The organism is Symbioplanes lichenis, from assembly GCF_030709675.1.
In the GTDB taxonomy this organism is placed as follows: domain Bacteria; phylum Actinomycetota; class Actinomycetes; order Mycobacteriales; family Micromonosporaceae; genus Actinoplanes; species Actinoplanes lichenis.
This window is the reverse complement of record NZ_JAUZQD010000018.1, coordinates 1-56,356: the sequence shown is the minus strand read 5'-3', so window position 1 is coordinate 56,356 and position 56,356 is coordinate 1. Positions and strand designations below refer to the sequence as shown.

Annotated in this window: 54 protein-coding genes and 3 tRNA genes; 35 read left to right on the top strand and 22 right to left on the bottom strand. The window is 71.9% G+C overall.

What is annotated here, in order from left to right; genetic code table 11:
- Positions 1-115: 115 nt before the first annotated feature.
- Together RAN62_RS35000 and RAN62_RS34995 are read right to left on the bottom strand one after the other, a co-directional pair.
- Positions 116-188 (bottom strand) — tRNA-Arg (locus RAN62_RS35000).
- 48 nt (positions 189-236) lie between these two features.
- Entirely contained in the window at positions 237-1,325 is a 1,089-nt protein-coding gene (locus RAN62_RS34995) for an alpha/beta hydrolase (protein ID WP_305789135.1), read from the bottom strand.
- A gap of 182 nt (positions 1,326-1,507) precedes the next feature.
- On the opposite strand from RAN62_RS34995, the gene RAN62_RS34990 reads away from it, so the two are divergent.
- From RAN62_RS34990 to RAN62_RS34950, 9 genes are all read left to right on the top strand, one after another.
- Positions 1,508-2,314, top strand: coding sequence for a single-stranded DNA-binding protein (locus RAN62_RS34990; protein ID WP_305789134.1), 807 nt, complete (start codon positions 1,508-1,510; stop codon positions 2,312-2,314).
- Between the two features lie 588 nt (positions 2,315-2,902).
- The gene (locus RAN62_RS34985; RefSeq protein WP_305789133.1) at positions 2,903-3,889 is read left to right on the top strand and encodes a cobalamin biosynthesis protein; all 987 of its coding nucleotides are present in this window, start codon (positions 2,903-2,905) and stop codon (positions 3,887-3,889) included.
- On the top strand, positions 3,886-5,433 hold the full coding sequence (locus tag RAN62_RS34980; RefSeq protein WP_305789132.1) for a cobyric acid synthase: 1,548 nt from the start codon (positions 3,886-3,888) through the stop codon (positions 5,431-5,433). The genes RAN62_RS34985 and RAN62_RS34980 overlap by 4 nt, the downstream gene beginning before the upstream one ends.
- On the top strand, positions 5,417-6,037 hold the full coding sequence (locus tag RAN62_RS34975) for a uridine kinase family protein (protein ID WP_305789131.1): 621 nt from the start codon (positions 5,417-5,419) through the stop codon (positions 6,035-6,037). Before RAN62_RS34980 ends, RAN62_RS34975 begins: the two co-directional genes overlap by 17 nt.
- Before the next feature lie 23 nt (positions 6,038-6,060).
- Positions 6,061-7,113 carry a M48 family metallopeptidase gene (locus RAN62_RS34970; protein ID WP_305789130.1) on the top strand — a complete coding sequence of 351 codons (1,053 nt, stop codon included), beginning with the start codon at positions 6,061-6,063 and terminating at the stop codon, positions 7,111-7,113.
- Positions 7,114-7,173: 60 nt separating this feature from the next.
- Positions 7,174-8,523 carry a dipeptidase gene (locus RAN62_RS34965; RefSeq protein ID WP_305789129.1) on the top strand — a complete coding sequence of 450 codons (1,350 nt, stop codon included), beginning with the start codon at positions 7,174-7,176 and terminating at the stop codon, positions 8,521-8,523.
- 1 nt (position 8,524) lies between these two features.
- A complete protein-coding gene (locus RAN62_RS34960; RefSeq protein WP_305789128.1) occupies positions 8,525-10,102 on the top strand; it encodes an FAD-dependent monooxygenase in 1,578 nt (525 codons plus the stop codon).
- Between the two features lie 53 nt (positions 10,103-10,155).
- Positions 10,156-10,362, top strand: a complete 207-nt coding sequence (locus RAN62_RS34955) for a hypothetical protein (protein ID WP_305789127.1) — start codon at positions 10,156-10,158, stop codon at positions 10,360-10,362.
- 264 nt (positions 10,363-10,626) lie between these two features.
- Positions 10,627-12,192: an ATP-dependent DNA ligase gene (locus RAN62_RS34950; protein ID WP_305789126.1), complete on the top strand. Its 1,566-nt coding sequence runs from the start codon at positions 10,627-10,629 to the stop codon at positions 12,190-12,192.
- 4 nt (positions 12,193-12,196) lie between these two features.
- Here the strand turns inward: RAN62_RS34950 and RAN62_RS34945 are convergent, their stop codons facing one another.
- Positions 12,197-12,640: a hypothetical protein gene (locus RAN62_RS34945; RefSeq protein WP_305789125.1), complete on the bottom strand. Its 444-nt coding sequence runs from the start codon at positions 12,638-12,640 to the stop codon at positions 12,197-12,199.
- Positions 12,641-12,679: 39 nt separating this feature from the next.
- Positions 12,680-13,615 (bottom strand): SURF1 family cytochrome oxidase biogenesis protein, encoded by a 936-nt coding sequence (locus RAN62_RS34940; RefSeq protein ID WP_305789124.1) that lies wholly within the window; start codon positions 13,613-13,615, stop codon positions 12,680-12,682.
- Positions 13,616-13,699: 84 nt separating this feature from the next.
- Between RAN62_RS34940 and RAN62_RS34935 the strand changes: the two genes are divergently transcribed.
- Positions 13,700-15,667, top strand: coding sequence for a cobyrinic acid a,c-diamide synthase CobB (locus RAN62_RS34935; RefSeq protein ID WP_305789123.1), 1,968 nt, complete (start codon positions 13,700-13,702; stop codon positions 15,665-15,667).
- A gap of 74 nt (positions 15,668-15,741) precedes the next feature.
- Positions 15,742-16,344, top strand: coding sequence for a TIGR03086 family metal-binding protein (locus RAN62_RS34930; protein WP_305789122.1), 603 nt, complete (start codon positions 15,742-15,744; stop codon positions 16,342-16,344).
- Positions 16,345-16,427: 83 nt separating this feature from the next.
- On the opposite strand, the gene RAN62_RS34925 is transcribed toward RAN62_RS34930, so the two are convergent.
- Complete coding sequence (locus RAN62_RS34925) at positions 16,428-18,554, bottom strand: transglycosylase domain-containing protein (RefSeq protein WP_305789121.1); 2,127 nt, start codon at positions 18,552-18,554, stop codon at positions 16,428-16,430.
- An 80-nt stretch (positions 18,555-18,634) separates the two neighbouring features.
- Here RAN62_RS34925 and cobC point away from each other — a divergent pair, with 80 nt between their 5' ends.
- The 4 genes from cobC to RAN62_RS34905 are packed head-to-tail and all read left to right on the top strand — an operon-like array spanning position 18,635 to position 22,321.
- Positions 18,635-19,675, top strand: coding sequence for an Rv2231c family histidinol phosphate aminotransferase CobC (gene cobC, locus RAN62_RS34920; RefSeq protein ID WP_305789275.1), 1,041 nt, complete (start codon positions 18,635-18,637; stop codon positions 19,673-19,675).
- Positions 19,672-20,727 (top strand): nicotinate-nucleotide--dimethylbenzimidazole phosphoribosyltransferase, encoded by a 1,056-nt coding sequence (gene cobT, locus RAN62_RS34915; protein WP_305789120.1) that lies wholly within the window; start codon positions 19,672-19,674, stop codon positions 20,725-20,727. Before cobC ends, cobT begins: the two co-directional genes overlap by 4 nt.
- A 47-nt stretch (positions 20,728-20,774) precedes the next feature.
- Complete coding sequence (cobA, locus tag RAN62_RS34910) at positions 20,775-21,917, top strand: uroporphyrinogen-III C-methyltransferase (RefSeq protein WP_305789274.1); 1,143 nt, start codon at positions 20,775-20,777, stop codon at positions 21,915-21,917.
- Between the two features lie 29 nt (positions 21,918-21,946).
- Positions 21,947-22,321 (top strand): VOC family protein, encoded by a 375-nt coding sequence (locus tag RAN62_RS34905; protein WP_305789119.1) that lies wholly within the window; start codon positions 21,947-21,949, stop codon positions 22,319-22,321.
- Here the strand turns inward: RAN62_RS34905 and RAN62_RS34900 are convergent.
- A complete protein-coding gene (locus RAN62_RS34900; protein ID WP_305789118.1) occupies positions 22,310-23,740 on the bottom strand; it encodes an alpha,alpha-trehalose-phosphate synthase (UDP-forming) in 1,431 nt (476 codons plus the stop codon). The genes RAN62_RS34905 and RAN62_RS34900 overlap by 12 nt on opposite strands.
- Positions 23,741-23,833: 93 nt before the next feature.
- Here RAN62_RS34900 and RAN62_RS34895 point away from each other — a divergent pair, with 93 nt between their 5' ends.
- From RAN62_RS34895 to RAN62_RS34875, 5 genes are all read left to right on the top strand, one after another.
- Positions 23,834-24,379: a hypothetical protein gene (locus tag RAN62_RS34895; protein WP_305789117.1), complete on the top strand. Its 546-nt coding sequence runs from the start codon at positions 23,834-23,836 to the stop codon at positions 24,377-24,379.
- Between the two features lie 118 nt (positions 24,380-24,497).
- Complete coding sequence (gene ettA / locus RAN62_RS34890) at positions 24,498-26,174, top strand: energy-dependent translational throttle protein EttA (RefSeq protein ID WP_305789116.1); 1,677 nt, start codon at positions 24,498-24,500, stop codon at positions 26,172-26,174.
- Between the two features lie 33 nt (positions 26,175-26,207).
- The gene (locus RAN62_RS34885) at positions 26,208-26,615 is read left to right on the top strand and encodes an acyl-CoA thioesterase (protein ID WP_305789115.1); all 408 of its coding nucleotides are present in this window, start codon (positions 26,208-26,210) and stop codon (positions 26,613-26,615) included.
- A 3-nt stretch (positions 26,616-26,618) separates the two neighbouring features.
- Entirely contained in the window at positions 26,619-27,278 is a 660-nt protein-coding gene (locus RAN62_RS34880; RefSeq protein WP_305789114.1) for a DUF8185 domain-containing protein, read from the top strand.
- A gap of 129 nt (positions 27,279-27,407) precedes the next feature.
- Entirely contained in the window at positions 27,408-27,992 is a 585-nt protein-coding gene (locus RAN62_RS34875; protein WP_305789113.1) for a type III secretion system chaperone family protein, read from the top strand.
- 151 nt (positions 27,993-28,143) lie between these two features.
- Here RAN62_RS34875 and RAN62_RS34870 read toward each other — a convergent pair whose 3' ends face one another.
- The 4 genes from RAN62_RS34870 to RAN62_RS34855 all read right to left on the bottom strand — a co-directional run bounded on the left by RAN62_RS34870 (position 28,144) and on the right by RAN62_RS34855 (position 32,694).
- Positions 28,144-29,412: a delta-60 repeat domain-containing protein gene (locus RAN62_RS34870; RefSeq protein WP_305789112.1), complete on the bottom strand. Its 1,269-nt coding sequence runs from the start codon at positions 29,410-29,412 to the stop codon at positions 28,144-28,146.
- Between the two features lie 37 nt (positions 29,413-29,449).
- Positions 29,450-29,857 carry a globin gene (locus RAN62_RS34865; RefSeq protein ID WP_305789111.1) on the bottom strand — a complete coding sequence of 136 codons (408 nt, stop codon included), beginning with the start codon at positions 29,855-29,857 and terminating at the stop codon, positions 29,450-29,452.
- The gene (locus RAN62_RS34860) at positions 29,854-31,386 is read right to left on the bottom strand and encodes an MFS transporter (RefSeq protein ID WP_305789110.1); all 1,533 of its coding nucleotides are present in this window, start codon (positions 31,384-31,386) and stop codon (positions 29,854-29,856) included. The genes RAN62_RS34865 and RAN62_RS34860 overlap by 4 nt, the downstream gene beginning before the upstream one ends.
- A gap of 222 nt (positions 31,387-31,608) precedes the next feature.
- On the bottom strand, positions 31,609-32,694 hold the full coding sequence (locus RAN62_RS34855; RefSeq protein WP_498371883.1) for a mechanosensitive ion channel family protein: 1,086 nt from the start codon (positions 32,692-32,694) through the stop codon (positions 31,609-31,611).
- A gap of 213 nt (positions 32,695-32,907) precedes the next feature.
- Here RAN62_RS34855 and RAN62_RS34850 point away from each other — a divergent pair, with 213 nt between their 5' ends.
- Positions 32,908-33,456 (top strand): HNH endonuclease, encoded by a 549-nt coding sequence (locus RAN62_RS34850; protein WP_305789109.1) that lies wholly within the window; start codon positions 32,908-32,910, stop codon positions 33,454-33,456.
- A gap of 24 nt (positions 33,457-33,480) precedes the next feature.
- Here the strand turns inward: RAN62_RS34850 and RAN62_RS34845 are convergent, their stop codons facing one another.
- On the bottom strand, positions 33,481-34,491 hold the full coding sequence (locus RAN62_RS34845) for a class F sortase (RefSeq protein WP_305789108.1): 1,011 nt from the start codon (positions 34,489-34,491) through the stop codon (positions 33,481-33,483).
- Positions 34,492-34,501: 10 nt separating this feature from the next.
- The gene (locus tag RAN62_RS34840; protein WP_305789107.1) at positions 34,502-34,990 is read right to left on the bottom strand and encodes a hypothetical protein; all 489 of its coding nucleotides are present in this window, start codon (positions 34,988-34,990) and stop codon (positions 34,502-34,504) included.
- A gap of 246 nt (positions 34,991-35,236) precedes the next feature.
- Between RAN62_RS34840 and ctaJ the strand changes: the two genes are divergently transcribed.
- Together ctaJ and RAN62_RS34830 are read left to right on the top strand one after the other, a co-directional pair.
- Positions 35,237-35,488 carry an aa3-type cytochrome oxidase subunit CtaJ gene (ctaJ, locus tag RAN62_RS34835; RefSeq protein WP_305789106.1) on the top strand — a complete coding sequence of 84 codons (252 nt, stop codon included), beginning with the start codon at positions 35,237-35,239 and terminating at the stop codon, positions 35,486-35,488.
- Between the two features lie 94 nt (positions 35,489-35,582).
- Positions 35,583-35,966 (top strand): DUF5130 family protein, encoded by a 384-nt coding sequence (locus RAN62_RS34830; protein ID WP_305789272.1) that lies wholly within the window; start codon positions 35,583-35,585, stop codon positions 35,964-35,966.
- 185 nt (positions 35,967-36,151) lie between these two features.
- Here the strand turns inward: RAN62_RS34830 and RAN62_RS34825 are convergent, their stop codons facing one another.
- Positions 36,152-36,712, bottom strand: coding sequence for a Uma2 family endonuclease (locus RAN62_RS34825; RefSeq protein ID WP_305789105.1), 561 nt, complete (start codon positions 36,710-36,712; stop codon positions 36,152-36,154).
- A gap of 296 nt (positions 36,713-37,008) precedes the next feature.
- A complete protein-coding gene (pepN, locus tag RAN62_RS34820; RefSeq protein ID WP_305789104.1) occupies positions 37,009-39,567 on the bottom strand; it encodes an aminopeptidase N in 2,559 nt (852 codons plus the stop codon).
- 206 nt (positions 39,568-39,773) lie between these two features.
- Between pepN and RAN62_RS34815 the strand changes: the two genes are divergently transcribed.
- The 4 genes from RAN62_RS34815 to RAN62_RS34800 all read left to right on the top strand — a co-directional run bounded on the left by RAN62_RS34815 (position 39,774) and on the right by RAN62_RS34800 (position 42,645).
- Positions 39,774-39,977, top strand: a complete 204-nt coding sequence (locus RAN62_RS34815) for a hypothetical protein (protein WP_305789103.1) — start codon at positions 39,774-39,776, stop codon at positions 39,975-39,977.
- Positions 39,978-40,052: 75 nt separating this feature from the next.
- A complete protein-coding gene (locus tag RAN62_RS34810) occupies positions 40,053-41,240 on the top strand; it encodes a DUF1015 family protein (RefSeq protein ID WP_305789102.1) in 1,188 nt (395 codons plus the stop codon).
- The gene (locus tag RAN62_RS34805; RefSeq protein ID WP_305789101.1) at positions 41,240-42,148 is read left to right on the top strand and encodes an alpha/beta hydrolase; all 909 of its coding nucleotides are present in this window, start codon (positions 41,240-41,242) and stop codon (positions 42,146-42,148) included. The genes RAN62_RS34810 and RAN62_RS34805 overlap by 1 nt, the downstream gene beginning before the upstream one ends.
- A gap of 23 nt (positions 42,149-42,171) precedes the next feature.
- Positions 42,172-42,645, top strand: coding sequence for a ribose-5-phosphate isomerase (locus RAN62_RS34800; RefSeq protein ID WP_305789100.1), 474 nt, complete (start codon positions 42,172-42,174; stop codon positions 42,643-42,645).
- 87 nt (positions 42,646-42,732) lie between these two features.
- Here the strand turns inward: RAN62_RS34800 and RAN62_RS41300 are convergent, their stop codons facing one another.
- Entirely contained in the window at positions 42,733-43,074 is a 342-nt protein-coding gene (locus RAN62_RS41300; protein WP_369077232.1) for a hypothetical protein, read from the bottom strand.
- A 299-nt stretch (positions 43,075-43,373) separates the two neighbouring features.
- Positions 43,374-44,618 carry a GNAT family N-acetyltransferase gene (locus RAN62_RS34790; RefSeq protein ID WP_305789098.1) on the bottom strand — a complete coding sequence of 415 codons (1,245 nt, stop codon included), beginning with the start codon at positions 44,616-44,618 and terminating at the stop codon, positions 43,374-43,376.
- Between the two features lie 99 nt (positions 44,619-44,717).
- Between RAN62_RS34790 and RAN62_RS34785 the strand changes: the two genes are divergently transcribed.
- A complete protein-coding gene (locus tag RAN62_RS34785) occupies positions 44,718-45,650 on the top strand; it encodes a DNA-directed RNA polymerase II (protein ID WP_305789097.1) in 933 nt (310 codons plus the stop codon).
- A 197-nt stretch (positions 45,651-45,847) separates the two neighbouring features.
- On the opposite strand, the gene RAN62_RS34780 is transcribed toward RAN62_RS34785, so the two are convergent.
- The 4 genes from RAN62_RS34780 to RAN62_RS34765 form a co-directional block, all read right to left on the bottom strand.
- Entirely contained in the window at positions 45,848-46,369 is a 522-nt protein-coding gene (locus tag RAN62_RS34780) for an SRPBCC domain-containing protein (RefSeq protein WP_305789096.1), read from the bottom strand.
- Positions 46,366-46,686: an ArsR/SmtB family transcription factor gene (locus RAN62_RS34775; RefSeq protein WP_305789095.1), complete on the bottom strand. Its 321-nt coding sequence runs from the start codon at positions 46,684-46,686 to the stop codon at positions 46,366-46,368. Before RAN62_RS34775 ends, RAN62_RS34780 begins: the two co-directional genes overlap by 4 nt.
- Positions 46,687-46,804: 118 nt before the next feature.
- Positions 46,805-47,194 carry a lipopolysaccharide assembly protein LapA domain-containing protein gene (locus tag RAN62_RS34770; RefSeq protein ID WP_305789094.1) on the bottom strand — a complete coding sequence of 130 codons (390 nt, stop codon included), beginning with the start codon at positions 47,192-47,194 and terminating at the stop codon, positions 46,805-46,807.
- Between the two features lie 50 nt (positions 47,195-47,244).
- A complete protein-coding gene (locus RAN62_RS34765; protein ID WP_305789093.1) occupies positions 47,245-48,147 on the bottom strand; it encodes a glycosyltransferase family 2 protein in 903 nt (300 codons plus the stop codon).
- 123 nt (positions 48,148-48,270) lie between these two features.
- On the opposite strand from RAN62_RS34765, the gene RAN62_RS34760 reads away from it, so the two are divergent.
- A complete protein-coding gene (locus RAN62_RS34760; protein WP_305789092.1) occupies positions 48,271-49,167 on the top strand; it encodes an SDR family oxidoreductase in 897 nt (298 codons plus the stop codon).
- A gap of 515 nt (positions 49,168-49,682) precedes the next feature.
- Here the strand turns inward: RAN62_RS34760 and RAN62_RS34755 are convergent.
- Positions 49,683-49,753, bottom strand: a tRNA-Gly gene (locus tag RAN62_RS34755).
- Between the two features lie 142 nt (positions 49,754-49,895).
- Here RAN62_RS34755 and RAN62_RS34750 point away from each other — a divergent pair.
- The 6 genes from RAN62_RS34750 to RAN62_RS34725 all read left to right on the top strand — a co-directional run bounded on the left by RAN62_RS34750 (position 49,896) and on the right by RAN62_RS34725 (position 55,431).
- Positions 49,896-49,969: transfer RNA gene (locus tag RAN62_RS34750), tRNA-Pro, on the top strand.
- A 40-nt stretch (positions 49,970-50,009) separates the two neighbouring features.
- Positions 50,010-51,356: a trigger factor gene (tig, locus tag RAN62_RS34745; protein ID WP_305789091.1), complete on the top strand. Its 1,347-nt coding sequence runs from the start codon at positions 50,010-50,012 to the stop codon at positions 51,354-51,356.
- A 195-nt stretch (positions 51,357-51,551) separates the two neighbouring features.
- Positions 51,552-52,181 (top strand): ATP-dependent Clp protease proteolytic subunit, encoded by a 630-nt coding sequence (locus RAN62_RS34740; RefSeq protein WP_305789090.1) that lies wholly within the window; start codon positions 51,552-51,554, stop codon positions 52,179-52,181.
- Between the two features lie 11 nt (positions 52,182-52,192).
- Positions 52,193-52,855 (top strand): ATP-dependent Clp protease proteolytic subunit, encoded by a 663-nt coding sequence (locus RAN62_RS34735; protein WP_305789089.1) that lies wholly within the window; start codon positions 52,193-52,195, stop codon positions 52,853-52,855.
- Between the two features lie 399 nt (positions 52,856-53,254).
- Positions 53,255-54,547 carry an ATP-dependent Clp protease ATP-binding subunit ClpX gene (clpX, locus tag RAN62_RS34730; protein WP_305789088.1) on the top strand — a complete coding sequence of 431 codons (1,293 nt, stop codon included), beginning with the start codon at positions 53,255-53,257 and terminating at the stop codon, positions 54,545-54,547.
- 89 nt (positions 54,548-54,636) lie between these two features.
- Positions 54,637-55,431, top strand: a complete 795-nt coding sequence (locus RAN62_RS34725; RefSeq protein WP_305789087.1) for a carbon-nitrogen hydrolase family protein — start codon at positions 54,637-54,639, stop codon at positions 55,429-55,431.
- A 122-nt stretch (positions 55,432-55,553) separates the two neighbouring features.
- On the opposite strand, the gene RAN62_RS34720 is transcribed toward RAN62_RS34725, so the two are convergent.
- Positions 55,554-55,769, bottom strand: coding sequence for a hypothetical protein (locus RAN62_RS34720; RefSeq protein ID WP_305789086.1), 216 nt, complete (start codon positions 55,767-55,769; stop codon positions 55,554-55,556).
- Positions 55,770-56,356: the final 587 nt, after the last annotated feature.

The following is a 56,356-nucleotide window of genomic DNA, read 5'->3' as shown; positions in this document are numbered from 1 at the left end:
GCGCGCCGGTGAACCGGGTGAGTGCGGACCAGATGCGGACCGAGAGCGCCGGTCCGGCTCTCGATGCGATTCGGCCCAACCGTAAGCATCGGGCTTGACCTGGGGGAATGGAAAGCGCGCCCGGTTGGATTCGAACCAACGACCGACGGATTAGAAGTCCGTTGCTCTATCCACTGAGCTACGAGCGCCTGGCCAGCACATACTAGAGTCCCGTCGGCCTCGTGGCGAGCCGGATGTCAGGCCGTCGGGGTGTCCGTTTTGTCGGTCGCGGGGGCCGGGGTCGCATTCGCGCTGGTGATGCCCGCTTCGGCTGCCGCGATGGAGGGGGCTTCCGGCGTGTCTTCCGGGGCGGGCGGGACCTTTTCGTCGGGGGTGCCCGGCGGGGGGACGAAGGCGTCGACCCAGCGGCCGAGTTCGCGGAAGAGCTCCGTGCGGACCTTCTTGCCGGAGAGCGTGAGGTCGTGCATGCCGCCGTCGAAGCGGGCGATGGTGACGCGCGGGCCGAGGCCGGGCGCCCAGCGGACGATGTGGTCGACGTCGAGGACGGCGTCGGAGGCTCGCACGTCCTCGGCCCAGGCTCGGCCGCGGAAGGTGCGGGTCGAGCAGGCGACCAGGATCGGCGCGTTGATGGACAGGCCGGCGCGGAGGCGGGCCTGGCCCCGGCGGATGGCCTCCAGCCAGCCGGTGCGTACGGGGAAACCCTCGACCGGCTTCCACGCCAGGTCGTAGGTCCATTCGCCGCGATGCTCGGTGTGCAGGCTCTGGCCGTAGAGGCCGGCCGAGTTCATCGGCAGGATCTGGTAGGGGCTCTTGCCGCTGGTGCGCCCGATGAGGTTGAGCAGCGGCCGGCGCAGCACCCACGGCACGTTGAAGTCGAAGAACGGGCTGTTGAGGAACAGGCCGTCGATGAGGTTGCGGGGCCCGCGGCTGTGCGCCCACAGCGAGGTGATCAGGCCGCCTGTGGAGTGGCCGGCCAGGAGCAGCTGGTCATGGCCGTCGTCCTCGCGGATGATGCGGGCGGCCTCGTCGAGCTCCGGGAAATACTCCGTGATGCTGCGGGTGAAGTTCGGCGTCTGGTGGGGCAGCAGGCTGCGGCCGTATTTGCGCAGGTCGAGCGCGTAGAAGTCCCAGCCGCGCTCGACGAAGAAGTCGGCCAGGTGGGTCTGGAAGAAGTAGTCGTTCCAGCCGTGCACGTGCAGCACCGCCCGCCGCGCCGGAGTGCCGGCCCGGCGCCGGACCAGTGTCGCCACCACGGGGCCTTCGTCGTCGGTGCCCAGGTCGATCGTGTGCCGCTCGTACGGCGGGCCGAGGACGTCCGTCTCCACACCGCCAGGTTACCCGCGCGTAGCGATCTCCGCCGGTAGCACATCGAGCTGAGCGCCCCCGGCGTTTCCCACATCGCTCGCCTGTCCACAGGGCCCCGGGCACCGGCTCGCCCGGCGCGGCAGTCTCCTCCCCACGACGTACGACCGGCTCTCGTCCGGCATCCGACGACTCAGGAGAAGCGATGTTCGATACCACCATCGTCGTGATCGGCAATGTGCTGACCGCCCCGGAATGGCGCCGCACGACCAATTCCCAGACCCTCGTGGCCAACTTCCGGGTGGCCTCCACCTCCCGGCGCTACGACCGCGAGAACGGCAACTGGACCGACGGCAGCCAGTTCCGCATCCGGGTCACCTGCTGGCGCCGGCTCGCGGAGGGGGTGGCGGCCTCGGTGAAGGTCGGCGATCCGATCATGGTCAGCGGGCGCCTGGCCACGCGGGACTGGACCGACGCCGACGGCCAGCGCCGCACGACGTACGAGATGGATGCCCACGCGGTCGGCCACGATCTCTCCCGGGGCCGGGCCAAGTTCTACCGCAACAAGCACCTCGGCCTGGTCACGGCCGACGTTCCCGAGACCGACGACAAGGTACGCGGTGAGTCCGCGACCGTGGTCCCGGACGACGAGGCCCCGGCGTCGTACGGCCAGGGCGTCCCGGAGTCGGAGGTGCCGACCTTCGCCGAGCCGTTCCCGCAGCTCGAGCCGGCGGAGGAGGCGCTGCCGGTCCTGGCCGGTGGCGGCCTCGAGCCGTTCGACACGCGCCTGACCCGCGATGCCGTCGCCGGCGGTCACGCCTCGGAGGAGGCCGAGAAGTCGGACGACGCCGAGAAAGAGGAGGAAGCAGAGGAAGCGGAGGAGTCGGAGAAGCCGGACGAGCAGACGCCCGCCGAACCGGTCGGCGAGTCGCTGCCGGACGACGTGGTGAGGGTGGTCAGCCCGCGCCGGACGCGCACCCGCAGCCCCCGCCGCCAGCCGGTGGCCGCCTGAGGTGAGCATCCCGCTCCCGCTTCCCGCGCACGGCGCTGATCCTCCGCGGCGTCCGTGCGGCGGTGCCCCGTTCGGGGAGCGGAGCGGGTAGCCGGCCCGTGGTGCCCGATCGGGTGTCACGGAGCCGGCCCGTCCCGCACGCCGCCAGTCGCCGGCGCGTGCGGGGCGGCATAGCCACCCGGCGTGCTCGTGAAGCGCGCGTGCCGGCCGTGCGGATCAGCCGTGGGCCGCATCGCCGGCGCCGCGCGGAACGAGCCTGCGCGGGTGGCCATGCCCGGCCGTCGTCCGCCGCGATGGACGGCGGCCGGGTCCTGGACCAGGCGGCAGCGAGAGCCCTCCCCCGTCTCCTGCCGCCGGGGGTCGCGGTGTCCCGGGTGTCGCAGCACCACCCGGGCCCATGACCCGCGGGCGGGCGTCATGGTCAGGTGGCGATGACCGCAGCCCGCCCGCGCCCCCGCCGTTTCCGTCGGCGGCGGGGGCACCCCACCCCGGACCGACGCGCCCGGTCCGGGGTGGGCCGAAAACCGCCGGCCGCCGGCTCGCACGGGCCGGCGGCCGGCCCGGGACGACCTCACTAGGGTGGGTGCAATGGGAAAGATCGGAAGGCCGGGTGCCGTGGCCGACGCCGCGGGCATCGCGGCGGGATACGCGCTCGACGCGTTGCTGGGGGATCCACGCCGCTTCCACCCGGTCGCGGGTTTCGGGCGGCTGGCGGGTGCGCTGGAGCAGCGGGTCTATCAGCCGCGGCGACGCTCCGGAGCTCTCTTCACCGCGGTGGCGGCCGGGGTCCCGGTGGCGGCCGGGGTGGCGCTTGCGGCGGGCACGCGGCGGTGGCCGGTCGCGCGCGGTGTTCTTGTGGCCGCGGCGACCTGGACCGTGCTGGGTGGCCGGACGCTGCGGCACGAGTCGCGAGTGATGGCGGGTCACCTCGGGCGGGACGACCTGGCGGCGGCGCGGGGCCGGCTCAGTCACCTGTGCGGGCGCGATCCCTCGCAGCTGGACGAGTCCGAGCTGGCCCGGGCGACCGTCGAGTCAGTGGCGGAGAACACGTCCGACGCCGTCGTGGCCCCGCTGTTCTGGGGCGGGATCGCCGGGCTTCCGGGGCTGCTCGGCTACCGGGCCGCGAATACGCTCGACGCGATGGTCGGGCATCGGTCGCAGCGGTACGCCCGGTTCGGCACGCCCGCGGCCCGGCTCGACGACGTGCTCAACCTGCTGCCCGCGCGGCTCACCGGTCTGCTCACGATCGCGGCGGCGCCGGTGGCCGGGGGCTCGCCCCGGGAGGCGCTCCGGGTGTGGCGCCGGGACCGGAACGATCACCCCAGTCCCAACGCGGGCCAGTGCGAGTCGGCGATGGCGGGGGCGCTCGGCGTGCGGCTCGGCGGGCGCAACGTCTACTTCGGGCGTACGGAGGTCAGGCCGTTGCTGGGCGACGGACCGCGACCGTCGGCGGCGCACCTGGGCCGGGCGGCGCGTGTCTCCGGTGCGGTCGGCGCGGCGGCCGCAGTGATCGGTGCGGGCCTGGCGTTCGGCCGGGCGATGCGGTGGAGCAGCAACGGAAGGAGAGCCGCATGAGCGGGGGACTGCTCGTCGCGGGCACCACGTCCGACGCCGGGAAGAGCATGCTGACCGCCGGGATCTGCCGCTGGCTGCACCGGCGCGGGGTCAAGGTCGCGCCGTTCAAAGCCCAGAACATGTCGAACAACTCGATGGTGGTCGTCGGGGCCGACGGGCGGGGCGGGGAGATCGGCCGGGCGCAGGCCATGCAGGCGGCGGCGTGCGGGATCGCGCCCGACATCCGGTTCAACCCGGTCTTGCTCAAGCCCGGCAGCGACCTCTCCAGCCAGGTCGTGCTGCTGGGTGAGGCGATCGACACCGTGACGGCGGGCAATTACCGGTCGCTGCGGCCGCGGCTCGCGGAGACCGCGTTCGCGACGCTGGCCGAGCTGCGCGCCGAGTACGACGTGGTGATCTGCGAGGGCGCCGGCAGCCCCGCCGAGATCAACCTGCGCGACGGCGACTTCGTGAACATGGGGCTGGCCCGGCAGGCCGGACTGCCCGCCGTCGTCGTCGGTGACATCGACCGGGGCGGGGTGTTCGCGGCCCTGTTCGGCACGGTCGCCCTGCTCAGCCCCGAGGACCAGGCGCTGGTGAGCGGGTTCGTCATCAACAAGTTCCGGGGCGACCTCGGGCTGTTGCGACCCGGGCTGGACATGATCAGGGCCGCTGCCGGGCGGCCGGTGCTCGGCGTGCTGCCCTTCGATCAGGACATCTGGCTCGATGCGGAGGACTCCCTCGCGTACGGGCGGATGCTGGGCCGTCCGGGCACGCCGCGCGGGAGCGCGTGGCTGCGCGTGGCCGTCGTCCGCCTGCCGCGCATCTCCAACGCCACCGACGCCGAGGCGCTGGCGACCGAGCCGGGCGTGCAGGTGCGACTCACCGTCGAGCCCGCCGAGATCGCCGACGCCGACGTGGTCGTCCTGCCGGGCTCCAAGGCGACTGTCAGCGACCTGGCCTGGCTGCGGCAGACGGGCCTGGCCGACGCGGTGAGTGCGCACGCCGCCGCCGGCAAGCCGCTCGTCGGCATCTGCGGCGGCTATCAGATGCTGACCGACGCGATCCACGACGACGTCGAGAGCCGCCGGGGCACGGTGCCCGGGCTGGGGCTGCTGCCTCTGGAGATCACCTTCGGCGCGCGCAAGACCCTGGCCCGGCCGCACGGCACGGCCGCAGAGGGGGTCCCGGTCGGCGGCTACGAGATCCATCACGGGTACGTCTCCCGGGGCGAGGCTCCGAAGCCGCTTCTGCACTATGCGGACGGCACGCCGGAGGGCGCCGTCTCCGGAGCGGTCTACGGCACGCACTGGCACGGGGCGTTCGAGTCCGACGAGTTCCGGCGGTGGTTCCTGACCCGGGCGGCCCAGCAGGCGGGCCGGAACGGTTTCGAGGTGGCGCCGGACACGCGCTTCGCGGCCGTACGGGAACGGGCGCTCGACACGCTCGGCGACCTGGTCGAGGAGCATCTGGACACCGAGGCCCTGTGGCGCCTGATCGAGGACGGGCCGCAGCCGGGGTTGCCGTTCGTCCCGCCGGGAGCACCTGGTGCCCCGGTTCGCTGACCTCGCCGAGCGTGTCCGGGCCACCGAGCCCCGGCTCGGTCCCGTCCGGCTCGTGGCGGTCGACGGGCCGAGCGGGGCGGGCAAGACGTGGTTCGCCCGGCGGCTGGCCCAGGCGGCGGACGCCCCGGTGGTACACACCGATGATCTGCTTGACGGCTGGGGAGATCAGTTCACCTTCTGGGCACGGCTCGAGGAACAGGTGCTCGTTCCGTTGCGGCAGGGGCGGCCGGCTACGTACCAGCGCTATTTGTGGCACCGCGGGACGTTCGGCGGCAAGCCAGTGACAATCGCGCCGGCGGCTGTCGTGGTGGTGGAGGGCTCGACGTCCGCGCGCCGGGTGATCCGGCCGGAATTGTCCTTCTCCGTGTTCGTCGACGCGCCCGCGGAGCTGCGCCGGACACGTGCCGTTTCCCGCGACGGCGGACACGATGTTGCGTTTCAGCAGTACCTTGAGCGCTGGCACATCGCGGAGCAGGCGCACTTCGCCGCGGAAGCCACCGCCGCGCATGTCGATCTGCTGGTCGACGGGGCGGCGGAGGGTCCCGCGGAATGCTTCTCGACGCTGCGGGCCGTGCCGCCGGAAGAGCCACGATCAGCTGTGTGAGGCAGCGGGAACGGGGACGGACGATGACGACCGACGACCAGGCGCGCCCGGCGCGCCGACGGGTCACCCTGACCGGCATCAGCTCGCGGGCCTGGGAGCACCCGGCCGACCGCGGTGCGCTGACGGCCCTGCGGGAGCTGCGTGGCTTCGACGACGTGGTGAAGGCGTTCTTCGGCATGTGGAACGAGCGGGGCTTCCGTCTGCAGTACCTGGCCGGCAGCATCCGCGTCGACCACCGGCAGTACCCGCGGGTCTATCAGCTCTTCGCCGAGGCGGCGGCGACGCTCGACGTGGCCGAGCTGCCGGACCTCTTCGTCACCCAGGCACCCGTGATCAACGGTCAGGCGATCGGGCTGGACAAGCCGTTCATCGTGATCACGACGGCGGCGGTCGAGAAGCTCGACGACGAGGAGCTGCGGGCGCTGCTCGGGCACGAGATCGGGCACGTGCGCAGCGGGCACGCGCTCTACAAGACGATCATGATGATCCTCACCCGGTGGGCCGCGAACATCAGCTGGGTGCCGATCGGGGCCCTCGCCCTGCGCGGGATCATCGCCGCGATGCTGGAGTGGTGGCGCAAGGCCGAGCTCTCCGCCGACCGCGCGGGGCTGCTCGCGGGGCAGGACCCGGCCGCGTCGACCCGGCTCCTGATGAAGCTGGCCGGCGGCGGCGACCTCACGCAGATCGACACCGCGGCGTTCCTCGAGCAGGCCGCCGAGTACGAGAGCGGCGGCGACCTGCGGGACAGCATCCACAAGTTCGGGATGACCGCGTGGAGCACTCACCCCGTGCCCGTCGCGCGCGCCTCCGAACTGCGCAAGTGGGTCGACTCCGGCGAATACGCGCGCATCCTGGGCGGTGACTATCCGCGGCGGGACTCGGACGGCGACGCCTCGGTCACCGACGACGTCAAGGCGGCCGCGGACTCGTACCGGCAGACCTTCAACGAGTCGCAGGACCCGCTGGTGGGGCTGCTGCGCAAGGTCGGCGGGAGCGCGGCGGACCTGGCCGGGTCGGCGGCGCGCGGCGCCCGGGACTGGGCCTCCGGAAGTGGACGGAACCGCGACGCGGAGTAGTTGTCCACAGGCGCGCTTGCGACTCCTTTTCCGAGGCGGCCCGGGGCCTAGGATCGGTTCATGGCCCTCACCGAAGATGATCTGCGCGCTGCGATCCAGCGCGAGCTGCCCGGCGTCCGCGCCGATCTCGAACGTCTCGTCCGCATCCCCGGCATCGCCTTCGACGGCTTCGACCACTCCCAGGTCGAGCGGTCCGCCGAGGCGGTGGCGGAGCTGCTGCGCGGGTGCGGCCTGGAGGTTCAGATCGCGCGGGCCGGCGGCCAGCCCGCGGTGATCGGTCACAAGCCGGCGCCGGCCGGTGCGCCGACCGTGCTCCTCTACGCGCACCACGACGTGCAGCCCGCCGGCGACCCGGCCTTGTGGGAGAGCGAGCCGTTCGAGCCGGTGGAGCGCGACGGCCGGCTCTACGGGCGCGGTGCCGCGGACGACAAGGCGGGCGTGCTGGCCCACGTCGCCGCGCTGCGGGCGTTCGGCGACGACCTGCCCGTCGGCGTGACGCTCTTCATCGAGGGCGAGGAGGAGTTCGGCTCCGACTCGCTCGACGCGCTGATCAACGAGCACCGGGAGCTGCTGCGCTCCGACGTGATCGTCATCGCCGACTCGGGCAACTGGGACATCGGGCAGCCGGCGCTCACCACGTCGCTGCGCGGCCTGGTCAACTGCTTCGTCGAGGTCAGCACGCTGGGCAGCGCGGTGCACAGCGGCATGTTCGGCGGTGCCGTCCCCGACGCGCTCACCGTCCTGTCCCGCCTGATCGCCACCCTGCACGACGAGGAGGGCGACGTCGCCATCGACGGGCTCGTCGGCCGTGAGGGCGCCGAGGTGGACTATGCGGAGGAGCGCTTCCGTCACGAGGCCGGCATCCTCGACGGCGTCAAGCTCATCGGCACCGGCCGGATCACCGACCGGATCTGGACCAAGCCCACGGCCTCGGTGCTCGGCATCGACGCCCCGGCGACCGGCGGGGCGCCCAACGCGCTCATCCCCAAGGCCAAGGCGAAGATCAGCGTGCGCCTGGCGCCCGGCGACGACCCCGCCTCGGCCTACGCGGCGATCAAGGCCCACCTCGAGAAGTACGTGCCCTGGGGTGCGAAGGTCGAGGTGACCCTCGAGAGCCTCGGCGCGCCGTGCGTGATCGACGCGACCGGTCCCGCCTACGACGCGGCGCGGGCGGCCTTCACCAGCGCCTGGGACGGCGCCGCCCCGGTCGACATGGGCGTGGGTGGCTCGATCCCGTTCATCGCCACCTTCCAGGAGCTGTTCCCGCAGGCGGCGATCCTGGTCACCGGCGTCGAGGACCCCTATTCCGCCGCGCACGGCCCCAACGAGAGCCTGCACCTCGGGGAGTTCGCCCGGGTGTGCCTCGCCGAGGCCCTGCTGCTGCGCAACGTGGCCGAGCTGGGCGACTGACATGACGCGCCCGGATCTCGACTGCGACGTTCTGGTGGCCGGCGCCGGGCCCACGGGCCTGATGCTGGCGAACTGGCTGGTCAAGCTCGGGGTCCGGGTCGTCGTCGCCGACGGCAAGGCCGGGCCCACCCGGGAGTCCCGGGCGCTGGTCGTGCAGGCGCGCAGCGTCGAGGTCTACGACCAGCTCGGCCTGGCCGGCCAGGTGCTCGCGGCGGCGAACAGGGCCGACGGGCTGGCGCCGGGCTTCGGCAGCCGGGTCTACGGGCGGATTCCGCTCGGCCGGATCGGGGCGGGCGTCACGCCGTACCCGTACATCGAAGTGCTGGAGCAGAGCCGCAACGAGGAGATCCTCCACGACAACCTGCGCGCCCTCGGCGGCGAGGTCTGCTGGGGCGAGGAGATCACGTCGGTCGAGCCCGCGGCGGAGGGCGTCACCGCGGTGGTCGGCGGGCGCGCGGTGCGGGCGCGGTTCTGCGTCGGCGCCGACGGGGCCAACTCGATCGTCCGCCGGTCCCGGGAGATCGCCTTCGAGGGCACGACCAACCCGCATCTGTTCTTCGTGATCGACGCGACCGGCGTGGCCGGAATGGTCGACCGGTCGATCAACGTGCGGCCGGCCGGCGAGGACTTCCTGATCGGCTTCCCCATGGCCGGGCGCGGCAACTGGCGGCTCATCGGCGTCGTGCGTGACGACGACGGGGACGGCAAGGTCGCCGAGGAGGACGCGCGCTCGCGGATCCGGCGGCTCTTCGCGGTCACGTACGGGGGATCGCGGTGGTTCGCGACGTACAAGGTGCACCATCGCGTGGCCGCCAAGTTCCGCGACGGGCCGTTCTTCCTGGCCGGAGACGCCGCCCACGTCCACTCGCCGGTCGGCGGGCAGGGCATGAACACGGGACTGCAGGACGCACACAACCTCGCGTTCAAGCTGGCGGACGTGATCCAGGGCCGGGCCGCCGACGGCTGGCTCAATCGCTACGAGGCGGAGCGGCGGCCGGTCGCCCGGACGCTCGTGGCGACGACCGACCGGTTGTTCGGCCTGATCACCTCCGAGAAGCGGCTGCCCCGGCTGGTCCGGCGCACGGCGGCGCCCGTGCTCGCGCCGCTGGCCGTGCGGCTGGCGCCCGGGTCGGCGGGCGGGTCGCGGATGTTCCAATACGTCTCCCAGGTGCGCATCCGCTATCCGATGCTGCCCGGCTCGCCGCGTGACGCGGTGGTCGGCCGGCGGCTGCCCTTCGCCGGGGACAACTTCGCGGCGCTGCGTGCGTGCGCCTGGCAGGTCCATCAGTACGGAGAAGCCGGCGGTCCGCTGCCCGAGCTGGGGTTGCCCGTGCACGTGTTCCCCGCGGCGCCGCCGGAGACTGCGTTGCGGGCGGGGACGCTCTACCTGGTCCGGCCGGACGGGTTCGTGGCGGCTGCCGCTGTGCCGGGGGAGGCGGCGGACGTCTTCGGGCGGGCGATGCCTGCGGGGTGGAACGCGAGAAACGAGGGCTCGGGACACGCGGGCCTGGGAAACGTGGGTCAGGGGAACGCGGGCTCGGGAAACGGGGCTCCGGGAGATGAGAGCTCGGGCGGGTGACTGCCCGGCGAGCCTGTTGCCCGATCGGAGATCAATCCTGTTAGGATTCGAACATGAGTTCGAACGAGGCCATCGAGGCGCTGCGCGCCGCCGGTAGTGCTCTGGGGGACGTTGACGTCTCCGGGTGGGACGATTCCGCCCTCTCCGACCGTCTGGCTGATCTGTCGGCGGCGCTGTGTGAGCTTGACGCTCAGCTCAGTCGGGTGGCCGATGCCGTGCGGGCGCGCGGCTTGCAGATCGCCGAGCCCGCGGCCGCTTGACCGCCGAGCGCGCGGCCGCCTGACACCCGGGCGCGCGGTTTACGGATCGCCGGGCCCGGCTGCCGCCTGACCGCCGGGCCCGGTGCCGCGGCCGCCTGGGCACGCTGTCGCGTCGCCGGACCGCCGGGCCCGGTGCCGTAGCCGCCTGGGCACGCTGTCGCGTCGCCGGACCGGCGGCTTTCCCGAGCCTGCGCGCGCCGGTCCGTCCGGGGGAGGGGTCTCGAGCGGCCGGAAAATGTCGGTGGGGGCTGCCAGGATGAGGGCGTGTTGTTCCTCGACCTGGCAGCCACCTCGGCCGCCGTGAGTGCTGTGCCTGGGCGGAAGGCCAAGGTGGAGCTGCTGGCCGCTGCGCTCCGGCAGCTTGATCCCGACGAGGTGGCCGCCGGGTCGGCCTACCTGGCCGGGGAGCTGCGGCAGCGGCAGACCGGGGTCGGCTATGCCGGGCTTCGCGATCTGCCGGCGCCCGCGGCGGAGGCCGGCCTGACCGTGCGCGAGGTGGACGCGCGGATCGCCGACATCTCGGTGGTCGCCGGGGCCGGGTCGCAGGCGCGGCGGCGGGAGCTGGTGGGGGAGCTGTTCGGGCGGGCGACAGCCGACGAGCAGCGGCTGCTGGTCGGGCTGTTCGGGGGTGAGCTGCGGCAGGGCGCGCAGGCCGGGTTGCTGGCCGATGCGGTGGCCAAGGCGGCCGAGGTTCCGGCGACGGCGGTGCGGCGGGCGCTGCTGTTGTCGGGCGACCTCAAGCAGGTGGCCGTGGCGGCGCTCGCGGGCGGGGCGGAGGCGCTCGCCGGGATCAGTCTGCGCGTGGGCACGCCGCTCACGCCGATGCTGGCGGCCAGCGCGCCCGACGTGGGGGCGGCGCTGCTCAGCACCGGGGCGCCGGCCACGGTCGACGTGAAGCTCGACGGCATCCGGATCCAGGTGCACCGGTCCGGCGACGAGGTGGCCGTGTTCACGCGCAGCCTCGACGAGATCACGGCCCGGCTGCCCGGGGTGGTCGCCGCGGCGCGGGCGCTGCCGGTGTCCGAGGTGGTGCTCGACGGTGAGGCGATGGCGCTCGGGGCGGACGGGCGGCCCCGGCCGTTTCAGGAGACGTCCAGCCGGGCGGCGACCCGCAGCCCGGCCGGAAGCCGGAGAGGTGCGGGCACCGGGGGCGACGCGCCGCCGTTGGTGCCTTACTTCTTCGATCTGCTGCATGTCGACGGCGCCGACCTGCTCGACGAGCCCGGCCGGGTGCGCTGGTCGGCGCTCGCCGAGACCCTGCCCGGCGACTTGATCGTCGGCCGCCGCACGGTGACGACCGAGGAGGAGGCCGCGGCAGCCTTCGCGGAGGCGATCGCCGCCGGCCAGGAGGGCGTCGTCATCAAGGCCCAGGAGGCGCCGTACGACGTCGGCCGCCGCGGCTCCGCCTGGGTCAAGGTCAAGCCCCGGCACACCCTCGACCTCGTGGTGCTCGCCGTCGAGTGGGGCCACGGCCGCCGCAAGGGGTGGCTGTCCAACCTGCACCTGGGCGCGCGCGATCCGGAGACGGGCGGGTTCGTGATGCTCGGCAAGACGTTCAAGGGGCTGACCGACGAGCTGCTGCGCTGGCAGACCGAGCGCTTTCGCGGGCTGGCGGTCGGCGACAACGGTTGGGTCGTCACCGTGCGGCCGGAGCAGGTCGTCGAGATCGCGTTCGACGGGGTGCAGACGTCGCCGCGCTATCCGGGCGGGGTGGCGTTGCGCTTCGCCCGGGTGCTGCGCTACCGCGACGACAAGCGCGCCGGCGAGGCGGACACGATCGACACCGTACGTGCCCTGGGCGCCCACGCCCCCGCCGAGCCCGAAGCTTGATCGTTCACAGGGCGGCGAGGGAGCGGACGTAGTTGATCTGCTGGTGGATGGCCGTCAGCTGGGACTGGTCCGTGATGCTGATGCGGGAGACGTACTGACGGGTGCCGTTCGTCACGGTGATCTGGACCGTGCCCGTGGTGACCGTCGTCTTGGCCAGCAGGAAGAGCAGGCTGAAGACGGTCAGCACGCAGAAGCCGAAGATCGCCGCCAGGATCGCCCACGTCGGGATCTTGGACTGGTGGTGCCAGTAGTCGTTGACCGTCCACGAGGAGCCGGCCAGCGGGATGTCGCCGGCCGGGGTGTGGACCACGGTCGACGTCACGCCGAGGTCACCGATCTGGACGATGACCGGGCCGGGGGCGGGCGGCGGCTGGTGCGGGACGGGCACGGGCGTCGTCGGCACACCCCAGGGGTCGTCCGGCGGCGGCGGAACTACGGGGTACGTCACCGGAAAACCCTAACCGGGCTCAGGAACGCAGGAAAAGGGTCACTCCGCACGCCGCGCCGCGGGAACGACCGGCCCGGCATCATCCCCACCGGCAGAAGAACCGGCGGAAGCACCGGCAGAAGTGCCAGCAGAAGAACCGGCAGGAGCGCCGGGAGAGGGAGAGGACGGCGACGAGGAGGACGAGGCCGCCAGCTTGTCATCGGCCGCGGCCACCCGGTCGATCCGGTTCTTCGGAGCATCGCCGTTGGCTTCCTTGCGGGCCTGCCACCCGTACATGACGAGGGCCAGCACCGCGAACAGCCACCATTGCACGGCGTAGCCGCCGTTCTGCCAGGAGTCCTCGTGGTCGATCGGGATCGCCGAGAAGCCCTGCGCCGGCTCACTCTGCAGGACATAGGCCCCGTACAGGGGATAGGGGATCTTCGCGGCGAGCCGCGGGAGGGAGACCCGGCGCGTGTCGAGCCGGCCGTCGCGCTCGATCACGTCGGACGGGCGGCTCTCGGTGAGGTGGAGCTGGCCGACCACGGTGACCTCGCCCGTGGGGGCGGGCTTGGAGAGCGGCCCGGACAGCGCGTCGCCGCTCGCGGGCGGGACCCAGCCGCGGTCGACGAGGACCGCCGTGCCGTCAGCGAGGACGAGCGGGGTGAGGATCTCGAAGCCGACGTTGCCGTCGACCGTGCGGCCGCGGGCCTGCACCTCGTGCGCGGGGTCGTAACGCCCGGTGACCGTGATCTTCGTCCAGGCCCGGGACTTGCCCGGGGACGCGCCCGCCTGCCCCGGCGCGGCCGGCTTGGCCAGCACCGACGTCATCGGCACGGCCGGGCTCGAGTCCGCGGCGTCGATCCGATCGTTGATCTCGCTGCGCTCGTGGTACCGATGGAGCTGCCAGTTGCCGAGGAACACCATGACCACCGAGGCGGCCACGGTCAGCGCCAGGGCGCCCAGCCAGCGCGGGGTCAGCAGGAACCGGTACACGCACCGAGGCTACCCCTGCTGCCGACGGCCCCCCGCGCCCGGCGGGTAGGGTGCGAATTCTTACCGATCACGAGGGAGCCACCGATGTCCACCCAACCCCGCCTGGTGGTGAGCGCGCCCTCGTCCGGGCACGGCAAGACCGCCGTCGCGGTGGGCCTGCTGGCTGCGGCCGCGGCGCGTGGCGTTCCCGCGGCCGGGTTCAAGGTCGGCCCCGATCACACCGACGCCGCCTATCTGGGCCTCGCTGCCGGCCGCCCCGGCCGCAACCTCGATCCGCGCCTGGTCGGCTCGCAGCGGATCGCGCCGCTCTTCGCGCACGGTGCCACGGGCAGCCAGCTGTCGGTCATCGAGGGCGCGATGGGCCTGTTCGACAGCCTGACGGGCCAGCCCGAGCTCGACGGTACGGCCGCCGTGGCCGCCGCGCTCCGCGCCCCCGTGCTGCTCGTGGTCGACGTGGCCGCGATGGGGCACTCGCTGGCGGCGCTGGTGCACGGCTTCCGGATGTTCGACGAGATGGTGCACCTCGGCGGCGTCGTGCTCAACCGCGTTGCGTCGCCCCGGCACGAGGAGATGTTGCGCACAGCGCTCGACGACATCGGCATGCCGGTGCTGGGTGCCCTGCGCCGCGGTGACCTTCCCGCCGTGCTCCCGGCGCGCGGGCAGGGCCCCGTGCCGGTGGCGCACCGCACGGTCGAGGCCGCCCGGGCCGTACGCCGATTGGGTGAAGCCGTCGCCGGCGCGCTCGATCTCGACCGCATCATGGCCCTGGCGGGCACCGCGCCGGCCGTGCCCGCGGCGCCGTGGAGCCCGGCCGACGCGCTCGAGGGCCCCGACCTGCCGCTGCAGCGCCCGGTGATCGCGCTGGCCGGCGGGCCCGGCGCCCCGTACACCTATGTCGAGACGGCCGAGCTGCTCACGGCGGCCGGCGCGGACGTCGCGGTGTTCGACCCGCTGCGTGACGAGGCGCTCCCGCCGGGCACGCGCGGCCTGATGATCGGCGCCGGCTTGCCCGAGGGGTACGCCGAGGAGCTCTCCGCCAACCGCCGGCTCTGCGCCGCCGTGGCCCAGCTCGCGCACGAGGGCGGCCCGATCATCGCCGAGGGCGTGGGGCTGCCGTGGCTGACCCGCGACTTCGACGGCCGGCCGATGTGCGGCGTGATCGACGCCACGGCCACGACCGGCACCCAGACGGTCGCGGGCTACCGCGAGGCGACCGCCCCGTCGACGAACCCGCTCGCCCCGGCCGGCGCCCGCATCACCGGCTACAAGCAGCACCGCGCGATCGTGTCCCCGCGTGCCGGTCACGTTCCGGCGTGGACGTGGTCGGGCGGCAACCCGGAGGGCTTCGTCTGGCGCCAGGTGCACGCCTCTCAGCTCGGCCTGCACTGGGCCGGCGCCCCCGAGATCGCCCGGCGGGTCGTCGCGGCGGCGGTGGCGGGCACGATCGGCTCGGCGTCGGCCGTGCTCGGCTCGGCGTCGGCGGCCGGCACGCTCGGCTCGGCGTCGGCCGCGACCACGCAGACGCTCAGCCCGGCCCCGGTCGACGTGACCAACGTCGCGCACGCCGCGTCGCAGAGTCCCGGCCAGCAGCAGTACGCGCCCGTTCAGAACGCCCCCGGGCACGCCACGGTTCCGCTGAGCGGTGCGCAGGCCGCCGTGCCGAGCCAGGCGAGCGGTCCGGCGCGGCCGAGCCCGGCCAGTGGTCCGGCGTGGCCGAGCGGTCCCCAGGGGAATGCGGCAGGCGCTCCGGAGGCGATCTCACCGGCCGCCGGATCGGCCCGCGTGCCGGGTGCGGCGTCGCATGACGGGCCCGCCGGTGTGGCGAGCGTCCCGGCCTCCGGCCCGGCGTCCGGTCCGAGCACTTTCCCGGCGTCCGGCCCAAGCACGTTCCCGGCGTCCGGCCCGAGCACTCTGCCGGCGTCCGGCCCGGGTGCCTTCCCGGCGTCAGGCGCCCCCGGACCGGCGAGCTTCGCGCCGCATCCCGGCCCGGTGGGCGATCAGGACGAGGCCACTTTGTCGCTCTCCGCCGGCCACCACCAGCAGCCGGGCTGAGAGCGGATCTCCGGGGGCGCTTTTTGTCGGTGGGTGGTCGTACGGTGAGGGGACCGCGAGGAGGGAGACCCACCGTGGCCGATCGTGTGCCGCTCGACTTCGACCCGCCGGTGCGCCGGATCCGGGGCCTGCTGCTGGGCCTCACGGACGAGCATCTCACCGCGCCGACGCCCTGCCCCGCGTGGAGCGTCGGCGATCTGCTCGCCCACCTCCTCGGCCTGAGCTGGGCCTTCAGCCAGGGCGCCCGGAAACGCACCGATCCCGGCACCGACGGCCCGCCACCGCAGCCCTCCGCCGCCGACCTGCCCGCGCACTGGCGGGTGCGGCTGCCCGAGATGCTCGTCGACCTGTCCAACGCCTGGAAGGTGCCGGCCGCCTGGGAGGGCACGACCACGGTCGGCGGGGTCACCCTGCCCGCGGCGGCCATGGGCACCTTCGCGGTCAACGAGCTGACGATGCACGGCTGGGACCTCGCCCGCGCCACCGGTCAGGAATACGCCGCCGACCCGCGGCTGCTCGAGCATCTCGTCGAGTTCCTGTCGCAGCAGCCCGAGCAGGGCAGCCCCGGCCTCTTCGGCCCCCGCGTGGCGACCGGCGACGAGGCGTCGCTGCTCGAGCAGGCCGTCGCCCTGGCCGGCCGCGACCCGCACTGGCGCCCGACCACGTCCGCCCACTGAGCCCGGCGGAGCGGCGCGCGCAACGGACCGGGCCCCGGTCGCAACGACCAGGGCCCGGGTGGAGAGGAGAAGCACAGGCGTGATCAGCCGTGCACCATCTCGTCCGACGGCGGCGTGAACTTCGCCTTGGGCCGGCCCTTCAAGGCGTCCCGCAGCGTCTCCGCCACCGTGAATTTCGAGATCGCGCCCCGGCTCGTCCCCACCTTGTTCTCGGGGTTGTCCGGGTCGGCGACGAAGGCGGCCGCCGCCAGCTGGGGTGTGAAGCCGATGAACCAGGCGCTCCGGTTGCTGTCCGTGGTTCCGCTCTTCCCCGCCACCGGCCGCCGCATCGTGGCGTGGACCATCGGCGACGTCTCCCAGCCGCCGCAGCTGCCGCGGGCCGCGCCGTAGCCGGTCACGCAGCGGGCGGCGTCCGTGGCGGCCCGCGCGACTTCCACGGACACGGCCTGGTGGCAGCGCGGCCCGGCGACCTTCTTGTTCTCGTACGTCAGGCTGGCCCCGTCCCGCGTGTTGATGACCTGGACCGGGATCGGCTCGCAGTACTTGCCCTCGGCGCCGAGGGTGGCGACGACGTTCGCCATCTCGACGGGCGTGGCCGCGCTGACGCCCAGGGTGAAGGCGCCCCAGCCCTTGGCGCGGTCCGGCGCGGAGAGCTCCTTGTCGACCGTCGTACGCCACTTGAGCCCGAGCCGCTCGGCCATGCGCACCGCCTTCTGGGCGCCGACCTTCTGCTCCAGCTGGACGAAGTACGTGTTGACCGACTTCCCGAAGCCGCTCCACATGGTCTGGTTCCCGGTCATCGACTTGCTGGAGTTCTTCGGGCACCAGCGGATGCCGCACGCGGCGGGCCCCGGCTCGACGATGTACTTGGAGACGAATTGCGGCGGCGCGTAGTAGGACGTCGTGAGCGGCATGCCGTCCTCGAGCGCCGCCAGCATCGTGAAGATCTTGAAGGTGGACCCGGCCTGGTAGCCCGCCATGTCGCCGCCGCCCAGCAGCGGGTTGACCGTGTTGGGGTAGTTGCCGAGGATGTCGCCGCGCTTGCGCCGGTCGCTGTGCTCGCCGTTGTTCTTCTGGTCGAGGGAGTAGCGGCGGTTGACGGCCATGGCGCGGATCCGCCCGCTGCCGGGCTCGATGACGACCTCGCCGTGGGCGTAGACGCTCTTGCGCTTCTCCTTGTCCAGCACGTGTTCCATGGCGCTGGCCTGGATCTGGGGGTCGATCGTGGTGACGACCTTGTAGCCGCCGCGGCGCAGGTTCTCCAGGCGCTCCTGGGCGTTGGCGCCGAAGGCCGGCTGCTCCATCCACCAGTTGCGCAGGTAGTCGCAGAAGAAGCCCCAGTCGTTGTGCTTCTTCGGCACCGAGACGCAGTCGTTGGGCGGCGTCGTGAGGTTCAGCTTGATCTTGGTGCGCTGCGCGGCCCGGCCCTGCGCCGCCGTGATCGAGCCCATCTTGACCATCTGGTCGATCACGTAGTTGCGGCGCTCGGTCGCCTCGCGCTGGTTGTGCACCGCCGGGTCGTACGCGGAAGGGGCCTTGACCAGCCCGGCCAGCAGCGCCGCCTCGGTCAGCGTCAGCTGCTTCGGCGTCTTGGAGAAGAAGACCTCCGACGCGGCGAAGATCCCGTACGCCCGGTGCCCGAAGTACGCCGAGTTGAGGTAGCGCTCGAGAATCTCCTGTTTCGACACCCGCTTCTCGAGCTCTATGGCGAGCCGCATCTCCCGGAGCTTGCGCGCTGTCGTCTGCTCGGTGGCCTCGAGGGCCTCCTTGGGCGTGCGCGCGCCGTCGCGCAGGGCCATCCGGACGTACTGCATGGTCAGCGTGGACGCACCCTGCGAGACGCCCCCGGCCTGCTGGTTGGCGACGAAGGCCCGGGCGACGCCCTTGGCGTCCACGCCGTTGTGCTCGTAGAAGCGGGTGTCCTCGGACGCGACGATCGCCTGCGTGACGTACGGCGACATGTCCGCCAGGTCGGTCGGCTTGCGATGCTCCTCGTAGAACATCGTGAGCAGCGTCTTGCCGTCGTTGGCGTAGACGTAGGTGGACTGCGCGTTGGGCACCACCGTCAGCTGCTCGGGCATGTTGGCGAGCGCGTCCGCCCCCGTCTTGGCGCCGACGCCGGCCAGGGCGACGAGCGGGAAGATCAGACCAGCCACGATGACCCCGGAGACGAGGCCGGCGCGGATGAGGGGGGAGATGGTCTTCGTCACCTCTCGAAGGTATGACAAATCGGGCAGTGCGGCCCTGGCCACGGTGAAAAAAGCTCGTCAGTCATGCTGGGCCCGTGGAGATGGATCTGCACCACCACGGCGACGCGGAGGTGGCACCGGGGCTGGTCGACCTGGCCGTGAACGTCCGCCGTCAGCCGATGCCGCCCTGGCTCGCCGGCCCGATCGCCGCGACGCTCACCGAGCTGGCCGCCTATCCGGACGCGACCGCGGCCACCCGCGCGGTGCAGGCCCGGCACGGTCGCGGCGACGGCGAGGTGCTGCTCACCGCGGGCGCCGCCCAAGCCTTCGTCTTGATCGCGCAGACAATCAGACGGCGGGCGGTTGTGGTGCATCCGCAGTTCACCGAGCCTGAGGCCGCATTGCGCAACGCGGGTCACGAGGTCGAGCGGGTGCTGCTGCGCGAGGAGGACGGCTTCCGGCTGGATGCCGCGCTCGTGCCCGAGGAGGCCGATCTCGTCTTCGTCGGCAACCCGACCAACCCGACGTCGGTGCTGCACCCGGCGGCCGAGGTGGCGAAGCTCGCCCGCCCCGGCCGGGTGCTCGTGGTCGACGAGGCGTTCGCGGACACGACGTTCCGCCCCGGGATCGATCACGAGCCCGAGTCGCTCGCCGGTCGCCGCGACCTGCCCGGCCTGCTCGTCCTCCGCAGCCTGACCAAGACCTGGGGCCTGGCGGGCCTCCGGATCGGCTACGTGCTGGGTGCCCCGGAGCTGATCGCGCAGCTCGCGAAGGCGCAGCCCCTCTGGGCCGTCTCGACTCCCGCCCTGGCCGCCGCCGAGGCCTGTGCGGGCCCGCAAGGGGTCGCCGCCGAGCGGGCGATCGCCGAGGAGCTGGCCGCCGAGCGCCGGCACCTGGTCGATGCGCTGAAAGAAGTGCCGGAGATCACCATCGCGGGCGAGCCGGCCTCCGCGTTCGTCACCATCAAAATCCAAAAAGCTTCCGAGGTACGTAGTGAGCTGCGCAAACGTGGCTACGCGGTGCGCCGTGGCGACACGTTCCCGGGGCTGGGCGCCGATTGGCTGCGCGTGGCCGTGCGCGACACTGCCACTACCGACGCGTTCGTGGATACGTTGAGAGCTGTTCTGAAGGAGTTCCAGTGACACCCCTCGAGTCGACGCTCGCGGCCGTGGCGCCCGCCGATGAGCAGGCCATGACCGCCGCCCGGGAGCTGCAGGACCGCCTGACCAAGCCGGCCGGCTCGCTGGGGGCGCTCGAGGAGCTGTCCGTGCGCCTGGCGGGCCTGGCCGGGGTCTGCCCGCCGCCGCTGCCCGAGCCGGCCGCGATCGCCGTGTTCGCGGGGGACCACGGTGTGCACGCCACCGGCGTCACCCCGTGGCCGCAGGAGGTCACGGCGCAGATGGTCGCGAACTTCGTGGCCGGCGGCGCCGTGGTCAACGCCCTCGCCCGCCAGATGGGCGCCTCGATCATGGTCGTCGACGTCGGCGTCGGCATCCCGCTGCACGGCGGCGACACGCTGCTCGACGCGAACATCCGGCGCGGCACCCGTAACCTCGCCGTCGAGCCCGCGATGACCCAGGCCGAGGCCGAGGCCGCGCTGGAGGTCGGCATCTCGGTCGCCGCCGCGCTCGTCGAGGGCGGCGCGAAGTGCCTCGTGACCGGCGACATGGGCATCGCCAACACCACGCCCGCGGCCGCGCTCATCGCCGCCTTCACCGGGGCGACCCCGGCGGCGGTCACCGGACGCGGGACGGGCATCGACGACGACACGTACGCCCGGAAGGTCGACGTCGTCACGCAGGCCCTCGATCTGCACCGTCCCGACCCCGCCCAGCCGCTCGCGACGCTGGCCGCCGTCGGCGGTCTGGAGCACGCCGCCCTCGCCGGGTTCATCCTCGGCGCGGCCGCCCGCCGGGTGCCGGTCGTGGTGGACGGCGTCATCGCGGCCTCGGCAGCGCTCGTGGCGGCCGCGTTCGCCCCGGACGCCGTGGCCGCCATGGTCGCCGGGCACCGCTCGGCCGAGCCGGGCGCGACCGTCGCCCTCGACCACCTCGGCCTCACTCCGCTGCTCGACCTCGGCATGCGCCTGGGCGAGGGCTCGGGCGCCGTGCTCGCGCTGCCGATCGTCTCCGGCGCCGTGCGCGTCCTCCGCGAGGTCTCGACCTTCGACACGGCAGGGGTCACCGAGAAGTGAGCAACCTCTACCCCCTGGCGCTCAAGCTCGACGGCCGGCGCGTCCTCATGGTCGGTGGGGGAGCGGTCGCCACCCGGCGCCTCCCCGCCCTGCTCGCGGCCGGCGCGGACGTGCACGTCGTCTCCCCGGAGTTGACGCCGGCTCTGCACGCTTACGTGGAGAGTGGCCGCATCACCTGGACGGCGCGGCGCTTCGAGCCCGCCGACGTGGCCGGCGCCTGGCTGATCCAGGTGGCGGTCGATGACGTCGAGGCCGCGGAACAAATCAGCGTTGAAGCCGATAAGAGCGGCACTTTCTGTGTCCGGGCCGACGACCGGCACGCCGCCACGGCGTGGACACCCGCGGTGGCCCGCCGGGATGACATCACAGTCGCGGTGACCGACAGTGGTGATCGCCGTCGCGCGATGGCGGTGCGCGATGCCATCTCGACGGCGCTGGAGACCGCCACGGCCGAGGCCGCGGACATCAAGGGCACGGTCGCGCTCGTGGGCAGCGGGCCGGGCGACCCCGAGCTGATCACGGTCAAGGGACGCCGCCTGCTCGCCCTGGCCGACGTGGTGGTCGCCGATCGGCTCGTCCCGGGCATGCTCCTCGACGAGTTGCGCGAGGACGTCGAGCTGGTCGACGCGTCCAAGATCCCGTACGGCCCCTCGGTCGCCCAGGAGGAGATCAACCGCGTCCTCGTCGACCGCGCACGAGCCGGGAAGTTCGTGGTGCGGCTCAAGGGCGGCGACCCCTTCGTCTTCGGCCGGGGCGGGGAGGAGGTCGTGGCGTGCACGCGGGCCGGCGTACCCGTCCTGGTGGTCCCGGGGGTGACCAGCTCGATCGCCGCGCCGGCGCTGGCGGGCATCCCGGTGACCCACCGCGGCGTCGCCCACGAGTTCACCGTCGTCTCCGGGCACGTGCCGCCGGAGAGCGAGCTGTCCCTGGTCGACTGGTCCGCGCTGGCCCGCGCCCGGGGCACCCTGGTGATCCTGATGGGCCTCAAGAACCTGCCGAAGATCGCCGAGCGTCTCGTGGCCGACGGCAAGTCCGCCGGCACGCCCGCCGCCGTGGTCCAGGAGGGCTCGACATCCACCCAGCGGGTCCTGCGCAGCACTCTGGGCGAGGTGGCCGGAGCAGTCGCCGAGGCGGGCATCCGGCCCCCGGCCGTCGTGGTCCTGGGCGACGTCGTGAACGAACTGGGGTAGTGACGCAGGGGAATGGGTAGCTCACTCACATGAGTGAGCGACCGCACATGACATTGGCCGGAGTGGTGCTGGACTCGCCGGACGCCCGGGAGCTCGCGGCGTTCTACCAGCGGCTGCTGGGCTGGAGCGTCGTCCAGGACGAGCCGGAGTGGGTCAAGCTGGGCGCCCCGGACGGCGGGCCGGGGCTGTCCTTCCAGACCGAGGAGCGCTACGTGCGCCCGGTGTGGCCGGCGGGCCCCGGCGACCCGCAGATGAGCGTGCATCTCGACATCCACGTGACCGACCTGGACGAGGCCGGCGCGCACGCCGAGAAGGCCGGGGCCACCCAGGCCGACTACCAGCCGCAGGAGGACGTCCGGGTCTATCTCGACCCGGCCGGCCATCCGTTCTGTCTATTCCTCTGAGTCCGCGTCCGGTGAGCCCGCGTCCGGCCCGTCGTCCGGCACACCGAGCTCGTCGAGGAAGGTGCGGGCCCACAGCGCCACGTCGTGGGTCCGCAGGTGCCGCTGCATGACCCGCATGCGGCGCTTGAGCTCGGCCGGCTCGGCGGCCACCGCGCGCAGCAGCGCGTCCTTGACGCCGTCGGGGTCGTGCGGGTTGCACAGGAACGCCTGGCGCAGCTCGGTGGCGGCCCCGGCGAACTCGCTGAGCACCAGCGCGCCGCCCCGGTCGCCGCGGCAGGCGACATATTCCTTGGCGACGAGGTTCATGCCGTCGCGCAGCGGGGTCACCATCATGACGTCGGCCGCCACGTAGAGGGCGGCGAGCTCCTGCTTGCTCATCGACTGGTGCAGGTAGTGCACGGCGGGCATGCCGACCTTGCCGAACTCGCCGTTGATCCGGCCGACCTCGCGCTCGACCTTGACCCGCAGCGTCTGGTAGTGCTCGACGCGCTCCCGGCTGGGCGTGGCGACCTGCACCATCACCGCGTCGGGGACCTTGAGCTTGCCGTCGGCCAGCAGCTCGCGGAAGGCCTTGAGCCGCAGCTCGATGCCCTTGGTGTAGTCGAGGCGGTCGACGCCGAGCACGATCGTCTCGGGGTCGCCCAGCTCGGCGCGGATCTCCTTGGCCCGGGCCTGCACCTTGGGGTCGGCGGCGAGCTGCTCCATGTCCTTGGTGTCGATGCTGATCGGGAAGGCGCCGGCCTTGACGCTGCGCCCGTCCACCTTGATCGACTGGCCCTCGTAGCGCAGGCCGAGCAAGTGCCGGGCCAGCCGGACGAAATTCTGCGCCGCGAGCCGCTGCTGGAAGCCGACCAGGTCCGCGCCGAGCAGGCCGCGCAGGATCTCCGCGCGGAACGGCATCTGCATGAAGAGCTCGATGGGCGGGAACGGGATGTGCAGGAAGAAGCCGATCCGCAGGTCGGGCCGCATCTCGCGGAGCATCGCCGGCACCAGCTGGAGCTGGTAGTCCTGCACCCAGACCGTCGCGCCCTCGGCCGCCACCTCGGCGGCCGCCTGGGCGAAGCGCTGGTTGACCACCCTGTACGCCTCGCGCCAGCGCCGCTTGTAGACGGGCGTCTCGACGGCGTCGTGATAGAGCGGCCAGATGGTCGCGTTGGACTGGCCCTCGTAGTAGCGCTCGAGCTCCTCGGCGCTGAGCGGCACGGGATGGATGTGGATGCCCTCGAGCTCGAAGGGATCCGGCGCGTCGCCGTCCCCACCGGCCCAGCCGATCCACGTGCCCCGGTGCTCGACGAGCACGGGGTGGAGCGCGGTGACCAGGCCACCGGGACTCGGGCGCCACTGCCGCTCGCCGTCGACGACGATCTCGTCCACGGGCAAGCGGTTGGCGACAACGACGAAGGAACTTCGATCGGCCACGCTGAGAGCACCTCCGGGTCGTACTGGTTCCCCGCTGCCGAGCCTACTGTTCGTGAGCAGCCGGGTCTTGCCGTGGCCTGTCATCCTTGGCCGGTGAGTCTGTCGGTCGATCATTCCCCGCCGCGGCGGCCGCTCTTCTTCCCTGTGGTCATCGCCACCGTTTTCCTCGCCATCATCGGCATGTCGGCGGGGCTGGCGCTGGGCACCCGGCACGAGCGTGCCCAGCAATCGGCCGATCAACCCACCGAGCCGGTGGTGCCCGTGGCGCCCAGCGCGACCTCGGGGTCGGGCCCGAGCGCGATCAGGTGCCCGGACGAGATGGAGCAGACCGCGCGGGCGAAGGGCTACAGCACTCCGCTCGAGCAGGTCATGCGGGTACGCGCGGCCGACACCGGCACCACGGTCTGGATCTGCTCCGACGCGAAGGGCGGCCTCTACTACCAATCGAACAAGGGCGGGTACGAGGCCACGTGGATCGAGGGCGAGACGGCCCTGTTCCTGCCCAAGGTCAAGAAGAAGGGCGACACGTACGTCGGCATCGCGCCGGACGGCAACGTCTTCACCGTCAGCCCCACTGAGCTGCGGATCGCCTTTGCCAGCGGCCGCGAGGACGAGGTTCACTCCGTCGACGAGGAGTGAGCCGGGCGGGGAATCCTTGCGTACCGGGCGGGGTTCTTGTAGGGAGCGGTGAGCGACCTGGAAAGATTGGCCTCCCGTTCCGGCACCGGAAACCACGATCACGGAGGTAGGCCGCACTGTGGCCCAGTTCATCTACACCCTGGAGAAGGCGCGCAAGGCGCACGGCGACAAGGTCGTGCTCGACAATGTGACGCTGAACTTCCTGCCCGGGGTCAAGATCGGTGTGGTCGGCCCGAACGGCGCCGGTAAGTCCACGCTGTTGAAGATCATGGCGGGCGTCGAGCACGTCAGCAACGGCGAGGCCCGGCTCATGCCCGGCTACAGCGTCGGCATGCTGGCGCAGGAGCCCCCGCTCAACGACTCGAAGACGGTCCTCGGCAACATCGAGGAGGCCGTCGCGGAGACCAAGACCAAGCTCGACCGCTTCAACGCGATCGCCGAGCAGATGGCCACGGACTACAGCGACGAGCTCATGGAGGAGATGGGCAAGCTCCAGGAGGAGCTCGACAACGCGAACGCGTGGGACCTCGACTCCCAGCTCGAGCTGGCCATGGACGCGCTGCGCTGCCCGCCGCCGGACGCCGACGTCACCCAGCTCTCCGGGGGTGAGCGCCGCCGCGTCGCGCTGTGCAAGCTGCTGCTCGAGGCGCCCGACCTGCTGCTGCTCGACGAGCCCACCAACCACCTGGACGCCGAGAGCGTGCACTGGCTGGAGCAGCACCTCGCCAAGTACGCCGGCACCGTCATCGCCATCACGCACGACCGCTACTTCCTCGACAACGTCGCGACCTGGATCTTGGAGCTGGACCGCGGGCGCACGTACCCGTACGAGGGCAACTACTCGACCTACCTCGACAAGAAGGCACAGCGTCTCGCCGTCGAGGGCCGCAAGGACGCCAAGCTCAAGCGGCGCCTCGACGAGGAGCTGCAGTGGGTGCGCTCCAACGCCAAGGCGCGCCAGACCAAGAGCAAGGCCCGCCTCGACCGCTACGAGGAGATGGCCACCGAGGCGGAGAAGACGCGCAAGCTCGACTTCGAGGAGATCCAGATCCCGCCGGGCCCGCGCCTGGGCAACACGGTCATCGAGACCAAGGACCTGGTCAAGGGCTTCGACGGGCGTACGCTCATCGACCACCTGTCGTTCTCGCTGCCGCGCAACGGCATCGTGGGCATCATCGGCCCGAACGGCGTCGGCAAGACCACGCTGTTCAAGACCATTGTCGGGCTGGAGAAGCCGGACGAGGGCACGGTGCGCATCGGTGAGACCGTGCAGCTGTCGTACGTCGACCAGAACCGCTCCGGTCTCGAGGGCGACAAGACGGTGTGGGAGGTCGTCTCGGACGGTCTCGACCACCTGATGGTCGGCAAGGTCGAGATGCCGTCCCGCGCCTACGTGGCGGCGTTCGGCTTCAAGGGCCCGGACCAGCAGAAGCCGGTCAAGGTGCTCTCCGGTGGCGAGCGCAACCGGCTCAACCTCGCGATGACGCTGAAGATCGGCGGCAACGTGATCCTGCTCGACGAGCCGACCAACGACCTCGACGTCGAGACCCTGGGCAGCCTGGAGAACGCGCTGCTCGACTTCCCGGGCTGCGCCGTGGTCATCTCCCACGACCGGATGTTCCTCGACCGGGTCGCCACCCACATGCTCGCGTGGGAGGGCACCGACGAGGACCCCGACAAGTGGTTCTGGTTCGAGGGCAACTTCGACGCGTACGAGAAGAACAAGATCGACCGGCTCGGCGCCGAGGCCGCCCGCCCGCACCGGGTGACCTACCGCAAGCTGACTCGTGACTGAGTTCACCCGCAGCGGAAAACCGAAAGATACCTAGTGCCTGATCGTTTTATCTACGACGTGGCCGTGCGCTGGTCCGACATGGACGCGTACGGCCACGTCAACAACGCGCGCTTCCTCACGCTCTACGAGGAGGCGCGCGTCGCCATGTTCTTCACCGGGGCCCGGGCGCAGGGGTTCACCTCGTTCGAGGAGGGCATCGTCATCTCCCGGCACGAGATCGACTATCTGCGTCCGGTGGACTACGGCGAGCCGGTGCGCATCGAGCTGTGGATCTCCCAGTTGCGGGCGGCGGCGTTCACCGTCTCCTACGAGCTCTTCGACGGTGAGGTGCTGGCGAGCCGGGCCAAGTCGGTGTGCGTGCCGTACAACCTCGCCGAGGGCCACCCGCGCCGGTTGACTCCGCAGGAGCGTGAGTTCCTGGCTCCGTACCTGGAAGTCTGAGCAGTGACCGACCACGGCATCGAGGGAGTCGCGGACGCCGGGGCGTTCCTGGCCCGGCTGCGGCGGCTCGACCCCTCCCTTCCCGTACGCCTGCGTTCCGGCAAGGGCCGGGTGGCGCTCTGGGCCCGCCTGCCCTGGGGCGTCCTGGTGACTCGCGAGGTCGCCGGCGCCGGGCCGGGCGACGCCACCGTGTCCGCGGCCGAGCTGTTGTCCGCGCTGGCCGCCGGCCGCACCGAGTTGCCCGCCCGCCGGGACGCCGCGTGGCGCTGGCCGTTGCCGCCGGCCGGGGTGCGGGTCGTCGAGTCCGTGGCCGCCGCCGAGCTGGCCCGCCTGGCGGAGGCCGCCGCGGGGACGTTGCGCGAGGTGTCCGAGGGCGGGCTCGCGGGCCGATCGGTCGGTCAGCGCGCCGTCCGCGACGCGCTCCTCGATCACGTTGCGTTGGTGGTCACTCCGGCCGAGGGCGGGCCGGTCGAGGTGTCGCAACGGCTCGTCCAGGCGATCTCCCGCATGGGTTTCCTGGGGCCGGCGGGAGCGGACGGACCGGGCGCCCGCGTGTGCGTCGCGGGACGCTGGGTGGGAATTTCTGCACCATATGGAGTCGCCTGGCTACAGCCGGTCCAAGAATTGACCGTTATGCCTGTAGGGGGTCACCCGAAAGGGTGATGCCGCCTCGGTCGACCGGTCGCGCCCACCCTTTGAGGGGCTGACCTTCGCGACCCTTCCGGGTACCGTCGCCGACGGGTCCACCGCTACGTCCGGCGGTTGACCTGCTGGGGAGTGAGGTGCACAACGATGCCGTGGTGGTCATGGCGTCCCGGATCGTCCGGAGACAACGAACCCGAGAACGGCGGCGAGGTCGCGCTGCAGAGCAGCGTCCGCGTCGGCGTGCCTACGCAGCGTGAACCCGAGCGCTTGTCGGTTTCCTCCGCCGGCCTGTCCTCGGCCGACGAGCCCGAGCAGGTGGCCCCGGTCGACCTGACCCGGATCGGCAAGGCCCTCGACCTGCTCGACATCCGCTTCCTCGCCGACGGCGGCGGGAGCCTGCTGGCCATGTGGGAACGGCACGCGGTGCTGTTCACCCTCGAGGGGCCCGACGACGAGATCCTGGTGATGCGCGCCCGCCCGCACGCCACGGTCCCGCCCGACTGGGCCGACCGCGCCTACCGCGTGGTCAACGAGTGGAACCACACGCGCCGCTTCTGCAAGGCCTACATCGGCGACCCGACCGAGCGTGGGCAGCTCCCGATCTATGCAGAGCTCCAGGTGCCGCTGGCCTCGGGCGCGCACGACGCCCTGCTGGCCGAGATGCTCGACTGCGGCGCCGCGGTCGCCACCTCGTTCGTCGACTGGCTCCACGACGAAGGCGCTCTGTTGTAACGAGTTAACTCGCTTCGCTCGTCGGCGGGATCGCCCCCTTGAGCCAATGAGTCAGGCCCGGTTTTCCGACGTTCGCAAACTGCGCGAACGCCGGAAAACCGGGCCTGACTCATTGCCGGGCGATCCCGGAAGATCAAAAACCGCGGCGGGGTCAGTTCAACGGGAACATGCCTACGCGGCCGTGGTACTCCTTGCCCAGCTCGTCCGTGTCGGAGCCGACGATCAGGCCACCGGGCACGACGAGGAACGAGCGGACGCCGACGCCCCGCTTGCGCGACGGGTTCCAGGAGAGCGCGCGACCCGTCGCCGGGCTGACCGCGCCGATGCCGACCCGGGCGACCGCACCGGGCCCGGGGCCCCGGGCGTCGCTGCCGTGCGGGTTGTCCAGGTAACGCTGGTGCCCGCCGACGTAGACCGCGCTGCCCGTGACGGCCACCGCGTAGAGCGAGTCGCCGCCGGTGCGCTGCACCCACGTCGGGTTGTGCCGGCCCCCGCCGCCGGTCTCGAAGCGCGCCGCCGAGTCGCACAGCTTCACGGGGGAGGAGGCCCGCCCGGTTGCCGCCACCACGAAGTACGCGCCGTCCGGCGAGAACTTGACCTGCCGCAGGTACGTGTCGAAGCCCTTCATGCACTCCGCCTCATACGCGTCGGTGTACCAGCTCATCAGTGTCGCCGAGCCGCCCGACACGTCGTACATGGCGATCTGCGTGCGGGGTGCCGTGCCGGCCCGCCGGATGGCGCCCACCGCGACGAGACGCGAGCCGTCCGGGGTGATGTCGAAGTGCTCCACGCGGGCGCGGGCGAGGCCCGGGGCGGACAGCCGGGCGTCGAAGCCGGTGTCCACGGCGCCTGTCGCGGCGTTCATGCGGGCCAGGGCGGTGCGCCTGACGCCGCCGATGGACGAGAACGTGCCGCCGGCGTAGAGGCGGGTGCCGCGTACGCTCAGGGCCCGGACGTCGCCGAAGGCGATCTTCGCCCCGAAGGACGAGACCCGAGCGCCGTCGTCGACCGAGACGCGCGCGATGCCCCGCTGGGCGGCGCCGTTGACCGTCTTGAAAGCGCCGCCGAGATAGACCGTGTCGTTCGCGCCGGTCGCGAGGGTGTAGACCGCGGCGTCCACGGTGGGCGCGAAGGAGCGGACGGCGCCGTCGCGGAGGCCGTACGCGAAGATGTTCTTGCGCTCGTAGGTGTGCTTGCGCGAGCTGTCCTGGACCTTGGTGAAGGTGCCGCCGACCACGACCGTGTCCCCGACGACGGCGAGCGCCCACACCGTCCCGTCCAGCACGTGCGGCGTGAAGTCGACCGGGTCGGCCGAGACGATCCGCGGCTGGTAGGGGTCCGCTGCGGCGGGTGTCGCGCCGCCGAGCGGGACGCAAAGCAGGGCGGCGCCGAGGGCGGCGGTGAGCAGGCGGGGTCGCATCGGAGCGGCTCCTGGGGTCGGGGCACGGGTCACCCGATCAACGAGCGGGCGGGCCCCCGGGATGCGCGTCCATGCTGTTCACCATGAAGTAGGCGGCGCGCTCCAGATAGTCCCAGAGCACCGTGTGCTGCTCGGCCGGCAGCTCGAGCGAGTCGACCGCCGCGCGCATGTGCAGCAGCCAGGCGTCGCGGGCCGCGGCGTCGACCACGAAGGGCGCGTGCCGCATGCGCAGCCGGGGGTGGCCGCGGGTGGCCTGATAGGTGCTCGGGCCGCCCCAATATTGCATGAGGAAGAGCGTGAGCCGGTCGGCGGCGGGCCCGAGATCCTCCTCGGGGTACATCGGCCGGAGGATCGGATCCCCGGCGACGCCCTCGTAGAACTTGTCGACGAGCTTGCGGAAGGTGGGCTCGCCGCCCACCGCTTCGTAGAAGCTGACCTCGCTCACGCTTCCAGTCTGCCAGCCGCGGTGCGCCGGCCCGGGGCCGGTGTGATGTGCGTTGCGCTCATGTCCGGCCCGCTGTGCCGCGGCCGATAACCCTCGGCCCCGGTCTGGCGGTGGTCACCCAGATTTTCCGGTACGCCGTGAGCGGGCCGCCGCCGCGTCATCGGCGGCTCCTCCGCCCGGGGCGCCGGGGCCCGCTCGGTGGACTCCGGCGGCTCGGGCGCCGCGTGCTTGCCGTGCTCGGGGGTGCCCGTGACGGCCGGCACCTTGATCCGGTGCGACTGCCGGGCGGCGAGCGTCACCATGAGCACCAGACCGGCGAGGCTCCACAGCCCGACGACGACCGGGATCGACGAGTATTGCGCGAGCACACCGGTGGCCGCGACGGCGCCGCCCTGGGTCAGCTGCGTGCCGCCGGCCATCACGCCGAAGGCCCGGGCCCGGTAACCGTGCGGCAGGGCCAGCACGAAAGCGCCGTTGAGCGTGGGGAGCAGCATGCCCTGCGCGAGGCCGGAGCCGGCGACGAGGACGGCCACGGCGACGGCGTTGGGGGCGAAGGCGGTCAGGGCCAGGCAGAGCGGCGCCAGCACGGCCAGCGGGCGGACCAGCCGCTGCTTGGTCTCCGCGGAGCCCATCCGGCCGACCATGATGCCGCCGATGACATAGCCGATCGGGCCGGCGGCCATGATGAGCCCCTGGTCGAAGCCGGCCGCCTCGGCGTCGCGCTCGAACAGCGCCGCCCAGCCCGCCGCCAGCCCCTCGGGCAGGATCGTGAAGGTGGTCAGCGCGAAGACCATGATGGCGATCGCCCGCAGCGCCGGGGTCCCGAAGACGACCTGGAAGCCCTCGCCGGTCTCGCGCAGCAGGTGCCGGCGCTGGGTCGCGTCGTTGGCGGCCGGCCGCGACTTGATGCCGGCCGCGATGATGACCGCCGACACCAGGAACGAGACGGCGTCCAGGGCCAGGCCGACCCGCGGGTTGAGGCTCGCGGCCAGCGTCGCGCCGATCAGATAGCCGAAGACCTGCGTGCCCTGCAGCATCGAGGACTGCAGGGCGAGCCCGGTGACGAGCAGCCGCCGCTCGAGCACCTGGGGGATCAGCGCCGAGACGGTCGCCTGGGTGGGCGGGCCGCCGAGCATCGCCACGAAGAGCAGGACCAGGATGAGCGGCACCGGCACGCCGGGCAGGGCGATCAGCGCGATCGGGACGGCCCGGGCCAGGTCCGCGACGATCAGGACCCGCTTGTACGGATAACGCTCCGCGATGGCCGACAACACCGGGCCGCCCAGGATCCACGGCAGATAGCTGATCGCGAACGACGCCGCGGAGAGCGATACGGACTGGCTCTCCTGGTAGACGAGGACGATGATGGCAGCACGGGCCAGATAGTCGCCGATCCAGCTGACGACGGTCGAGAAGAAGAGGGCACGGAACTCGCCCACCGCCAGCACGTCGGAAAATGTGGGCCTGCGATCCGGCTCCGCGGCACCGGCGGTGGCGCCGGGCTGTGCGGGCGGTCGGTCGTCGGACACCCCGGGCCCTCCATCGATCGCGACGGCCGGCGGGATCGCCGACGGCGGCCGGTCACGAGCGCGGCTGACCCGGTGGTTTCGGCCCCGCGAACGTGACGCTGCAAGTGCAGATGCTTCTTGCACGCGATTCTGCCCGAAAGGCCGAGCGGTGGCTAGGGCGTACGGGCCGATTATCGGCCATTCGGTCGACTACGGACATCCCCCGGACGAAGTAATCCCAGCTCAGGTCGCTCCTCCGGGACCCGCGGCCGCCTCGGATTCCATCGACGACCGTTGCGGGTAAGGGGGCACCGCGGAGCGCGGCAGCATGCGCGAGACGGCGATCCGCTCGGCGATGCCGGAGGTCTCGAGCGCCTCGGTGAGCCGGCGCCGCAACTCGCGCTGGACCACGGGCTGGCCGTCCGCCGTCGTCTTGGCGATCGTGCGGATGACCGCGCCGTCGACGGTGAGCTGCTCGACGCCCACGACGTCCGGCGGCTCCAGGAACTCGGTCGCGTGCTCCGGCTCCTCCGCCAGGGCGAGGGCGGCCTCGCGCAGCACCGTCGTCGCCTCCTCGGAGTTGACGAAGCCGATCGGGATGTCGATGACCACCATCGCCCAGCCCTGGCTCTTGTTCCCGACGCGGATGATCTCGCCGTTGCGGATGTACCAGAGCACGCCCCGCATGTCCCGCACCGTGGTCACGCGGAGCCCGACCGTCTCGACCACGCCGACCGCGTCACCCAGGTCGACCGAGTCGCCGACGCCGTACTGGTCCTCCAGCAGCATGAACAGGCCCGCGATCAGATCCTTGACCAGGCTCTGCGCGCCGAAGCCGAGCGCCACGCCGACGATGCCCGCGCTGGCCAGCAGCGGCCCGAGGTTGAAGCCGAGCTCGCCCATGACCAGCAGCGCCGCCATCGAGAAGACCACCGCGGTCACGAAGCTGCGCAGCACCGACCCTATGGCCTCGGCCCGCTGCCGCCGGCGCTCCGGGATGAACTGCGCCGCGGTCGCGTCCTCCTGCTTGTCCGCGCGCTCGCGCAACGGCTTGAGCAGCGCCGGCATCGCGGCCCGGGACGTCGTGTGGGTCAGCCGGCTGATGCCCCGGCGCAGGGCCCACCGCACGAGCATCGCGATCAGGATGATGGCGAGGATCCGCAGCGGCTTGACGAAGAAGACATAACCGCTGTTGGCGAGCCACTGGTTGTGCGTCTCGTTGAAGATCCACGTGCACAACGCGTCGGTCTTGCACTGCTCGGTGATGGTCGGCCCGTTGAAGACGTCGGTCGACGACGAGGGCGACGGGGTGGGGGCTAGCAGGGTCACGGGTCCCGACCGTACCGGGCTTTCCGCACCCGCCATCCGCCCGGCTGTCCTCAGACGTTTACGTCCGCGCCACAGATAGTGCTCGCCAATTCGTCTTCCATCAGGGACTATTGGCCTGCGAGCTACGCCACCCGCGCGGGGCTCGGCCGACCTCGCCTGAGACGACAACCACACCGGGAGCGCCACCAGCACCTACACCGAAGGGTGAACACGATGCCTGACATACGACCCTCAGTGGGCTCATCCGCGTTGGTTCTCAATGCCACCTACGAGCCGCTGTGCGTCGTATCGGTGCGTCGGGCGACCATCCTGGTGCTGACCGCCAAGGCCGAGGCCGTCTCCGACGGGGACGGAATCCTGCACAGCGCCCACCAGGACTTACCGGTCCCCTCGGTGGTGCGGCTCACCCGCTACGTGAAGGTGCCCTACCGCACCCACATCGGCCTCTCCCGCCGGGCCATCTTCGCCCGCGACGGCGGCCGCTGCGCCTACTGCCGCGGCTCGGCCGAGACCATCGACCACGTCTTCCCCCGCAGCCGCGGGGGTCTCCACGCCTGGGACAACGTGGTCGCCGCCTGCGCCAAGTGCAACCACAGCAAGGGCGACAAGACCCCGGCCGAGCTGGGGTGGCGGCTGCACACGGCGCCCGCGGCACCACGCGGGGTCGCCTGGCGGGTCCTGGGCCATCGCACCCCCGACCCCCGCTGGGCGGACTGGCTCGACCTGCCCGCCCCCGTCACCGAAGTCGCCGAGGCCGCATAGAGCGCGCGCTCGGCTTTTTGTTCGTCAGGACGCGTCGACAAGGCTGGCGAAGACGATGATGTTGTCGCTGTAGCCTTGGCGGCCGCCGAGCCAGGTGCCGCCACAGGTGACCAGGCGCAGCGACGGGCGGGAGTAGTCGCCGTAGACCCGCTTGATCGGCAGCTTCTGCTTGCCGAAGTGCTCGACCGAGTTCACCTTGAAGACCGCCGTGTCGCCGTCCTCCCGCTTGACCTCGATCTCCTGCCCCGGCTTGAGCCGGCCCAGCCCGTGGAAGACCGACGGCCCGGTGCGGGTGTCGGCGTGCCCCACGATCAGTGCCGGCCCGAACTGCCCGGGCGTGGGCCCTTGGTCGAACCAGCCCGCCTCGTTGTGCCGGTCCAGCGGCGGCACGGCCACCGACCCGTCCGCGGCCAGCCCGACGTCGAGGATCGGCGCCTCGATGTCCAGGGCCGGGATCGTCACCTTGGTCGGCCGGCTCGGCTCCAGCACCGGGAACGAGCGCGGCGGCGGCTCGTCCGGCCCCCGGAACACGTCGCGCAGGTCGAAGCCCGTCATGGCGCCGGCGCCCATGCACACCACGAACAGCCCCACGAAGACCAGGCCCGCCGCGATCAGCCCGATCGGCAGGACCGGCCGTCCCCGCACCGGCGGGGGAGCGGGCAGCCGGCTCCCGTTGCGCCGGGACCGGGGCATTCTCCCCGGCGCCGCCGTCGAGCGCGCGCCCTGCGTCGTCCGGGCCCGGTGGCCCGGCGGCGGTCCCTCGTCCGCCCGGCCAGGACGGCGGCCCGGCGGCGGTCCCTCGTCCGGGCGCCCAGGACGGCCCTGCGGGGTCACCGGCGGCTCGTCATCGGCGTCGTCGATGTCGTCGTCGATGTCCTCCTCGAAGGGCAGCAGGTCGTCGTCGAAGGTGCTTCCATCGGGTGACTCGTCCGGCTCCGCCGGGGGGACGATCTCGGCCGGGCGCCGGCTGCGGACCGCGTCGGGGACCCGCGGTCCCGGATAGGCCGACGGGTCCGGCTGGACCTCCGCGGACACCGCTCGCCCCTCAGCCGAGCCGGCGGCGGCGCATCGCCACCAGGCCGAGGGCCAGGCCCGCCGCGACCACGGCGCCGCCCCCGCCGAGCAGGAGCGGAGCCGACTTGCCGGGCGCCGTGCCGCCGCCGCCCGTGGCCGGTCCCCGGGCGGGCTCGACCCGGGCCACGACGTGCAGGGTGCTGCTCGCCTTGGCGCCGTCGGAGCAGGTCAGCTCGACGCGATAATCGCCCGCCTCGGTGGTGCGGGGCACGGTGACCGTGGCCGTGAGGAAGCCGAAGGCCGGGGCGACCGGCACGTTGCCGATCGGTTCGGCCGCCACCGAGCCTTCCTTCAGGTTGTCGTCGCAGCTGGCACGCAGGCCGATCTCGTCGCCGGCCCGTACGGTGTCGGGGTTGATCTCGAGGAAGACGTCGGCCGCGGCCGCGGGAGCCGCGGGCAGCAGGACGCCGGAAGTGGCCAGGGCCAGTGCCGCGCAGGCGGCCGGGACGGAAATGCGCATGATCTCCCCCTCCTGCCGTCCCGGGCCGTAACGGCGCGGACGGCGCGTGAGGGTGATTTTCGCACCTCCGGGCCGTTTTCGCGCCGCCCCGGAGATCCCACGTGTGGGTCTTGACACCCGGCGGTCCGTGGCGGGGCCCACTCCGCTACCGTGATTGACGTTCGGATCACTGGGCACACAGTGACTTGGCCAAGTTCCTTATGACGCCTGGGGGCGTTGAGGTTGTCGATTCTTCAGACCATTTTGGTGTTCGCAGTGATTCCGGTGGCGTTCATCGGTGTCGTCGCGGCGCTCGTCTTCGCGACCAGCCGCCGCCACGAGCCCGACCGGCGCTACCGCCCGGGCCGGCCCTTCGACTTCGAGCCGATCTGGTTCGTGTCCTCGCCCCAGCAGGTCAGCGAGGCCGCACCGGCCAAGGTGATCGAGGCCGGCCAGGACGCTACGGGCCGCCCGGTGGCGCGGCCCGCGACGGTGGGAGGCGCAAGTGACCGTTGGTGAGTCCCAGGCCCTGAGCCGCGAGGAGCACGAGCAGCCGATGACGGCGCTCGACCACCCGGGCGGGCCGACTTTGGCCGAGCACCCCGAGCTGGGGATGTCCGCCGAGCAGCGCGCCGCCCTCGAGGGCCCCTTCACGACGCGCCAGCTGCTGCACCTCGACCACGCGCTGCGCACCGCCAACGAGCAGACCGGGCTGGCGTTCAGCGTCTACCTGGGCGAGCTGGCCGAGCCGACCCGCGAGTCGGCCCAGGCCCTGCACGCCCAGATCAAGAACAACGACCTGGCGGTCCTGCTGGCGGCCTCGCCCAACCAGCGGGTCCTCGAGATCGTCACCGGCTCGCTGGCCAAGAAGCGCATCTCCGACCGCGACGCCAAGCTGGCCGCCCTCTCGATGGCCGCGGCCTTCGCGGGCGGCGACCTGGCCGGCGGCGTGATGGCCGGCCTCGACCAGCTGTCCAGCCACGCCGGCCGCAGCTGACGTCAGCCCGTCCGGCGGCAAAGGCCACGCCGGCCGCAGCCGAGGCGAGGCGTCGGACCGGCCGCAAAGGCCACGCCGGCCGCAGCTGAGGCGAGGCGTCGGACCGGCCGCAAAGGCCACGCCGGCCGCGGTTGAAGCGAGGCCGGACCGGCGGCAAAGGCCGCCTCGGCGGCAGTGGCGAAGCTTTACACCCAGGTTCCGGGCGCGACCCGGACCGGGAAAGGGGCGTCGATCCGCACCGGATCGGCGCCCTGTGCCGTCTGCAGGGGCTCGTAGCCCGCGTTGCCCAGCCCCAGCGCGTGCACGACCGGATCGGCGCCCGGCACGACGCGCCAGAGGCAGCCTATGCCCGCCCGGGCGTAGAGGGCCGGCTTGAGCAACTCGTCGTAGGCCCGCGTGCTCGCCGACACCACCTCGACCACCAGCGCCACGTCGCCCGGCGCGGCCCAGCTCGAGCCCGAGGAGTGCGGCCGCAGCACCGTCACGTCGGGGATCAGGTTGCTCGCGCCCAGGGCCACGCCGAGGCGGTCGCACACCCACCAGCCCTCCGGGGCGGCCGCCCGCAGCGTGGCGACCAGGGCGGCGACGACGGTGTCGTGCGGCGGCTCCTGGGGCGGGGTGACGTGCAGGCTGCCGTCCACGATCTCGTAGCGGTGCCCGTCCTGGGCGAAGTGGTGCAGGTCCGGCTCGGTCCACGGCCCGTCCGGAGCGGGATGCCGCACGATGCTCTGGCCCACCACCGTCACGCGACCACCCCATCGACATCGAACGCGGAGTGCCAGCGTACTCACACAGAGTTGTTTCCGCCGCGTTTCGAGTCGCGGATTTCCACGATTGGCGCAAACAAAACCGGCGCCGACAAAGCCCGCACTGACAAATGACAAGCCCGCGCGGACAAAACGACAAAGCCTGCGCAGACAAGAACCCCCGCGCCGCGTGTGAAGCAGCACGGGGGTCCCGTCGCAAACGATCAAGCCGAGGCGACGCCCGGCGATCGAATCAGGGCGACGCCCGGTGATCGGGCCAGGGCGACGCCCGGCGATCAGGCCGAGGCGATGTCCTTGGCCCGGGCCTGCAGGGCGCGCAGCACCCCGTCGCGGCCCTCGGCGACCAGACGCCGCAGTGACGCCGGGTGCCCCTCGGCCGCCAGCCACGCGTCGGTGAGCGCCACGGTCTCCGCGCTGACCTGGTAGGCCGGGTAGCCGAGCATCACGAACTCCTGCGCCGGCTCGCTGTCCGAGGCGGCCCAGACGTCGTCGACGACCTCGAAGAACTTCGCGGCGTAGGGCGCCGTCAGCTCGACCTGGCTCGCCGACTGGAAGCCCTGCAGCAGGGACCGGTGCAGCCAGTTGGGCAGCTTCTCCGGGCCGGTGAGCCGGGCCCACACGGCCGCCTTGTTCTCCTCGGTCGGGATGAGCGCCCGGGCCAGCGCCGCCTCGCGCTCGCCGCTGGCCGTCTTGTCCGCCGCCAGCTCGGTGTCGATCTCCGCCGGGTCCGCCGCGCCGCGGGCCGACAGCGCCTGCAGCAGCGACCAGCGCAGCTCGGTGTCGACGGTCAGGCCCGCCGGCACGTCGCGGCCCTCGAGCCAGCCGCGCAGCACCGCCAGGTCGGCCTCGCCGCGGGCGGCACCGATGTAGGCCCGGGCCCAGGCGAGCTGGAAACCGCTGCCCGGCTCGGCGGCCGCCACGGCGTCGCGGGCGGTCTCGGCCAGCTGGGCCCAGCCGGTGGGCGCCCAGGCCGGGTCCGCGTACATGGCCAGGGCCGTCGTGGCCTGCCGCAGCGTCGCCGTGGTGAGGTTGATGTCCTGCTCGCGGGGCAGGCCGGTGCGGACCAGCGCGACATAGTCGCGGGCCGACAGCTCGGCGTCGCGGACCATGTCCCAGGCGGCCGCCCAGCACAGCGCGCGGGCCAGCGACGAGTCCAGCCCGTCGATGTGCCGCACGACCGTCTCCATCGAGCGCTCGTCGAGGCGCAGCTTCGCATAGGTCAGGTCGTCGTCGTTGAGCAGCAGCACCGCGGCGACGGGCTTGCCGGTCAGCTCGGGGATCGCCGTCTCCTCGCCGGTGACGTCGACCTCGAGGCGCTCGCGGCGCACCAGCCGGTCGCCCTCGAGGTCGTAGAGGCCCACGCCGATGCGGTGGGTGCGCAGCGTCGGGTACGCCGCCGGCGCCTCCTGCCGCACGATCACGTTCTCGTACGTGCCGTCGGAGCCGGCCGTCACGACCGGGCGCAGCGTGTTGACCTGCGCGGTCTCCAGCCACTGCGCGGCGAACTTGCGCAGCTCGCGTCCCGACGCCGTCTCCAGCTCGCTGAGCAGGTCGTCGAAGGTGGCGTTGCCCCACGCGTGCCGCTGGAAATACGCTCGGAGGCCGGCCAGGAACGCGTCGAGCCCCACATAGGCGACCAGCTGCTTGACCACGCTGGCGCCCTTGGCGTACGTGATGCCGTCGAAGTTGACCTCGACCGCCTCGAGGTCCGGCATCTCGCAGTAGACGGGGTGGGTCGAGGAGAGCTGGTCCTGCCGGTAGCCCCAGTTCTTCCGGATGCTCAGGAAGGTGGTCCACGCGTCGGTGAAGCGGGTCGCGTGGGTGTTGCACCAGTGGCTGGCCCACTCGGCGAACGACTCGTTCAGCCACAGGTCGTTCCACCAGCGCATGGTCACGAGGTCGCCGAACCACATGTGGGCGAGCTCGTGCAGGATCGTGTTGGCGCGCTGCTCGTACTCGTAGTCGGTGACCTGCGAGCGGAAGATGTAGTGCGCCTCGGCGTGGGTGACGCAGCCGAAATTCTCCATGGCGCCGGCGTTGAAGTCGGGCACCCACAGCTGGTCGTACTTCGGCAGCGGGTAGCGCACCCCGAACTGCTCGTGGAAGAAGTCGAAGCCCTGCTTGGTGACCAGGAACAGGTCGTCGGCGTCCAGATATTGCGCCATCGAGGCCCGGCAGAAGACGCCCAGCTCGATGCCGTCGTGGCTGTCGCGCACCTGGTGGTACGGGCCCGCGCAGAGCGCCGTGATGTAGGTGCTCATGGTCGGCGACTGCTCGAAGTGCACCGTCTTGGCGCCGCCGGCAGCCGCCTCGGTGCTCGCCTCGGGCATGTTGGAGACCACGGTCCAGTGCTGCGGGACGGTGGCGTGCCAGGTGAAGACGCTCTTGAGGTCGGGCTGGTCGAACGCGGCGTAGACCCGCTGCGCGTCGGCCGTCTCGAACTGGCTGTAGAGGTAGACCTCGGAGTCGACCGGGTCCACGCTGCGCTGCAGGCCCTGCCCGCTGGCGGAGTAGTGGAAGTCGGCGTCGACGACGAGCTTGTTCTCCGCGGCGAGCCCGGTCAGCGCCAGGCCCTTCTCGGCGGACCAGCCGGACAGGTCGACCGGGGTGTCGTTGAGCACGGCCGAGCGCACGGACGCCGCGGCCACCTCGATGAACGTCGTCGCGCCGGGCTCGGCGCAGCGGAACGTGACCTCGGTGACGGACCGGAACGTGCCGTCGCCCGGCTTGCCCGACCCGTCGGTCAGATCCAGGGCGATGTCGTACCCCGTCACCTCGAGCAGGCGGGCCCGCTCGGCGGCCTCGACCTGGGTCAGGTTACGAACTCCGGCCACGATCACTCTCCTCCACGACGGCCGGGGCGGCGCCGCCCCGGCGCCAAGCGCTCTCCAGGCCACCCTATGTGGTCATCGAGCGAAGTTCGCACTCGTGGTGCGGTTGGGCAGATCACCATCGCGGTCTCTTCGGCCGAAACAGTCACATCCGCCGCCCGTCGGCCGTTGGATGAAGAGTGAGAACAGTCACCCGATCGGAGAAAACCATGCGCGAGACCGACGCCATCGCTGTGCACCGCGGGTCCTGGGACGAGCTGCCCGCCGACGTGGCCGCCATGGTCGCGCCGCCGGTGACCGTCAGCACCTTCCCGGCCACCGAGCCGGTCGACCCGCGCCGCCGCGCCCGCGAGGCCCGCCTGCGCAAGAACATGCCTTCGGCCTCCGGGTACGCCCGCCGCCGCTCGATCTGACGACCCGAACCTGACAGGTGGGACGGCCCGGGGTCGTCCGACCGGCGGTGGGACGGCCTGGGTACCGTTCGCCCCATGACGGTCGTGCACCCGATCAGCCGGGCCTGGATCACCACCGGTGGCACCGGAGCCCAGAACTACGACGAGTTCGCCGACGACGCCGAGATCACTCAGATCATCGCCGACAACCCGCGCAGCGCGCTGGCCATCGAGATGCCCCACCGGGCCCCCGGATCCGTGGGCCGCGCCTTCCTGGACTGCCTGCCCGACGCCGCCGCCCGCCTCGCGCAGGAGCAGGCCGATGGCAGTTACGCCGCCGCCGCGGACGTGGTGGTGCTCTACCGCATCAGTGCGCCGGGCGAGCCCGCGGCCTTCGGGCTCTGGGCCATGGTCGACACCGACCAGATCTCCACCAGTGCCGACGAGCCGGGGCTGGTGATCCGCAACGAGGACGTGTTCATCGCCAAGGTCCGCGAGCGGGTGGCGCTCGCCGAGGCCCTGGGCACCTTGCTGTCGCCGGTGCTGCTGCTGCAGACCGGCAAGGGTGAGGAGCTGCACGCCGCGCTGGCCGCCGCCGTGGAGGCCGCGGGCGAGCCGGCCGCGACGGATGTCGACCAGTCCGGGCGTACCCATGCGATCTGGGTCGTGCCCGAGGGGCCGCTGCAGCGTGAGCTGACCGCGCTGGCCGGGGGTGGCGAGCTGGTCGTCGCCGACGGCAATCACCGCAGCCTGGCCGCGCAGACCGGCGGCCTGCCGCGCTTCCTGGCCGTCGTGACCACGCCCGATTCGGTGGCGATCCAGCCCTACAACCGCCTGATCTCCGGCGTGCCGGTCGACGACCTGGTGACGAGCCTCACCGCGGCCGGGGCGCGGGTCGATCCGCTGCCGCGCCCCGCGGAGGTGCCGGCCAAGGGCACCATCGAGCTGTACGCCCACGGCAAGTCCTACTCCGTCAGCCTCCCCGCGGAGCCGGGCGCGCCCGCCGTCGACAACCTCGACCACGCGCTCGTGGAGCGGGTGCTGCTGCGGGGCGCCCTGGGTCTCGACCCGGGCGACAAGCGCATCGCCTACGTCGGCGGCGACTACCCGGCCGGATGGCTGCGCGACGAGGTGGACGCGGGCCGCGCCGACCTGGCCGTGCTCATCGCCCCGGTGACCGTGGACGACTTCGTCGCCGTCAACCTCGAGCGCCAGAAGCTGCCGCGCAAGAGCACGTGGTTCACGCCCAAGGCCCGCGGCGGCCTGGTGCTGGCCCAGCTCTGATGTTGCATCCCCAGGTCGCCGCCGCCCGGCAGGTGCGCGAGCGCCCGCCCGCCGAGGTGCTGGCGGCCGACCAGCTTCTCTCCGTCCGCCGGGCGATGGAGGAGGCGGTCGAGGCCGAGTGCGGTCCGGCGATCCCGCTGCCCGTGGTGGTCGACGTGGACGCGGACGGGGTGCCGTGCCGGCTCTATGCGAGCCGCGCCGGCGTCCCCGTCCTCGTCTACTTGCACGGGGGCGGCTGGTGCTACGGGAGCGTCGAGACCGTGGACCGTTTGTGCCGTCGCATCGCGGACCGGTCGGGGTGTGCCGTGCTGAGCGTCGGCTATCGGCTGGCGCCCGAGCACCCGTACCCCGCGGCGCTCGAGGATGCCGAGACTGTGGTGCGCTGGGTGCGTACGGAAGGGGCGGGGTTGGGGATCGATCCTGCCCGCTTGGCCATCGGCGGTGACAGTGCGGGCGGGCAGCTCGCGACCGTCGTGGCTCGGCGGCAGCGCGACGCGGCCACCCCGGTGGACTACCAGGTGCTGCTCTATCCGGCGATCGACCCGATGCTCGCCGCTGAGTCGTACGACGAGGTCGGCAGTTATGGGCTGGACCGTGCCGCGATGAAGCTGGCGTGGGAGACCTTCGTCCCTTCTCCCGCCGCGCGGTTCGGCCCCGACGTCGCGCCGCTGGCGGTGGCGGACCTCACCGGCATGCCGCCGGCCCTGATCATCACCGCCGAGTACGACGCCCTGCGCGACGAAGGCGCGGACTACGCGGATGCCCTGCTCAGCGCGGGTGTGCCGGTCGTGCACGTGCGCTACCAGGGGGTCAACCACGGGTTCGCCCGCAAGCTCGCGCTCTTCGACGCCGCCCGGGCCGCGGCCGACCAGATCGCGGTCAGTCTGCGGGCCGCGCTGACGTTCTGATCGGGGTTTGACAGACTTCTGGCATGCGCGTCTACCTCGGTTCCGACCACGCCGGCTACGAGCTGAAGAGTCACCTCGTCAACTACCTCGCCAAGCAGGGGTACGAAGTCGTCGACGTCGGGCCCCACGTCTACGACCCCGAGGACGACTACCCGGCGTTCTGCCTCAACACCGGCGCCAAGGTGGTCGCCGACGAGGGCAGCCTGGGCATCGTCATCGGCGGCTCGGGCAACGGCGAGCAGATCGCCGCCAACAAGATCGCCGGGGTCCGCTCGGCCCTGGCCTGGAAGGTCGAGATCGCCCAGCTCGCCCGTCAGCACAACGACTCCAACGTCCTCGCCATCGGCGCCCGCCAGCACACCCTGGACGAGGCGTCCGCGATGGCCGAGGCGTTCCTGACCACGCCGTTCTCGGGCAACGAGCGGCACGCCCGCCGGATCGCCCAGCTCGCCGAGTACGAGCAGAGCCGCGAGCTGCCCGAGCTGCCCGCCTCCTGACCGGCGCGGCGGCCCGCTGGTTTTTGGCCGGCGCCGGCCCGGGCCGGCGTTTCGCGGGGTCCGGCGCGGCCCGGATCGACGGGGTGGTCAGCGGCGGGGCAGGTCCTCGCGGGGCACCCAGTTGCGGCGGACGATCGTCAGCCCGGCCTCGGCGGCGGCGATGTCCTCGTCGGTGGGCCGGGCGGCGTCCCGGGCCCGCAGCGCCGCGGTGACGCTGACCTGCGACGATCCCGAGCCGACCAGGCCCCGCAGGCCGCGCTCGGCCTGGTCCTCGCCGCCGGCCCCGGCGGCCGGGGCCGGTCGTGTGCCCTGCGCCGCCTGCCGCCCCGGCTGCGCCCCGGGCCGATTTCCCTGCGCCGCCGGTGTTGCGGGCCGATTCCCCTGCGCCGGGCGCGCCGGCTGGCGTCCGGCTTGCGTGCCCGGTTTCACCGCCGGCGCCGCGGGCTTGGGCACCGGCGTCTCCTCCGGATCGTGCACGGGCGAGGTCTCCGCCGCGATCTCGCCGGGCCCCGTCACCACGCCGGCCCCGGCTTGATCGGGTTGCGCAGGGGTGGCTGCCACGTCCGGCCCGGCCGGGCCGGGTGGCACAGGCGGATCCGGCGGGGTCGTCCCGGGCTGGTCGGGGCGCGCGGCGGTCGCGGCCTTGGCCGCCGAGGGGGGACGCAGGCGGCGGCGCCGGCGTTCGGGTGGATCGCCCATGCCGCCGAACCTACCGCCGCCGGGCCCACTCAGAACACCTCGGCCGGTTGCGGCAGGCGATGCCACAGGAAGGCCGCCGCCGTACGCCGCAAGGCTCCCGGGGTCAGCTCGCGCACCCGCCCGGCGGCGGCGAGCGCGGCAAGCGAGACCGCCCCCAGGTACGCGGCCCCGAGATCCAGCACGTCACAAGCCACGTCCGCCGGTGCGTCCGTCCGGGTGCACGTCGCCCGCCCGTCCTCGGTGACCGTCAGGCGCCATCGTCCCTGGTTCGTGTCGAGCAGCCGGTCCGTGACCTCCAGCACCATGTCGAGCGGCGCCGAATAGCGGCGGGCGCTCAGCGCGGCGGCCACGTCGATCACTCGGATCCACAGCGCGTCGGCGAGTTCCCCGCCCAGCCGGCGTGGCTCGTCGACGAGGTGGAACAGCGGGTCGTCGAGTGAGGCCATCCCGTACGTCACGCGCCGCACCAGATCGATCGAGAGCAGGTAGCGCCAGAGTGTGAGGTAGGTCTCCGGGTCGGCTGCCACGAGCTCCTGAACGTGGACGACGCCGTCCGGGCCCTTCTCGGTCCAGCCCCGTTTGGCCCGCCAGAGCGCATAACCGGCCGGGCCCTCCGGGGTCTCGAGCACGACGCCGTGCAACTTGGTGGCGCCGTCGCGCTGCGACTCCTCGTCGGCCAGCACGAATTTCCACCACGTGTCGTCGCGGCTCGACCAGCCCGTCCGGCCGGGGCGCAGCTGGTCGCGCACGGCGGCGAACGTGGCGTGCGCCGTCCGCGGGTCGACCGCCCGGAGCCGCCCTTTGGCGGACGTGACGGGATCGGCGGCGGGGAGGCGGACCTCGGGCGTGGCTATGTTCAGCCGCAGGCGCTGGGCCGCGTGCCCGTACCCGAAGCGGGGGTAGATCTTGGTCTCGCTGGCCCACAGCACGGCGATCGGCTCGCGCCCCGCGGCCGCGATCTCGCCCAGCTGGCGGTGCATCATCCGGGTGAGCAACCCCCGGCGGCGATGGGTCGGCGCGACGCCGACCAGGGAGATGTGCGCGGCGGGGACGACCGCGCCGGGCACGGTCAATTCCCTCGTGTACGCGGCCGCGTGCCCGGCGACCACGTCACCGTCCTCGGCGACCAGGGAGCGTTCCGGCTCCCAGACCGACTGTTCGGCGTCGCGGGTTTCCTGTGACCACGACTCGTGGAAGAGATCCGTGAGCAGCTCGCAGATCGCGTCCCAGTCGTGCGCGGTGCCCGCCCTGATCACTGTGTCGGAGGCATCCATGCTGTTTGTGTAACGGACGGCGCGCGCGGCGGCGAGCGATTTGTTGGCTCGTTACTCTCGATGCAGGGCGGCGCACGGCCGTGCCGGGGGAGGGGAATGATGCCGGAGCAACCGCAGTGGCCCGAGCGGACGCTCGACATGCCGCCGCAGGACCCGTGGGCCGACCCGCCCACGACGGACATGCCGCCGCGCCCCGCCGGCCCGCAGCAGCAGAACAAGACCCGCGTCTGGGGCGCCCAGCCCGACGCGCCCGTGTCCGGTGGCGCTCCCGCCCCGGGCCGCGCCTCCACGTCGGGTCGCGCCTCCACCTCGGGGCGCGCCTCCACCTCGGGGCGCGCCTCCACCTCGGGGCGCGCTCCCGCTTCCGGCGGCGCGCCTGTGCCCGGCCGCGCGCCCGGCTTCGGTGGGGCGCCCGCCGATCCGACCGCCATCCGGCCCGGCAGCGCGCCGCCGCACCAGGGCACCGCGCCGCTGCCGGGGGCCGGTCATCAGGGCACCGCGCCGCTGCCGAACAGTGGGGCCTATCCGGGCGTCGCGCCGCAGCAGCCCGCTCCGCCGTCGCCGTTCTCGAGCGGGCGCGCCTCGGTGACCCCGCGCACCCGGCCCCAGGAAAATGTCGCCGAGCACGAGCCCACCGGCACCGGCTGGCCCGGCGCCGAGGCCCCGCGCCCGCAGCGCCCGCTCGGCTGGCACCTGAGCCAGCTGCGCCGGGGCGGGGAGTGGAGCTTCGCCGGGCTGCTGTTCGACTTCGTGTGCTGGGGCATCTGGACGATCTCCACGAACACCGGCGACTTCACCTCGCCGATCATCACCTTCGTGGTGGCGCTGCTGGTGGCGGTGGGTGTCTTCGCGCTGTCCCGGCTGATCGGCCGGATCGTGCTCGAGCGCCAGCTGGGCCGCGAGCGCCACACGGCCAAGGGCTCGCACATCGTCGCCGGCGTCTTCCTCGTCGGCGTCGGCATCGCCCACCTCCAGCAGACCGAGTGGGTCATGGACGCCGTGCACTGGGTCACCGGCCTCTTCGGCTCCTGACAACCCGGCCCGCTCCACCCGGCCGCCCCACCCGGCCGCCCGGCCCGGCCGCTCTGCCCGGCGGCCCGGCTTGGTCACCCGGTTTGACCGCTTCGCCCGTTCCGGCGGCGCGGCTCGGCGGCCCGGCCGGGCGGCGCGGCTCGATCCCGGCCTCGACGGCGCACCGTGTCACGCGGTGCGCCGTCGGCGTTTCCGGGTCAGCCGCGGCCGTTCATCGCGGTGCCGGTCTCCAGCAGCGACTTGAGATCGCTGAGCACCCACGCCCAGCCCCCGCCGCCGGCCTCGTCCAGCGGCGACCCCGCCACCATCGTCGACGTCGCCGGCGCCCCGGTCAGCTCGTGCGTGAGCGTCAGCCGGCACACGCCGGGCTGCGACTTGAGCTCCTCGATCAGATAGGTCAGCGTCGTGAACGGCTCGGCCGCCGTGCTCGGGTCCATGAGCATGCGCCAGGTCTGCTTGAGCAGCCGGGGCGGGTCGGCCTCGATGACCTCGCCGTCGACGATGACGTCGGGCATCGGCCAGTTGTTCTCCTTCGCGAAGTCGCGCATCTCCTGCGTCGGCACCGACTGGTAGGACCCGCCCGGCTTGAGCTCGAAGTGCGCCGGCGCCGCGTAGCCGTACTTGACGGTCCACTCCGGGTCGGTGATCGCGGTCCAGATCTTCTCGGGGGTGCTCCGGATCCAGACCCGGAACACCTGGGTGGTCAGCGGCTCGGTCATGGCTCGTCCTCCAGTGCTTTCTTGAGATCGACGAGCGCCGTCACGTGACGCTCGGTGTACTTGTCGATCCACCTGTCGTGGATCAGCCGGATCGGCACGGGGTTGAGAAAGTGCAACTTCTCCCGGCCCGACCGCCTGGTGACCACGAGCCCGGCCTCCTCCAGCACCTTCAGGTGCTTGGCCACGCCGAAGCGGGTCATCGCCACCTCGGACTCGAGCTCGGTGAGCGTGCGGCCCTCCCGGGCGAACAGCAGGTCGAGCAGCAGGCGGCGGGTGGGGTCGGCCAGCGCCTTGAACACCCTGTCGTCGTCTGCCATGACGTTAAGTTAGGTGACCAAAAGGTCACATGTCAAGGCCGGGAAAAGCCCGCCCGGGTGGGGCGGGCTTGTCAGTGGCCTTCGTGCATCAGACCCGTCCGGACGGGGGTGGGCTGTGTCAGCGGCCTTTGCGCACCAGGCGGCGGAGCTGGATGATGCGCGCGGCGGCGACGGCCATGGCGATCACGGCCCCCGCCACGCCCGCGATGAGCAGAGCGAGCGCCAGGGGGATCTGCCCCTCCATCCACAGGAAGCTGATCCGCGCGCCGCCGGTGTTCTGCGCCACGAAGATGATCAGCAGGACGAGGACCGCGACCCCCGCCCACACGCCGGCCCACACAGCGCTCGTCCGGGTCCACGGGACCTGCGCCTTGCGGGCGGCGGGCGCGTCACCGGCGGGGCCGAGGCCGGCCAGCGTCTGCGCCAGCTCGTCCGGCAGCGGCGGCGAGTCCGGCTTGCGCGTGGGGTCGGGCGCGGGGAACGGCTCTTGCTCCGAGGTGTACGACATAGTGCGCATTCTCCCGCGAAACGCCCGGTCCCAAGCCGGAAACGCGCGGGTCAGCCCACGTACTTGCGCGCGTTCGAGCGGCGCTGCGCCTCGTCGAGGGGGCGGAGCCGGCGCTCGACGTTCCGGGGCCGGGGCCGGGGCCGGCGCTCGCGGAGGAGCCACGGGAGCTTGCGCGCGGCGTCCCAGGCGGCGAGGGCCGAGGTCCGGTCGCGGGGCACGGTCCGGGCGAGGAAGGCGGTGCGGCGGATCGCGGGACCGAACGGGCGGCGCAACCACGTGAACCACAACGTGTTGCGGAGACCGTTGCGGCGGCGCAGGCGCGAGTCGCGTACCCGGGAAGCCTGATGATGGACCACCAGCTCCTCGCTGTAGCAGAGCTCCCAGCCCGCGCTCAGCAGATCGGTGGCGAGCAGCTCTTCCTCGCCGCCCAGCCACAGCCGCGGGCTGAAGCCGCCGCACGCGAGATAGGCGTCACGCCGCACGACCGACGCGCCCGCCAGGAAGCTGCCCAGCGCGGGCCCCGGCAACCACGGCGGCGCCGGCACGGGGGAGTCCCGCAGCTCCGCGACCACCGGGTCCTCGATCCCGGACGGCTCCACGAGGATGCGGGCATTCAGGACCGCGATCCGGGGGTACGCGTCCAGCAGCTTGGCGGCCAGCTCCAGCGACCCGGGCTCCCACCACGTGTCGTCGTCGCAGAAGGCCACGTAGGGCGTCGCGAGCCGGCGCACTCCCACCGTCCGTCCGACGGCTCCGAGATTGTCGGCCAGGGCGACGACGTCCACCTCGGGGAACCGGGCGCGGATGGCATCGGCCGTGCCGTCGGTGGAGCCGTTGTCGACGACCACCACGGGCGGCCGCTCGGGGAGCGCGCACAACCGCTCCACGGCCGCGAGCGCCTCGTCGCGCCGGTTCCAGGTGATGACTACCACGCCGATGTCTGCCTCGCTCACGGATCGCGGTTTCCCGGACGCGGCCGATCCAAGGAGTTATCCCCGCCACATCACCCACCCGTGTCGCCGAGGTGCACGCAGCGTGAGTGATTAGTCGCGCCCCGCCCGGGCAAGCGTTCTCCCATGACCCAGGACCAGTACACGCGGCAGGACCCGCGGAGCCAGTACCCGAAGCCCGAGCTCGACGGCGGCGACCAGGGCCACCCCGGCATCACCGGGAGCATGCCCGACCGCCCCGACCACGGCGAGGAGAGCTATCGGGGCAGTGGCCGGCTCACGGGCCGCCGCGCGGTCATCACCGGCGGCGACTCCGGCATCGGCCGCGCGGTCGCCATCGCGTACGCCCGGGAAGGCGCCGACGTCCTCATCTCCTACCTCCCCGAGGAAGAGGAGGACGCCGCCTCGACCGCGGAATTGATCGAGAAGGCGGGTCGCAAGGCCGTCCGGGTCCCCGGCGACATCCGCGACGAGTCCCACTGCAAGGCCATCATCGACCGCGCCGTGTCCGACCTCGGCGGCATCGACATCCTGGTCAACAACGCCGCCTACCAGATGGCCCAGCCCGGCGGCATCGAGGACATCACGACCGACCAGTTCGACCGCGTCCTCAAGACCAACCTCTACGCGATGTTCTGGCTCTCCCGCGCCGCCGTCCCCCACCTCTCACCCGGCGCCACGATCATCAACACCGCCTCGATCCAGGCCTACCAGTCCTCCTACGCCCTCCTCGACTACGCCACCACCAAGGGCGGCATCGTCGCCTTCACCAAGGCCCTGGCCGAAGAACTCGCCTCCAAGGGCATCCGCGTCAACGCCGTAGCCCCGGGCCCCATCTGGACCCCCCTCATCCCCGCCACCATGCCCGAGGAAAAAGTGAAGTCCTTCGGCGCCGACACCCCCCTGGCCCGAGCAGGCCAGCCCGCCGAACTAGCCCCCGCCTACGTCTACTTCGCCAGCAACGAATCCAGCTACACAACCGGCGAAGTCCTAGGCATCACCGGCGGCAAACCCGTCAGCTGACCCCCGGCCCGCCCGGCTGCGGAGCCACTCAACCCAGCCCACCCGCGCCCACCCGCGCCCGCGCCCACCCGCGCCCGCTTTCACCCGCGCCCGCGCCCGCTTGCGGCCGCTTTCACCCGCGCCGACCCGCGCCCGCTTGCGGCCGCTTTCACCCGCGCCCGCTTTCGCCTGGGTCTCCCCGCGCCGGCCGCACCCAACCCACTGGGGCCGGACCACCCGGCCCCTCCCGTGGCGCCGGCCCCGAAACGCGTACTCAAATCGGTGTCGGAATCCACAGGGTCTCGCCCCACCCACCGAGAGTGACCGCACCGTGGAGATGCGGGGGCTCGGCCTCTGGGTCTCGCCGCACCAAGCGTGAGTGACCGCACCGTGGGGGCGCGGGGGCTCGGCCCCTGGGTCTCGCCGCACCAACCGTGAGCGACCGCACCGTGGGGGGCGCGGGGGGCTCGGCCCCCCGGCAAAATGCGAGCAGGCCCCCGTCCGCGCACTCCGCGGACAGGGGCCTGCCACCTGCGAGCGGGCGACGAGAATCGAACTCGCGTAATCAGTTTGGAAGACTGAGGCTCTACCATTGAGCTACGCCCGCGTGGCCCTGGCGTGTGTGTCCGGGGCCGCCGCCAGACTACTGAATCTTCGCGCGGTTGGCGAACCGGTTCCCCCGCGTGGCGCATCGGGCGACGCCGAGGCACACGCCACGCGGCCGACCGCATACACTAGCCTGCGGCCTCCGGGGTGTGGCGCAGTTTGGTAGCGCACTCGCTTTGGGAGCGAGGGGCCGTGGGTTCAAATCCCGCCACCCCGACTTTCACCTATACGAAGAGATCCATCCAAGGAGTACGCCTGTGAAGAGCACCGTCGAGACTCTGAGTCCGACCCGGGTGCGGCTGGCCATCGAGGTGCCGTTCGACGAGCTGAAGCCCAGCCTGCAGAAGGCGTACCGCGAGATCGGTTCTCAGATCCAGATCCCCGGCTTCCGCAAGGGCAAGATCCCGTCGGCCGTCATCGATCAGCGGGTCGGCCGGGGCGCGGTGCTCAACGAGGCCGTGCAGGAGGCGATCCCGCAGCAGATCCTGGCCGCGGTTCGTGAGCACGAGGTGAAGACCCTGGGCCGGCCCGAGGTGGAGATCACCGAGTTCGCCGACAATGAGCCGCTGAAGTTCACGGCCGAGGTCGACGTCCGCCCGGAGATCGCCATCCCGGACCTGTCGGCGATCAAGGTCGAGGTGCCGGCCGTCGAGATCGGCGACAACGAGATCGACGAGCAGATCAACGGTCTGCGGGAGCGGTTCGCCACGCTGAAGACCGTGGAGCGGGCGGCCGAGGAGGGCGACTACGTCCAGCTCGACCTGCGCGCGACGGTCGACGGCGAGGAGGTGCCGGGCGGCTCGGCCACCAACATCTCGCACGAGGTCGGCAGCAAGCAGCTGCTCCCGGGCCTCGACGAGGTCCTGGTCGGCCTGTCCGCCGACGCCGAGACGACCTTCACCACGCAGCTCGTGGGCGGCGACTTCGCCGGCCGTGACGCCGAGGTCGAGGTCAAGGTCCGTTCGGTCAAGGACAAGCAGCTCCCCGAGATCAACGACGAGTTCGCGCAGATGGCGAGCGAGTTCGACACCCTCGACGAGCTGAAGGCCGACCTCAAGGAGCGGCTCGGCAAGGTCAAGAAGGTCGAGCAGATCTACGCGGCCCGCGACGAGGCGCTCAAGCAGCTCGTCGAGGCGGCCGAGATCCCCGCGCCCGAGGGCATCGTCAAGGACGAGGTCGAGGGCCGCAAGCAGGCCATGACCGACCAGCTGGAGCGGATCGGCGCGACCCTCGAGGACTACCTCGCCTCCGAGGAGAAGACCGAGGAGCAGATCGACACCGAGCTGACCGAGGCCGCCACCGAGGGCGTCAAGATCCAGCTGCTGCTGGACACGATCGCCGACCGCGACGACATCCAGGTCAGCGACGACGAGTTCGGGCACGAGATCGTGCACCGGGCGCAGCGGGCCCAGATGCAGCCCCAGCAGTACTACGACCAGCTCGTGCAGTCGGGTGCGGCCACGGCCGTCTTCGGCGACGTGCGCCGGGGCAAGGCGCTGGCCAGCGTCATGGAGCAGGTCGAGATGAAGGACACCGAGGGCACCGTCCTCACCCTCGACGACCTGCGCGAGGCGAGCGACGACCACGCCGGTCACAACCACTGAGGTTTCGCGCCGAGGCCGCCGCTCCCACGCGGCGGCCTCTGCCGTTTCCGCGGCGGCGCCGGACCCCTGGTGCGCTGTCAGCGAACACCTGCCCGAGCGGGAAGCTGATGCGCAAAGGACCGGTTAGGTTGGTCGTACGACGGACAACCTGCCGGCCGGAAGCTCGGCCGACACAGTCAGCTGTGAAGGGCTGCCATGACCGATCTGCACATCCCTGCGAGTCCCACGCTGCGTGGTGACTCCCTCAGTGGCAACCTGGACGACTCGGTCTACAACCGCCTGCTGCGCGAGCGGATCATCTTCCTCGGCAGTGAGGTGACCGATCAGGTTGCCAACCGCATCTGCGCCCAGCTGCTGCTGCTCTCCGCGGAGGACCCGGAGCGCGACATCAACCTCTGGATCAACTCGCCGGGTGGTTCCGTCTACTCCGGCATGGCGATCTACGACACCATGCAGTTCATCGACAACGACGTCTCCACCGTCGCGATGGGCATGGCGGCGTCGATGGGCCAGCTGCTGCTCTGCGCCGGCACGGCGGGCAAGCGCTACGCCCTCCCGCACGCGCGGATCATGATGCACCAGCCGTCCGGGGGCGTGGGTGGCACCGCCGCCGACATCGCCATCCAGGCGGAGCAGATGCTTTACACCAAGCGCATGTTCCAGGAGCGGGTGGCCCACCACACCGGCCAGGATCAGGCCACCATCGAAGCCGACTCCGACCGGGACCGCTGGTTCACGGCGCAGGAGGCCAGGGACTACGGCTTCATCGACAAGGTGATCACCGGGGCGACGCAGGTCCCCGAGGGCGCCGGAACGCTGAACTGAGGAGCTGAATTATGACTGACCTGACGATGCCTCCCGGGTTCGCACCGGTGCACAACCGCTACGTCCTGCCCTCGTTCGTCGAGCGCACGTCGTACGGCGTGAAGGAGTCGAACCCGTACAACAAGATGTTCGAGGACCGGATCATCTTCCTCGGCGTGCAGGTGGACGACGCGTCGGCCAACGACGTGATGGCCCAGCTGCTGACGCTGGAGAGCGCCGACCCGGACCGTGACATCATCATGTACATCAACTCGCCCGGTGGCTCGTTCACGGCCATGACGGCGATCTACGACACCATGCAGTACATCCGCCCCGACATCAGCACGGTCTGCCTGGGCCAGGCGGCCAGCGCGGCGGCGGTCCTGCTGGCCGGCGGCACGGCGGGCAAGCGCATGGCGCTCCCGCACTCGCGGATCATCATCCACCAGCCGGCCACCGAGGGCGGCTACGGTCAGGGCTCGGACATCGAGATCCAGGCCCGCGAGATCCTGCGCATGCGCACCCAGCTCGAGGAGCTGACCGCCAAGCACACCGGTCAGGCCATCGAGAAGGTCCGCAAGGACATCGACCGCGACAAGATCATGACGGCGTCCGAGGCCAAGGACTACGGCATCGTCGACACGGTCCTCGCGACCCGCAAGAAGAGCCTGCAGGCCGCCGGCGTCGGCAGCTGACCCAGGCTCGCGGCAGCCGCCGCTGGTCGTCCGTCGGGTGCCCGGGCTCCGGTCCGGGCACCGTCGGCGTTCCGGGGGTACGGTGTGGCGGACGCCCGCCGCGGGTGAAGGGCGCCGATCCGTTGAACCGCTCGCCGGCCGGAGCCGTGTTCTGGTCCAGTGGGAGCAAGTGCGGGCGCTGTGAAGCCCTCCACGGCGCAAGCTAGACTGACTGGCCCCTGACACGCCCGTTTTGGGGGGTCGGAGAACAGCCCTTTTGCGGGTAACGTCGAGTCGGCAACCTCAGTAACGCACGTCGGCAGACGATGAACTGGGCAAGACGATGATGTGGCAACGAGGAAGATCGTCCTCAGGCCGGGGGCCGGTGCGAGCCGGCCTATGAGCGCAGGGAGTATGTAGGTGGCACGGATCGGCGACGGTGGCGACCTACTGAAGTGCTCGTTCTGCGGAAAGTCGCAGAAGCAGGTCAAGAAGCTCATCGCGGGCCCCGGGGTCTACATCTGCGACGAGTGCATCGACCTCTGCAACGAGATCATCGAGGAGGAGCTGGCCGAGACCGGCGAGGTGAAGTGGGAAGAGCTTCCCAAGCCGATGGAGATCTGCCAGTTCCTGGACAACTACGTGGTGGGGCAGGAGAACGCCAAGAAGGCTCTCTCCGTCGCCGTCTACAACCACTACAAGCGGATCCAGGCCGAGTCGAACGGCGCGCCCGGCGCGGGCAGCGACGTCGAGGTGGCCAAGTCCAACATCATGCTCATCGGCCCCACGGGCTGCGGCAAGACGCACCTGGCGCAGACGCTCGCCCGGATGCTCAACGTTCCCTTCGCCATCGCGGACGCCACGGCGCTGACCGAGGCCGGCTATGTCGGTGAGGACGTCGAGAACATCCTGCTGAAGCTCATCCAGGCCGCGGACTACGACGTGAAGCGGGCCGAGCAGGGCATCATCTACATCGACGAGGTCGACAAGATCGCCCGCAAGAGCGAGAACCCGTCGATCACCCGGGACGTCTCCGGCGAGGGCGTGCAGCAGGCCCTGCTGAAGATCCTGGAGGGTACGGTCGCCAACGTCCCGCCGCAGGGTGGACGCAAGCACCCCCACCAGGAGTTCATCCAGATCGACACCACCAACGTGCTGTTCATCGTCGGCGGTGCCTTCGCGGGGCTGGACCGGATCATCGAGTCGCGCGTCGGCAAGAGCGGCGTCGGCTTCGGTGCCCACCTCCGCTCGGTCTCGGAGCGCAACACCGACGACATCTTCAGCAAGGTCATGCCGGAGGACATGCTGAAATTCGGGCTGATCCCCGAGTTCATCGGCCGGCTCCCGGTGATCACCACGGTGCGCAACCTCGACCGCGAGGCGCTCATCAAGATCCTGACCGAGCCGCGGAACGCGTACGTGAAGCAGTACCAGCGGCTCTTCGAGCTCGACGGTGTGGAGCTGGAGTTCGACGAGGGCGCCCTCGAGGCGATCGCCGACCAGGCCATGCTCCGGGGCACCGGCGCCCGCGGCCTGCGCGCGATCATGGAGGAGGTCCTCCAGAACGTGATGTTCGAGGTGCCCAGCAACCCCGACGCCGCCCGGGTCGTCATCACCCGCGAGGTTGTCGTGGAGAACGTCATCCCGACGATCGTGCCCCGCGAGTTCGGCGGCCGGCGCCCCCGGCGCGAGCGCGAGGAGAAGTCGGCCTGAGCCGTCCTCTGCCCTGACACCACCGCCCGTGCGTCCGCGCGTGGCGGTGGTGCTGTTTCCGGGCCCCTGCGCGGTCGTAGGGTGGCCTCATGCGTGTTGCGGTGTGTCAGCTGAATGCCCGCGAGGACCGTACGAGCAATCTCGCCATGGCCCGGGATCTCCTGGGCCGGGCCGCCGCGGCCGGGGCAACCCTCGCCGTCCTGCCCGAATATGTCGACTATCTCGGCCCGGGCGCCGGCGCACCGAAGCCGGAGCCGGTCGACGGGGAGTTCGCTGCCTTCTTCGCGGACGCGGCCCGGGAGCTCGGCATCTGGGTGCACGCGGGCTCCTTCCACGAGGCCGGCCCCGACCCGTCGCGCACCTGGAACACGTCCCTGGTGTTCAGTCCGGCGGGCGAGCTGGTGGCGACCTACCGCAAGATCCACCTGTACGACGTGGAGATCCCCGGGCGCGTCTCCTACCAGGAGTCCCGCACCGTAGCGCCGGGTGACTCGACGGTCGTCGCCGCGGTGGACGGGGTGCCGGTCGGCATGTCGATCTGCTACGACCTGCGGTTTCCGGAGCTCTACCGGCAGCTGGCCGTCGCCGGCGCCCAGGTGTTCGTGGTGCCGGCCGCCTTCATGCTGCACACCGGCCGGGATCATTGGGAGGTGCTGCTGCGGGCGCGAGCGATCGAGAACCAGTGCTACGTGGTGGCGGCCGGGCAGATCGGAGATCACGAGCCCGGGCGTACGTGTTTCGGGCGCAGCATGATCATTGATCCGTGGGGGACGGTGGTCGCCCAGGCCCCGGATGTCGTGGGGGTGGTCACCGCGGATCTTGATCTGGGGCGGGTCGCGGAGATCCGGACGACTGTGCCGAGTTTGGCGAACCGGCGGCTCTAGTGGTTGTCGGTCGTTCCCGTCTTCCCGCGCTGCTTCTTGTGTGACCTGGCCCGCTCGGTAGGTCTGCTTCTTGTATGGCCTGGCCCGCTCGGTAGGTCTGCTTCTTGTGTGACCTGGCCTGCTCAGTAGGTCTGCACCAGGTAGCTGACGACAGCGACGCACACCACAGCGCCGGCGGCCAGAAGCATGGCGCCGCCCATCCGGGACGGGCCGCGCTGGGCCAGGCGGACCACCGAGACCACGACGGCGACCAGCACCAAGATGCCGATGACCAGCTGAGACAGCGGCATCAGCTGGTCGAAGAACGCATCCGCGGCGTGCGTGTGGTCAACGGCCATGCCTGCCACTCTGGCACGCCGCGGGACTCCCGCGTGTTACCGGGACGGGTGTCGATTTGCGTTTCGGGTGGGGGACCACGTAACTTTCTCTCTGCCCACGGGGAACCGGGAGGAACGGGGACGAAAGTCGCCGATCTGCCGAGTCGCCGGAGGCAGGCTTCCCGCAGCGTTACGCTGCGGGGCACCGGGCGAGGTTGACGCGAAGCGGAAAACGATTTGCGCCGACGAGAACGACCGGGTAAGGTTTACCGGGTTCGCGGGGAACCGAGCGGATGGATCACCGAGTGATCTCCGAGCGGCCTGCGAAACCATCCGACACGATCCACCCGGTGAGGGTGGCTTCGGCGCGGAAAAACTCGGGCGGTGCGGCGCAGAACTTGGGTCTTGCGCTTGCGGGGCCGACCGGGTAAGTTTGGGCGGTTGCCCCGAGCGGGTCTCCTGACTGGGAGTTCCGAACGGTGTGCGGTTGTTCTTTGAGAACTCAACAGGGTGCTTGATAAGCCAGTGCCAAATTAGTAATTCCCTGGCTTCTTCGGAAGCTAGAATTCCTTTGGCAACATTATGTTGCCGGGACGCTTTTCCAAAGA

Excerpts from the sequence above, each read along its gene's own strand:
- RAN62_RS34980 (WP_305789132.1), top strand. The coding sequence starts at position 3,886 with ATGAGCGGGGGACTGCTCGTCGCGGGCACCACGTCCGACGCCGGGAAG.
- RAN62_RS34740 (WP_305789090.1), top strand. The coding sequence starts at position 51,552 with ATGACCGATCTGCACATCCCTGCGAGTCCCACGCTGCGTGGTGACTCC.
- RAN62_RS34935 (WP_305789123.1), top strand. The coding sequence starts at position 13,700 with ATGTCCACCCAACCCCGCCTGGTGGTGAGCGCGCCCTCGTCCGGGCAC.
- RAN62_RS34770 (WP_305789094.1), bottom strand. The coding sequence starts at position 47,194 with ATGTCGTACACCTCGGAGCAAGAGCCGTTCCCCGCGCCCGACCCCACG.
- RAN62_RS34720 (WP_305789086.1), bottom strand. The coding sequence starts at position 55,769 with ATGGCCGTTGACCACACGCACGCCGCGGATGCGTTCTTCGACCAGCTG.
- RAN62_RS34785 (WP_305789097.1), top strand. The coding sequence starts at position 44,718 with ATGCCGGAGCAACCGCAGTGGCCCGAGCGGACGCTCGACATGCCGCCG.
- RAN62_RS34815 (WP_305789103.1), top strand. The coding sequence starts at position 39,774 with ATGCGCGAGACCGACGCCATCGCTGTGCACCGCGGGTCCTGGGACGAG.
- RAN62_RS34875 (WP_305789113.1), top strand. The coding sequence starts at position 27,408 with ATGCCGTGGTGGTCATGGCGTCCCGGATCGTCCGGAGACAACGAACCC.
- RAN62_RS34870 (WP_305789112.1), bottom strand. The coding sequence starts at position 29,412 with ATGCGACCCCGCCTGCTCACCGCCGCCCTCGGCGCCGCCCTGCTTTGC.
- RAN62_RS34810 (WP_305789102.1), top strand. The coding sequence starts at position 40,053 with ATGACGGTCGTGCACCCGATCAGCCGGGCCTGGATCACCACCGGTGGC.
- RAN62_RS34970 (WP_305789130.1), top strand. The coding sequence starts at position 6,061 with ATGACGACCGACGACCAGGCGCGCCCGGCGCGCCGACGGGTCACCCTG.
- RAN62_RS34965 (WP_305789129.1), top strand. The coding sequence starts at position 7,174 with ATGGCCCTCACCGAAGATGATCTGCGCGCTGCGATCCAGCGCGAGCTG.
- RAN62_RS34990 (WP_305789134.1), top strand. The coding sequence starts at position 1,508 with ATGTTCGATACCACCATCGTCGTGATCGGCAATGTGCTGACCGCCCCG.
- RAN62_RS34850 (WP_305789109.1), top strand. The coding sequence starts at position 32,908 with ATGCCTGACATACGACCCTCAGTGGGCTCATCCGCGTTGGTTCTCAAT.
- RAN62_RS34725 (WP_305789087.1), top strand. The coding sequence starts at position 54,637 with ATGCGTGTTGCGGTGTGTCAGCTGAATGCCCGCGAGGACCGTACGAGC.
- RAN62_RS34830 (WP_305789272.1), top strand. The coding sequence starts at position 35,583 with ATGTCCGCCGAGCAGCGCGCCGCCCTCGAGGGCCCCTTCACGACGCGC.
- RAN62_RS34800 (WP_305789100.1), top strand. The coding sequence starts at position 42,172 with ATGCGCGTCTACCTCGGTTCCGACCACGCCGGCTACGAGCTGAAGAGT.
- RAN62_RS34775 (WP_305789095.1), bottom strand. The coding sequence starts at position 46,686 with ATGGCAGACGACGACAGGGTGTTCAAGGCGCTGGCCGACCCCACCCGC.
- RAN62_RS34960 (WP_305789128.1), top strand. The coding sequence starts at position 8,525 with ATGACGCGCCCGGATCTCGACTGCGACGTTCTGGTGGCCGGCGCCGGG.
- cobA (WP_305789274.1), top strand. The coding sequence starts at position 20,775 with ATGGTCGGTGGGGGAGCGGTCGCCACCCGGCGCCTCCCCGCCCTGCTC.
- cobC (WP_305789275.1), top strand. The coding sequence starts at position 18,635 with ATGGATCTGCACCACCACGGCGACGCGGAGGTGGCACCGGGGCTGGTC.
- RAN62_RS34735 (WP_305789089.1), top strand. The coding sequence starts at position 52,193 with ATGACTGACCTGACGATGCCTCCCGGGTTCGCACCGGTGCACAACCGC.
- RAN62_RS34790 (WP_305789098.1), bottom strand. The coding sequence starts at position 44,618 with ATGGATGCCTCCGACACAGTGATCAGGGCGGGCACCGCGCACGACTGG.
- RAN62_RS34780 (WP_305789096.1), bottom strand. The coding sequence starts at position 46,369 with ATGACCGAGCCGCTGACCACCCAGGTGTTCCGGGTCTGGATCCGGAGC.
- RAN62_RS34905 (WP_305789119.1), top strand. The coding sequence starts at position 21,947 with ATGAGTGAGCGACCGCACATGACATTGGCCGGAGTGGTGCTGGACTCG.
- RAN62_RS34840 (WP_305789107.1), bottom strand. The coding sequence starts at position 34,990 with ATGCGCATTTCCGTCCCGGCCGCCTGCGCGGCACTGGCCCTGGCCACT.
- RAN62_RS34955 (WP_305789127.1), top strand. The coding sequence starts at position 10,156 with ATGAGTTCGAACGAGGCCATCGAGGCGCTGCGCGCCGCCGGTAGTGCT.
- RAN62_RS34985 (WP_305789133.1), top strand. The coding sequence starts at position 2,903 with ATGGGAAAGATCGGAAGGCCGGGTGCCGTGGCCGACGCCGCGGGCATC.
- RAN62_RS34805 (WP_305789101.1), top strand. The coding sequence starts at position 41,240 with ATGTTGCATCCCCAGGTCGCCGCCGCCCGGCAGGTGCGCGAGCGCCCG.
- RAN62_RS34760 (WP_305789092.1), top strand. The coding sequence starts at position 48,271 with ATGACCCAGGACCAGTACACGCGGCAGGACCCGCGGAGCCAGTACCCG.